The 57,671-nt window shown below is 63.4% G+C and carries 51 protein-coding genes and 1 tRNA gene (1 of these 52 running past the window's edge); 17 read left to right on the forward strand and 35 right to left on the reverse strand.

What is annotated here, in order from left to right:
• A partial coding sequence (locus tag GBB18_RS09405; RefSeq protein ID WP_192796008.1) for a helix-turn-helix domain-containing protein occupies window positions 1-568 on the reverse strand: 568 nt, incomplete at its 3' end.
• Window positions 569-743: 175 nt separating this feature from the next.
• Between GBB18_RS09405 and GBB18_RS09410 the strand changes: the two genes are divergently transcribed.
• Window positions 744-1,421 (forward strand): GNAT family N-acetyltransferase, encoded by a 678-nt coding sequence (locus GBB18_RS09410; RefSeq protein WP_151641500.1) that lies wholly within the window; start codon window positions 744-746, stop codon window positions 1,419-1,421.
• A gap of 10 nt (window positions 1,422-1,431) precedes the next feature.
• On the opposite strand, the gene GBB18_RS10880 is transcribed toward GBB18_RS09410, so the two are convergent.
• The 3 genes from GBB18_RS10880 to GBB18_RS09425 form a co-directional block, all read right to left on the reverse strand.
• Window positions 1,432-1,644, reverse strand: a complete 213-nt coding sequence (locus GBB18_RS10880; RefSeq protein WP_151550477.1) for a helix-turn-helix domain-containing protein — start codon at window positions 1,642-1,644, stop codon at window positions 1,432-1,434.
• A gap of 369 nt (window positions 1,645-2,013) precedes the next feature.
• A tRNA-Met gene (locus GBB18_RS09420) sits at window positions 2,014-2,090 on the reverse strand.
• A 277-nt stretch (window positions 2,091-2,367) separates the two neighbouring features.
• Complete coding sequence (locus GBB18_RS09425; RefSeq protein ID WP_370513274.1) at window positions 2,368-5,409, reverse strand: UPF0182 family protein; 3,042 nt, start codon at window positions 5,407-5,409, stop codon at window positions 2,368-2,370.
• A gap of 251 nt (window positions 5,410-5,660) precedes the next feature.
• Here GBB18_RS09425 and GBB18_RS09430 point away from each other — a divergent pair, with 251 nt between their 5' ends.
• Together GBB18_RS09430 and GBB18_RS09435 are read left to right on the forward strand one after the other, a co-directional pair.
• Window positions 5,661-6,200: a PPA1309 family protein gene (locus GBB18_RS09430; protein WP_151550039.1), complete on the forward strand. Its 540-nt coding sequence runs from the start codon at window positions 5,661-5,663 to the stop codon at window positions 6,198-6,200.
• 139 nt (window positions 6,201-6,339) lie between these two features.
• On the forward strand, window positions 6,340-7,029 hold the full coding sequence (locus GBB18_RS09435; RefSeq protein ID WP_151641502.1) for a hypothetical protein: 690 nt from the start codon (window positions 6,340-6,342) through the stop codon (window positions 7,027-7,029).
• A gap of 37 nt (window positions 7,030-7,066) precedes the next feature.
• On the opposite strand, the gene GBB18_RS09440 is transcribed toward GBB18_RS09435, so the two are convergent.
• Window positions 7,067-8,125 carry a PDZ domain-containing protein gene (locus GBB18_RS09440; RefSeq protein WP_370513273.1) on the reverse strand — a complete coding sequence of 353 codons (1,059 nt, stop codon included), beginning with the start codon at window positions 8,123-8,125 and terminating at the stop codon, window positions 7,067-7,069.
• Window positions 8,126-8,246: 121 nt separating this feature from the next.
• On the opposite strand from GBB18_RS09440, the gene GBB18_RS09445 reads away from it, so the two are divergent.
• Window positions 8,247-9,707 carry a zinc-dependent metalloprotease gene (locus GBB18_RS09445; protein WP_151641504.1) on the forward strand — a complete coding sequence of 487 codons (1,461 nt, stop codon included), beginning with the start codon at window positions 8,247-8,249 and terminating at the stop codon, window positions 9,705-9,707.
• 6 nt (window positions 9,708-9,713) lie between these two features.
• Here the strand turns inward: GBB18_RS09445 and GBB18_RS09450 are convergent, their stop codons facing one another.
• Window positions 9,714-10,253, reverse strand: a complete 540-nt coding sequence (locus GBB18_RS09450) for a SprT-like domain-containing protein (RefSeq protein WP_225990277.1) — start codon at window positions 10,251-10,253, stop codon at window positions 9,714-9,716.
• 118 nt (window positions 10,254-10,371) lie between these two features.
• On the opposite strand from GBB18_RS09450, the gene GBB18_RS09455 reads away from it, so the two are divergent.
• On the forward strand, window positions 10,372-11,289 hold the full coding sequence (locus tag GBB18_RS09455) for a TOMM precursor leader peptide-binding protein (RefSeq protein WP_151641505.1): 918 nt from the start codon (window positions 10,372-10,374) through the stop codon (window positions 11,287-11,289).
• Here GBB18_RS09455 and GBB18_RS09460 read toward each other — a convergent pair.
• From GBB18_RS09460 to GBB18_RS09500, 9 genes are all read right to left on the reverse strand, one after another.
• Window positions 11,286-13,394, reverse strand: coding sequence for an ATP-dependent DNA helicase UvrD2 (locus GBB18_RS09460; protein WP_151641506.1), 2,109 nt, complete (start codon window positions 13,392-13,394; stop codon window positions 11,286-11,288). The genes GBB18_RS09455 and GBB18_RS09460 overlap by 4 nt on opposite strands.
• Window positions 13,395-13,414: 20 nt before the next feature.
• Window positions 13,415-14,245, reverse strand: coding sequence for an NAD(+) diphosphatase (locus tag GBB18_RS09465; RefSeq protein WP_225979267.1), 831 nt, complete (start codon window positions 14,243-14,245; stop codon window positions 13,415-13,417).
• Between the two features lie 3 nt (window positions 14,246-14,248).
• Window positions 14,249-15,370, reverse strand: coding sequence for a TrkA family potassium uptake protein (locus tag GBB18_RS09470; RefSeq protein WP_151641529.1), 1,122 nt, complete (start codon window positions 15,368-15,370; stop codon window positions 14,249-14,251).
• A 73-nt stretch (window positions 15,371-15,443) separates the two neighbouring features.
• Window positions 15,444-18,902, reverse strand: a complete 3,459-nt coding sequence (locus tag GBB18_RS09475) for an ATP-dependent helicase (RefSeq protein ID WP_151641507.1) — start codon at window positions 18,900-18,902, stop codon at window positions 15,444-15,446.
• Window positions 18,895-22,071: an ATP-dependent DNA helicase gene (locus GBB18_RS09480; RefSeq protein WP_192796009.1), complete on the reverse strand. Its 3,177-nt coding sequence runs from the start codon at window positions 22,069-22,071 to the stop codon at window positions 18,895-18,897. The genes GBB18_RS09475 and GBB18_RS09480 overlap by 8 nt, the downstream gene beginning before the upstream one ends.
• 93 nt (window positions 22,072-22,164) lie before the next feature.
• Complete coding sequence (locus tag GBB18_RS09485; RefSeq protein ID WP_151641509.1) at window positions 22,165-23,064, reverse strand: TIGR02569 family protein; 900 nt, start codon at window positions 23,062-23,064, stop codon at window positions 22,165-22,167.
• Window positions 23,065-23,146: 82 nt separating this feature from the next.
• Entirely contained in the window at window positions 23,147-24,379 is a 1,233-nt protein-coding gene (locus tag GBB18_RS09490; RefSeq protein WP_225990278.1) for a HesA/MoeB/ThiF family protein, read from the reverse strand.
• 5 nt (window positions 24,380-24,384) lie between these two features.
• On the reverse strand, window positions 24,385-25,242 hold the full coding sequence (locus GBB18_RS09495; RefSeq protein ID WP_151641510.1) for a DUF3152 domain-containing protein: 858 nt from the start codon (window positions 25,240-25,242) through the stop codon (window positions 24,385-24,387).
• 239 nt (window positions 25,243-25,481) lie between these two features.
• A complete protein-coding gene (locus GBB18_RS09500; RefSeq protein ID WP_151529464.1) occupies window positions 25,482-25,709 on the reverse strand; it encodes a DUF3107 domain-containing protein in 228 nt (75 codons plus the stop codon).
• 422 nt (window positions 25,710-26,131) lie between these two features.
• On the opposite strand from GBB18_RS09500, the gene GBB18_RS09505 reads away from it, so the two are divergent.
• Both GBB18_RS09505 and GBB18_RS09510 read left to right on the forward strand, forming a co-directional pair.
• Window positions 26,132-27,439, forward strand: coding sequence for a DEAD/DEAH box helicase (locus GBB18_RS09505; protein WP_151641531.1), 1,308 nt, complete (start codon window positions 26,132-26,134; stop codon window positions 27,437-27,439).
• Window positions 27,440-27,462: 23 nt separating this feature from the next.
• Window positions 27,463-28,758: a hypothetical protein gene (locus GBB18_RS09510; RefSeq protein WP_151641511.1), complete on the forward strand. Its 1,296-nt coding sequence runs from the start codon at window positions 27,463-27,465 to the stop codon at window positions 28,756-28,758.
• Window positions 28,759-28,794: 36 nt separating this feature from the next.
• Here GBB18_RS09510 and GBB18_RS09515 read toward each other — a convergent pair whose 3' ends face one another.
• Window positions 28,795-29,265, reverse strand: a complete 471-nt coding sequence (locus GBB18_RS09515) for a hypothetical protein (protein WP_192796010.1) — start codon at window positions 29,263-29,265, stop codon at window positions 28,795-28,797.
• Window positions 29,266-29,363: 98 nt separating this feature from the next.
• On the opposite strand from GBB18_RS09515, the gene GBB18_RS09520 reads away from it, so the two are divergent.
• The 3 genes from GBB18_RS09520 to GBB18_RS10885 all read left to right on the forward strand — a co-directional run bounded on the left by GBB18_RS09520 (window position 29,364) and on the right by GBB18_RS10885 (window position 31,212).
• Window positions 29,364-30,386, forward strand: coding sequence for a diacylglycerol kinase family protein (locus GBB18_RS09520; protein WP_192796011.1), 1,023 nt, complete (start codon window positions 29,364-29,366; stop codon window positions 30,384-30,386).
• A 383-nt stretch (window positions 30,387-30,769) separates the two neighbouring features.
• On the forward strand, window positions 30,770-31,033 hold the full coding sequence (locus tag GBB18_RS09525; protein ID WP_151529467.1) for a WhiB family transcriptional regulator: 264 nt from the start codon (window positions 30,770-30,772) through the stop codon (window positions 31,031-31,033).
• Between the two features lie 104 nt (window positions 31,034-31,137).
• Window positions 31,138-31,212 carry a 50S ribosomal protein bL37 gene (locus GBB18_RS10885; RefSeq protein WP_370513275.1) on the forward strand — a complete coding sequence of 25 codons (75 nt, stop codon included), beginning with the start codon at window positions 31,138-31,140 and terminating at the stop codon, window positions 31,210-31,212.
• 87 nt (window positions 31,213-31,299) lie between these two features.
• Here the strand turns inward: GBB18_RS10885 and rsrA are convergent, their stop codons facing one another.
• The 3 genes from rsrA to GBB18_RS09540 are packed head-to-tail and all read right to left on the reverse strand — an operon-like array spanning window position 31,300 to window position 33,001.
• Entirely contained in the window at window positions 31,300-31,566 is a 267-nt protein-coding gene (rsrA, locus tag GBB18_RS09530) for a mycothiol system anti-sigma-R factor (protein WP_151550051.1), read from the reverse strand.
• Entirely contained in the window at window positions 31,563-32,231 is a 669-nt protein-coding gene (locus tag GBB18_RS09535; protein WP_151550052.1) for a sigma-70 family RNA polymerase sigma factor, read from the reverse strand. The genes rsrA and GBB18_RS09535 overlap by 4 nt, the downstream gene beginning before the upstream one ends.
• Before the next feature lie 50 nt (window positions 32,232-32,281).
• Window positions 32,282-33,001 (reverse strand): metal-dependent transcriptional regulator, encoded by a 720-nt coding sequence (locus GBB18_RS09540; protein ID WP_151550053.1) that lies wholly within the window; start codon window positions 32,999-33,001, stop codon window positions 32,282-32,284.
• Window positions 33,002-33,066: 65 nt separating this feature from the next.
• On the opposite strand from GBB18_RS09540, the gene ybaK reads away from it, so the two are divergent.
• Window positions 33,067-33,594, forward strand: coding sequence for a Cys-tRNA(Pro) deacylase (gene ybaK, locus GBB18_RS09545; RefSeq protein ID WP_151550054.1), 528 nt, complete (start codon window positions 33,067-33,069; stop codon window positions 33,592-33,594).
• A 42-nt stretch (window positions 33,595-33,636) separates the two neighbouring features.
• Here ybaK and GBB18_RS09550 read toward each other — a convergent pair whose 3' ends face one another.
• Window positions 33,637-34,314 (reverse strand): SOS response-associated peptidase, encoded by a 678-nt coding sequence (locus GBB18_RS09550; RefSeq protein ID WP_151641513.1) that lies wholly within the window; start codon window positions 34,312-34,314, stop codon window positions 33,637-33,639.
• A 110-nt stretch (window positions 34,315-34,424) separates the two neighbouring features.
• On the opposite strand from GBB18_RS09550, the gene aroA reads away from it, so the two are divergent.
• From aroA to GBB18_RS09565, 3 genes are read left to right on the forward strand one after another with little or no spacing between them, the layout of a single operon-like run.
• Complete coding sequence (gene aroA, locus GBB18_RS09555; RefSeq protein WP_151641514.1) at window positions 34,425-35,762, forward strand: 3-phosphoshikimate 1-carboxyvinyltransferase; 1,338 nt, start codon at window positions 34,425-34,427, stop codon at window positions 35,760-35,762.
• 9 nt (window positions 35,763-35,771) lie between these two features.
• A complete protein-coding gene (gene rsgA, locus GBB18_RS09560) occupies window positions 35,772-36,788 on the forward strand; it encodes a ribosome small subunit-dependent GTPase A (protein WP_151550057.1) in 1,017 nt (338 codons plus the stop codon).
• The gene (locus GBB18_RS09565; protein WP_225979270.1) at window positions 36,785-38,230 is read left to right on the forward strand and encodes a chloride channel protein; all 1,446 of its coding nucleotides are present in this window, start codon (window positions 36,785-36,787) and stop codon (window positions 38,228-38,230) included. Before rsgA ends, GBB18_RS09565 begins: the two co-directional genes overlap by 4 nt.
• Here GBB18_RS09565 and GBB18_RS09570 read toward each other — a convergent pair whose 3' ends face one another.
• The 4 genes from GBB18_RS09570 to GBB18_RS09585 all read right to left on the reverse strand — a co-directional run bounded on the left by GBB18_RS09570 (window position 38,231) and on the right by GBB18_RS09585 (window position 41,711).
• Entirely contained in the window at window positions 38,231-39,520 is a 1,290-nt protein-coding gene (locus GBB18_RS09570; protein ID WP_151550058.1) for a fatty acid desaturase, read from the reverse strand. It abuts the gene before it with no gap.
• Window positions 39,521-39,573: 53 nt separating this feature from the next.
• The gene (locus GBB18_RS09575) at window positions 39,574-40,683 is read right to left on the reverse strand and encodes a ferredoxin reductase (RefSeq protein WP_151641515.1); all 1,110 of its coding nucleotides are present in this window, start codon (window positions 40,681-40,683) and stop codon (window positions 39,574-39,576) included.
• Between the two features lie 106 nt (window positions 40,684-40,789).
• Window positions 40,790-41,296: a hypothetical protein gene (locus GBB18_RS09580; protein ID WP_151529477.1), complete on the reverse strand. Its 507-nt coding sequence runs from the start codon at window positions 41,294-41,296 to the stop codon at window positions 40,790-40,792.
• Between the two features lie 4 nt (window positions 41,297-41,300).
• Window positions 41,301-41,711, reverse strand: coding sequence for an HAD family hydrolase (locus tag GBB18_RS09585; RefSeq protein WP_151550060.1), 411 nt, complete (start codon window positions 41,709-41,711; stop codon window positions 41,301-41,303).
• Window positions 41,712-41,898: 187 nt separating this feature from the next.
• On the opposite strand from GBB18_RS09585, the gene GBB18_RS09590 reads away from it, so the two are divergent.
• Window positions 41,899-42,474, forward strand: coding sequence for a hypothetical protein (locus GBB18_RS09590; protein ID WP_151641516.1), 576 nt, complete (start codon window positions 41,899-41,901; stop codon window positions 42,472-42,474).
• 48 nt (window positions 42,475-42,522) lie between these two features.
• Here the strand turns inward: GBB18_RS09590 and secA are convergent, their stop codons facing one another.
• The 8 genes from secA to GBB18_RS09630 form a co-directional block, all read right to left on the reverse strand.
• Complete coding sequence (gene secA, locus GBB18_RS09595) at window positions 42,523-45,141, reverse strand: preprotein translocase subunit SecA (protein WP_151641532.1); 2,619 nt, start codon at window positions 45,139-45,141, stop codon at window positions 42,523-42,525.
• A 368-nt stretch (window positions 45,142-45,509) separates the two neighbouring features.
• Window positions 45,510-46,181, reverse strand: a complete 672-nt coding sequence (gene hpf / locus GBB18_RS09600) for a ribosome hibernation-promoting factor, HPF/YfiA family (protein WP_151550062.1) — start codon at window positions 46,179-46,181, stop codon at window positions 45,510-45,512.
• Between the two features lie 188 nt (window positions 46,182-46,369).
• The gene (locus GBB18_RS09605) at window positions 46,370-46,882 is read right to left on the reverse strand and encodes a ComF family protein (protein ID WP_225990279.1); all 513 of its coding nucleotides are present in this window, start codon (window positions 46,880-46,882) and stop codon (window positions 46,370-46,372) included.
• A 189-nt stretch (window positions 46,883-47,071) separates the two neighbouring features.
• Window positions 47,072-48,886 carry an LpqB family beta-propeller domain-containing protein gene (locus GBB18_RS09610; RefSeq protein WP_151550064.1) on the reverse strand — a complete coding sequence of 605 codons (1,815 nt, stop codon included), beginning with the start codon at window positions 48,884-48,886 and terminating at the stop codon, window positions 47,072-47,074.
• Window positions 48,867-50,954, reverse strand: a complete 2,088-nt coding sequence (mtrB, locus tag GBB18_RS09615) for an MtrAB system histidine kinase MtrB (RefSeq protein WP_304503161.1) — start codon at window positions 50,952-50,954, stop codon at window positions 48,867-48,869. The genes GBB18_RS09610 and mtrB overlap by 20 nt, the downstream gene beginning before the upstream one ends.
• 19 nt (window positions 50,955-50,973) lie before the next feature.
• A complete protein-coding gene (mtrA, locus tag GBB18_RS09620; protein WP_151529483.1) occupies window positions 50,974-51,654 on the reverse strand; it encodes an MtrAB system response regulator MtrA in 681 nt (226 codons plus the stop codon).
• A gap of 4 nt (window positions 51,655-51,658) precedes the next feature.
• Entirely contained in the window at window positions 51,659-52,288 is a 630-nt protein-coding gene (locus GBB18_RS09625; RefSeq protein ID WP_151550065.1) for a dTMP kinase, read from the reverse strand.
• Window positions 52,288-52,641 carry a DUF4259 domain-containing protein gene (locus tag GBB18_RS09630; protein WP_151641518.1) on the reverse strand — a complete coding sequence of 118 codons (354 nt, stop codon included), beginning with the start codon at window positions 52,639-52,641 and terminating at the stop codon, window positions 52,288-52,290. Before GBB18_RS09630 ends, GBB18_RS09625 begins: the two co-directional genes overlap by 1 nt.
• Between GBB18_RS09630 and GBB18_RS10690 the strand changes: the two genes are divergently transcribed.
• On the forward strand, window positions 52,640-52,816 hold the full coding sequence (locus tag GBB18_RS10690; protein WP_192796013.1) for a hypothetical protein: 177 nt from the start codon (window positions 52,640-52,642) through the stop codon (window positions 52,814-52,816). The genes GBB18_RS09630 and GBB18_RS10690 overlap by 2 nt on opposite strands.
• 270 nt (window positions 52,817-53,086) lie before the next feature.
• Window positions 53,087-53,962 (forward strand): hypothetical protein, encoded by an 876-nt coding sequence (locus GBB18_RS09635; protein ID WP_151641519.1) that lies wholly within the window; start codon window positions 53,087-53,089, stop codon window positions 53,960-53,962.
• A 76-nt stretch (window positions 53,963-54,038) separates the two neighbouring features.
• Here GBB18_RS09635 and manA read toward each other — a convergent pair whose 3' ends face one another.
• From manA to GBB18_RS09650, 3 genes are all read right to left on the reverse strand, one after another.
• On the reverse strand, window positions 54,039-55,265 hold the full coding sequence (manA, locus tag GBB18_RS09640) for a mannose-6-phosphate isomerase, class I (protein ID WP_151641520.1): 1,227 nt from the start codon (window positions 55,263-55,265) through the stop codon (window positions 54,039-54,041).
• A gap of 90 nt (window positions 55,266-55,355) precedes the next feature.
• Window positions 55,356-56,345 (reverse strand): hypothetical protein, encoded by a 990-nt coding sequence (locus tag GBB18_RS09645; protein ID WP_151641521.1) that lies wholly within the window; start codon window positions 56,343-56,345, stop codon window positions 55,356-55,358.
• A gap of 23 nt (window positions 56,346-56,368) precedes the next feature.
• Window positions 56,369-57,671 carry the 3' portion of a phosphomannomutase/phosphoglucomutase gene (locus GBB18_RS09650; RefSeq protein WP_151641522.1) on the reverse strand. It continues 74 nt past the right edge of the window, so the window shows 1,303 of its 1,377 coding nt (coding positions 75-1,377); its start codon lies beyond the right edge, outside the window — the gene reads right to left on this strand; the stop codon is at window positions 56,369-56,371.

A 57,671-nucleotide genomic window follows, 5' to 3' on the forward strand; every position in this document is an offset into this window, starting at 1 on the left:
CCCCTGCCCCCTGCCCGTCCGCCTCCTCGGCGTGCTCGTCGCGTAAGCCGTCGGCAGGTACAGGTACAGGAATGGTTAGTTCTTTATGACAGGTTCTACGGGTGACACCGTTGTCACCCTGGAAATGCACAGATTGACACCCTGGGATTTCCAGACTGTCAGATTGACACCCTGGACTGACCTGCGGTTTTACATCGACCCCAGATTCCAGGGTGTCAGATTGACACCCTGGGGCTGACCTGCTGTTTTTCTGTTTCGGACGAGAATCGTACAAACCCGCCATCATGCCCGCCAGATCAAGGTGATAGACGTTCGACGCCTGCCGAGTAACACCATTCGCGGTGCGATACCGGCGCTGCTGAGAGCTCACCATCCCACCGGACTTCAACGCCGCAATATGACGCATCACAGTGCGCTCGGACTGACACGTGCGATGCGCGATCTCAGTAATCGACGGCCAACAAACCCCCGAAGCGTCCGCTCTATCCGCCAAAGCCATCAAAATCATCTTCTGGGCAGGCTGAAGCTCCACATGATTCAGCACAATGCCCATCTCAACAAAACCCATTACGACCACTCCCCTAGCGCGACCAGGGCAACACGTGCTAACTTCGAAACATCAGTGATTCCCCCTTCGCTGTATTCGCCCTCCGCCCCCACGGAGGGCGCTTTTTTATGCCACCGCGAGAATTCACATACATCGAGCCGCATCACAAAGCTCCCTCTCGCTCTAAAATCGGGCTATGAACAGCACCGACATACGACTCGCATCGACGCAAAAAGACCACCGCGACATCCGCAAGCTCTTCGTCGAAGAAATGAGTCCAGAAGTCGTCTTGCCCGAACTTCCCACCACTAGCCGCGTCGGCTCCACTAGCAGCCAACTCACGGGATACTGGGAAAACAACCAACTCGTAGCGGCCGTCTTCACACGCCCACTGCACCAAGAGGCCAACGCAATAAAACGCAACCGAGCCATCGAACCAAGCATCCGCCAGCGCGTACACACCTGGCTGCTGAACCACACCAAAATGATCGAGCTGATCGCGACACGCAGCGACCAGCGACGCAGACACATAGCCACCAACCTGCTCAGCACAATCACCGCCCAAGCGCGAGACAACCACTGCGACTTCATCCTCGCAGTCGCCAGGGACGACACCGCAGCGAATCTTTTCCGCAAAAGCGACTACTTCGTGTACAAACCGCGTGTCAGCCTCATGCTCACAGCGAAACACCCCACCCACGAAGAAATCCTCGGACAACTCCCCGGCATGCCCGACACATTTTTTGCCCTCAAAGAACTCCACAGCAGCGACAACTTCACCTTCAGAGTCCACCATCCGCTCGCCATACAGCGACAAGACGGGAACCCCAACATCCGGCCACACAACACCAAAGCATTCCTCTACACCCCCTAAACCAGCACCCCTAACCAGCACGGCCAGCCTCCAAAACCTCTTCGATAGCCGATCGTGGGATCCTCCACCGACCATTAGGCAATTGAATGACTCCGGGAATCTTCCCCTCGCGACACCACTTACGCACTGCGGCAGGGCTGATCCCTCCGGGAATTACCCGACCAACCTCAGAAGGGTCTAGCCAGTCCTCGATAGACCGTTCGTTCCATTTGGTTACACTCATGCCAATTAGGATACATGGAACACAACTCTTTTCAAGACACACTTGTAACGTTTTGGAACATTTGTTACGTTATCCACATGAGGACAAAGACCCAAAGAGTGCCCATGTCGGCAGACCAAGCCATAGGTGCGAAAGTGAACCAGCTAATGTTCGTTCATCGCGCCACCAGGAAGCAGCTCGGAGAAGCGCTGGGATGCTCTGGTCCAGCAGTGAGTAAAAAAATCTATGGACAGAGTTCATGGAGCGTGGAGGAACTGTACGCAATGGCCGAATTCTTTGACATTGACATCACTGACCTTCTCCCCCAGAGGGTATCCACACAGCAAGAAACCCCCGACTTCCAATCGGAAGCCGAGGGTTCTCGGAAAGTGGTAGCGGGGGCAGGATTCGAACCTACGACCTCTGGGTTATGAGCCCAGCGAGCTACCGAGCTGCTCCACCCCGCGTCGGGTGCATATATGCACTTGTTGCTGTTCCATGCCTTGCGGCCTGTCTCAGCGACGTGTGATTACTATACAGAGGAATAGCGCAGCATCCAAATCGCTCTGTGTACTGCGAATTCTCGGCACTACCTCGCTGGGATAAACCACGCTAGACAGCCCAGCCCATACCCGGCGCGCACCACCGCACACACTTCCCCAAGAACCACCCCAAACACCAGCGCCCACAACCCCGCAGGGCTGTGGGCGCTATAAGCGGCGTGCTACCTAGCGTTATAGGGCGCTAGTTCTGGTAGTTCTCTTGGTAGTCACGCACCGCATCATCGAGTTCGTCGAGGGCACGACCGTACTCTTCGTTCGAACCATTGCGGGCGTCTTGCAGGTTCTCGAGGGCGCGGTTGATGCGATCAATGGCTTCGCCCTGATCGCCGCTTCCGCTAGCAGGACCGCTCGGGGTGTCCGTGCTGTCATCCTTCTTATCCTCGGCGGATGCCTCCTCGTCCTTCTTCCCGTCCTCGGGCGTGGCATCGTCCTTGCCAGCGTCGACGGTCTCGGCCTCATCCAGGTCGGCAGCTTCCTTCGGGTCGATACCCACTTGGTCGAGGGCCTCGGCGATGGTGGGCGCGTAGCCCACCTTGCCGTTATAGGAGATCAGTACGCGGAGCAGCTTCGGGAAGGCCGAGGCCTGGTCCTTACGCTGGGTGTACACCGGCTCCACGTAGAGGATCTCTCCCCCGCCCACCGGCAGGGTGAGGAGGTTGCCGTCGATCACCTTGTTGGTGCGCTCCCAGAGGGAACGGTCACGCGCGATCTGATCGGAGGAGATCATGGTGTCCTGTGCCTGGCGCGGGCCCTGCGTCTGGGTGTTCGTCGGCAGCACACGCAGCGTGATGTGGCCATAGTTGTCCGGGTCGGAGGACACCGCCATGTGTGCGGAGAGGAACTCGCGCTTCAGACCACGGAAGGAGGTGATCATCTGGAAGCTGGGCTTACCCGTCTTCGGATCGGCGGCCACCACATAGTAGGGCGGCTGGGCCAGTTGGCGTCCCTCGTTGCCGCCAGCTTGTTCGCTGGTGCGGGTTTCCGTTGCGGTCGGATCCGTGGGCACAGACCAGAACGCATCGTTGTTGAAGAACACGCCCGGATCATCCACGTGGTAGCGAGTCATCAGCTCGCGCTGCACCTTGAAAAGATCCTCGGGGAAGCGCATGTGGTCCATGATCTCCGGAGAAATCTCGGACTTCGGCTTCACCGTATTCGGGAAGATATCGCTCCAGGCCTTGAGCACGGGATCCTGCTCGTCGAAGGCATAGAGCTGGACGTCGCCGTCATAGGCGTCCACCACTGCCTTCACCGAGTTGCGGATATAGCTGACCTGATCGTTAAAGAGCAGCTGGTTAGTTCCCTCGGGGTTGCGGGCATCCTCGGTGACGTTGGTCAGCGAGGTGCGTTCAGCATAGGGAAGGTTCGCGAGGGTGGTGTAGCCGTCCACGATCCACTTGATGCGTCCATCCACCACAGCTGGGTAGGTCTTGGAGTCGGTGGTCAGCCACGGCGCCACCTTCTTCACGCGCTCGCGCGGGTCACGGTTGAAGATGATCTTCGAATCGCTGCCCACTCGATCGGAGAGCAAGAGGTTGAGCTCCTGATAGCGCAGCGCGAAGGCAGCGCGGTTGAACATGTTGCCCACGTCCACACCGCCCTTGCCGTCGTAGGTGAAGCGGTCGGTGTCGGTGTCGTACTCCACTGGGCCGGCGCCGGTATCGCCCACGATGGAGTAGTCCACATTGGCGGGGACCTCACTGATCACTGGGCCGTAGTAGGTACGTGGCTGCTTCGCCTCGATACCGAGCTTCTTTACTTCTTCATCGTTGCGGTTTTGCTTCAGCGCCTGCAGATCGGAGACGTTGTACACGGGATAGCCGCCGCGGGTGGATCCCACATCGCGGGCCACCTCATCCACCTGGTTGGCGGGGGCGGCGATGAAGCCATTGCCGTGGGTGTAGACGGTGTGGCGGTTAATCCAGTCGCGCTGGTTATCACTCAGCGCGTTCGGGTCCATCTCGCGGACGGTCACCACATAGTCGCGCAGCTCCCCGTCGGTGGTGTAGCGGTCGATGGCGAGGGTGTCGGGGAAGCCATAGAAGTTACGCAGCTGTTGCTGCTGGGTGAAGGTGGCGGCAAGCACCTCGGGGTCGAGGAGGCGGATATTGGACAGGGTGGCGCGGTCATTCGCCACCTCTTCGTCAGTAGCGCCCTTCGCTCCCCAGTTCTCCATGTAGGTGACGTTGTCGTCGGTGAGGTTATAGGCGTAGCGCGTGGAGTCGATATTGCGCTGGATGTACTCGCGCTCCTTCTCCGCACGGTTCGGCTTCACCGAGAACTCTTCAATAATCAGCGGATAGGCTGTCCCGATCACCACTGCGGAAAGCACCATCAGGCCGGTGGCCAGCGCGGGAATGCGGAGGTCCTTGAGTACCACCGCGGAGAAGAACGCAATGGCCACCACGATGCCGATCACCATGAGCAGGATCTTGGCGGGAAGAATGGCGTTGATGTCGGTGTAGCCACCGCCGGTAAACGTTTCATTCTTACTAAATAGCAGCGAGTAGCGCTCGAGATAGTAGCCGGCTACCTTCACCAGCATCCACAGCCCAGCGGTCACGGTCAGCTGCACCTGGGCGGAGGTGGAAATAGAGGCACGCACCCCCGTCATGCGGTTACCCACACGGATACCTCCCAGGAGGTAGTGCCCGATGAGGCCGATGAAGAACGCGATGATGAGAAATACCGACAGGTAGGACACGATCAGCTGCAGCATAGGCAGCACAAAGGCGTAGAAGCCGAGGTCGTGGCCGAATTGCGGATCGGTTTCCCCGAAGCTTTCTCGGGAGAAGAACATCAACACGGTGCGCCACTCGCGCTGCAGCGCGAAGCCGCTGAACAGTCCCAGCAGCACCGGCAGCCCGGTGAGCACACCCCGCAGGGAGGATTCCAACACCTTGCGGTATTGGTGGATCGGGTTATTCGGATCGATCGTCTCGAGGGAATCGGGGCGATTTTTATAGGTGACGTATCCGGCGATGAACGCTATGCCCCCGGCGAGGATGGCGCCCACAACGAACAAGGCGATGCGACTGAGCACTACCTTGGTGAACACTCCGGTGAAATCTACTTCCTGAAACCACAGCCAGTCGGTGTAGAAGCCGACGACCATGGGGGCGATCACCACAAGAGCGATAATGATGCCTAAGGTCCAGCTGAGAGCCTTCGGTGGGCGTTTAATGGGCGGGCCGGACGAGGGCCGCTTATTCGACAACGCTATTCTCCTTGATGCACATTGTTAGGTTAAGTCACGCTCTATCAACTACGGTTCCCGTACCGTTGGGCGCGGGAGTGAGTCCGTGCGAGCGTGGGCGAGGCCAGCCAACGGATGCGGTGCACATAGTGACGTGTGTGGACCCCCTCATGCTGCTCGAGGACGTCCCGCAGCCACACCCAGCTCCGGCACATCTCACACTCATATCTACCAAAACTGCATAGACAGTTCACCACATTACGTAATCCAAGGAAGCCATGAGCAATCACGACGAATCTGCAGCCACCTATCTTCTGCCGCAGGCCCTCAACAAGGCCATGCTGGAGGCAGTCGAGTTCATCCACGCCGAGGGCTGGGACGCCACCCCTACCCTGTTCGCGCTCGTCCCTCGCGAGAGGCTTATCGACGCTCTCCCGGAGGACATCGATGACTCGCCCTTCGTTCTCGTGGTGCAGGATAATCTTCCCGAGCACATCCAGCCGGGCTCCGAGGAACTCGGCGATTATATCGCCCGCATCATGTGGCCCGAGGGCGTGGAGGGTGCGGTACTCGCCCAAGAGATCATGTTTAAAGACAGCGCAGAGCACGCGGATACGACGGCCCGCCCGGCGCGACTGTTCTCCGGTGTGGTGCGCGGCGGAAGCGATCTGACTCTGCTGCAGCTGCGCCCCACCGAAGAGGAGCTGGAGGCCAAGGGGGCCTTCGCGGAGGACGATATTGAGCTCCGCGGCGGCGCCGGGGTGGCCCCGGGCGTCATCGCCGCGCTGCGCTATTCCTTCGAGGAGAATGTGGACTAGGCCCCGCGCCCACCGCGGGCACAAGATTCCAAGCGGCCCTCATGCGTGAACTAGCATGGGTGGTGCGCTGTGCTCTAGGTCAATGTTCTTATATAGCGTGCGCATCGCTTGTGCATCCACGCGGAGGAAAAACACTGTCATGAAAGATTCTCGGATTCTGGCCCTGACGGCACTCGCCCTCACTGCTGCGCTCACGGCGGCGGGATGCTCGGATTCGGGCGAGGCCTCGGATGTAGCGGAGAGCTCGTCCAGTTCCACGACCTCGACCCGCACCTCGGAAACATCCTCGGCAGAAAGCGACGACAGCACCGAGACGGCGCGGACAAGCACAACGAGCAGCACCGATACACGGGACTTTAAGGATGCCTCCATCGGCAAGGCCTATGAGAAGTACGGCGATCTGGCGCCGCGCGAGCTCTTTGAGCAACTCAATGACTGCCAGCCGAATGGCCTGCCGAATTCGATTACGTGTACCGGCCCGAAGGTGGGCACGTTCCAGTTCATGAGTTCCAAGCCGAAGGCGATGTCGGTGATGCAGGCGCTGACCGAGTTTTCGAATTCGCAGGTGGTGGACAAGTCCGAGGATCGCGTGGTCGGCTGGTCCATTATGGGCACCACGGCGATTGTCACCGTGGTGAATAAGGACAAGGGCCTGATTCTGCAGCAGATGGTATCCACCGATGATGTGGATCCGGAAGAGCGCATCTATGAGCTGGGGCTTGCCGAGAAGCCCGGGGCCGCGGAGAGCGAGCCGACGGAGCCTGAGGAGCAGGACTCCGATAACGCGGCTGCCGCCGACGAGGAGAACAACGCGGACTCCGAGGAATAAGGACTCAGTCTCCTAGAACTGAAGGCCCAGGCGGCGGCTATCCACAGGTGGGATAGTCGCCGCCATTTTTATAGGCCTTCATGGACTCGATGGCGCCGGCGAGATCGGTGACCTTAATGATGTCCATATCGCCGTGATCGCCCTTGAGCGCCTCCGCACAATTGGCTTCCGGGGCGAGGAATACCTCCGCACCCGCATCCCGGTGGGCGGCCGTGACCTTATGCTGGATGCCGCCAATGGGGCCGACGGTGCCGTCATTACTAATGGTGCCGGTGCCGGCGACATGCAAGGAGGCATTAATGTCTTCGGCAGATAGCTTCTCCACCACGGCGAGGGTGAAGATCAGCCCCGCGGAGGGGCCACCGACGTCCTCGAGATGGAAATCCACATCGAGGTTGTCGCCCGGAACTGCGCTCATCACCACGCCCAGCAACGGCGTGCCCGGAGCGCCGGGGTTGTCCCCCAGCTCGACGGTGAGGGCCTGTTCTGTGCCGTCCTCATTACGCAGGGTCACTGTGACCTCATCGCCCACCTCATGAGATTGCACCGCCTCGCGGGCCTGCTCGGGTGTGGTCACTGGGGTGTCATCGATAGCGAGCAGCACCTGGCCTGGCTGCACCTGCCCCTCGGCGGCGGAGTCATCGGCCACGGAGAGCACCTCTACCTCGGTGGGGCGGTTGAGATACCCCATCGCCGCCACCACCGCCGCCGATTCGGAATCCACAAAGGCCTGCTGGTTGATCTCACGGACTTCTTCTTCCGTCTTATCCCGTGGAAACACTGCCTCGATCGGCACGATTGTGTCATCGCTGAACAACCAGCGACCCATGGTTTGGGCCAGAGACATATTGTGGCGCACCACCACCGTGGTCATGTCGAGGTTGCCCGTGGTCGTCTGGGTGGGCACTCCCGTGATCTCCACGACCGGCTCCCCAGAAAACTCTGCGAGCACATCGTAGGTTGGGCCGGGCCCCTCGGCGGCATAGGGCACCGTCAGCGAGATGTCGGTGCCAGGAACGTGATCGAGGTTGGCGAGCACGGCGAGCACCACCACTGGAATGGCGCCGTAGGTCAAGGTGCGCTTACGAGGATTCACGACTGACCACATTACCTTCCCCACAGCACGAGGCTTCAACGCTCGCGGCCCGCGCCCTGTTCGCTCTCAGCGTGGCTGTCTCGCTAGCAAGCGCAACTCCGTGCGCGGTAGATTTGGTGCCATGAGCCGTAACGGATTTGGATTTTCCTTTGGTAATGAAGACGATGACGATGACCGCCGTCGGGATGACCAATCGCCCTTTGGCATGTTCTTTTCCGGAGGCTCGGGGGATGACCCCAAGTTTGTATCCGGTGGATTAGGCGACATGCTCAACCAGTTTGGGCAGATGCTCAGCGATATGGGCTCGAGTATGAACGACCCCAACTCGGAGGGGCCGGTGAATTATAGCCTTGCCGAGCGTATCGCCCGCCAAGCCGCGGGTTCACCGGGCTCGGTACGGGCGAATGACGCCGAGGCCGTCCGAGAATCGGTACGGCTGGCAGAGCTGTGGCTTGACGACGCCACTCAGCTCCCTACTTCGGAAGCCTCGGTTCAGGCGTGGAACGCCCACGATTGGCTCGAGCACACGCTGCCCATGTGGAAGCGTTTTGTGACGCCTGTGGCCGAGCAGATGAACGAGGCGCAATTCGATAATGTGCCCGAGGAGGCCAAGGAGATGATCGGGCCGATGCGCGGCATGCTCTCTCGGATGTCCTCCATGAATTTCGGTATGCAATTGGGTAATGCGCTCGGCGAGCTCGCTACCCAGGCGCTCACCGGCTCGGACTTTGGGCTACCCGTTGCTCCGCGTGATACCACCGCGGTGCTGCCGCAGAATCTGCAGACCATGTCCAAGGATCTGGGAGTGCCCGCCCAGGAAGCGCTGGTCTATCTCTGCGCCCGCGAAGCCGCCCGGCAGCGCCTATTCAAGCACGTGCCCTGGCTGGTGGAGCGTCTCGTCTCCTCGGTGGAGGAGTACGCCGCTGGTCTCGTGATCGACACCTCCAATGTGGAAGAGGCGATGCGCGAAATCCAGACCGAGGCCCAGGACCCCGAGGGCATCCAGGAGGCCATGGCCCGGTTGCAGGGCATGGACCTCTCCCCCACGGTCACCTCCCGCAACGCCGCCGCGGTCAGCCGTTTGGAAACGATGCTCGCTCTCGTCGAGGGCTGGGTGGAGCTCGTGGTCACCGAAGCCATGGGCGATCGCGTGCCCTCGACCGCGGCGATGAATGAGGCGTGGCGCCGCCGACGCGCCACCGGCGGCTCCGCCGAAAAGGCCTTTGCCAAGGTGGTGGGCATCGAATTTGCCGCCCCCAAGGTGGCCGAGGCCCAGGAGCTGTGGCGCCGCGTGGAAACCGCTGTGGGTATCGAACGCCGCGACGCGGTGTGGGATCACCCCGACTTCCTGCCCGTGGCCGAGGACTTGGATAACTCCGCCGAGTTCATCGACGGCCTGCTGGATTCCGAGGACTCCGGCGATTTCGATCCCATCGCAGAGATCGCCAAGCTCGAAGAGGAACTCGCCCGCGAGGCCGAGAACCCGGACTCCGGCTCTGAGGATGCAGACGCTAAGGACAGCGACAATAAGAACACCGACGATAAGGACGAGGATGATAAGGACAGCGGCCGCGACGCCTAGCCTCCGCTAGGCATCCGGCTCCTCCTCGCGGAGCGGACGCTCGTCCATAAAGCTGAGGGCTTCCAAAAAGCCCTCGGCTTTTGCCGTGTGTGGGTAGCGCTCTACCCACTGCCGAAACTCGGGGCCGTGGCCACCGGGAACGAAGGTGTGCACCATTTCGTGCACGATCACCGCATCCACCACATAGCTGGGCAGTGGCTGCAGCCGGTGACTGAGCCGGATCGTGCCATCGGCGGGGGTGGTGGATCCCCAACGCCGGCGCTGATTATGCACCCAGCGGATGGAACTGACCCGCGCCCGCCCCTCCAGATAGCGCTCATTGAGCTCCGCGGCGCGGCACTCTAAGGCGGTGTCATTCTTGAGCTGGCCGCGGGAGCGCTTCGCTTCGACTCGGCGCAGCAGGGAGGCCACCATCTCGCGTTCTTGGCGCGCCGTCAATCGGGCGGGAATGCGCACCACATAGCCATCGCCGCGGGCCTCGATGGCCGCGGTTTTCTTTCTTCGCGCCGATCGAATGACTGTCACTGCGGGCTGCTCTGTACTCACAAGCACGCCAGTGTAGTCCGCTCGGCTGCGCGGGGCCGGTGAGTGTAGTAGAACTATCCCCAGACACGGCGGCCGCGGCCGCAGCCAGTGCAGAACGGGGTTTCGGGGGGAACGTCTTATGCAAGCACCAGCGGAGCATCACGACACCGCAGCACCGCACGCCACGGTGCGCCTGCGCGAGGGCATTTCTGTGTTCATCCGCCCCTGCGGGGCACTGCAATTCGGGCAAAACCCACAGACCGCGGTGGTCATCGACGAATTCAGCCCCGTCATGGGCGCCGCCATTGCCCGCTGCTTCCGCCGCGTCCATCGAGCAACACCGCGCACCCAGCTCAGCACCTGGCTCGAAGAGTCCGGTATGGCCGGCAGCGCGGCGCGTTCGCTTATCGACGATCTCCTCCAGCACCGCATCCTCGAAGCCTGCCCCGACAGCGGCCGTACCGCGAGCCTCATCGGGCGCTCTCCCCTCGCCACACAGGTGGCGGGCGTGCTCAGCGCCACGGGCGTGAGCCTGCACCGACCCCAGCACCCAGATTTTCTGGCCCCCTTCGTGCACGATATTGCGCAGCTGGCCACCCACCCGGTGCTGGTGATTGATGAGATCAGCCAGCACCGCTTCCTCGCCCCGCTGCTCACCCAGCTCATCGCCGAGGAGCAGCCACTGATTGTGGTGGACGTGATCGACGGGCAGTATTGCATCGGCCCGATGCGCCGCGGCACTCGCGGGCCGTGCCCCTTATGCATGGAGCTGTATCGCAGCGACGCCGATCCCGCATGGTCCGATATCGTGGCCCAGCGCGTCCCGCACAAACTTCAGCCCAGCCCCATCACCACCACCGCCACCGCGGCAGTCATCGCGGCCCTCGTCCAGGCGGTCCACGAGGGCAGCCAGCCGGAGCTGGTGCGCGCCGGCACCCGCTGGACGGTCACCCACACGGCGGTGCAGGAAGACACGGTGGCGGCCCATCCGATCTGCCCAGTGTGCTTCGAGACCTCCCAGCGGCGGCCGCGGCCGAGAACGGCGAGTGAGGGCTAGCGCAGCTCGTCGAGAAGCTGCACGAGCGACTCCCCGAACTGCTCCACCTTCATCGGCCCGATCCCTGAGATATCCAACAATTCGGCTTTGGTGGAGGGCATCTCCTCGGCGATCGCGGTGAGGGTGGCGTCGGTGAACACGATATAGGCGGGGGCGTTGAGCTCCTCGGCCTCGGCGCGACGCCACTGCTTGAGCCGCTCAAAGATCGCCGCATCCGCCCCTGAGGGGCAGTCCTCGTGGCGGCCGGCCACCTTGTCCTGCGGGGTGAGCAGCGTGGTGCCGCATACGCGGCAGCGTTTGGAGCGCTTGGAGCGCGGCGGCACAGAGGACAGATCCACCTCCGGCACCACCCCATCAAGGAAGCGGCTTCGCTTGCGCGAGGCACGCCCGCCCTCTTTGCGGGCCAGCGCCCAGGAACAGCTCAGATGCTCACGGGCGCGGGTAATGCCCACATAAAACAGGCGGCGTTCCTCCTCGATCGCCTCGTTACCGGCCTTGATGGCGTGGCTGATCGGAATGGTTTTTTCCACCAGCCCCACCACAAACACGGCATCCCATTCCAAGCCCTTGGCGGCATGCACGGTGGCGAGGGTGACGCCCTGCACGGTGGGATCCTGCTTCGCGGCGGCGCGCTGGTGCACCTGATCCATCACGGCCTGCAATCCCCAGTGGGGGTGGGAGGAGGCGAGATCCTCGATCACATCCGCCAGTGCTTTCAGCGACTGCCAGCGCTCCCGCTGCTTCGCGCCTTCCGGTTCCTTCTCGCTGAGGCCCACATCGGCAAGCAAATCGCGCACATAGCCTGTGAGCTCCACGCCGCTGGGCCCGATGCGCTGCAGCTCCTCTTCGGCCACACCAGCGGTGCGCTCCACCTGAATCTGGCGGTTGAATTTCTGCGCGGCGCGCACCAGCAGCGCCATCGCTTGGCGCACCTCCGGCCGCTCATAAAAGCCTTCGCCTTGCTGGACTTGGTAGGGGATGCCGGCGTCGGCAAGCGCCTGCTCATAGATGGGCGACTGGGCGCGAATACGAAAGAGCACGGCCATCTCCGAGGGCGGTACTCCCTCCTGCATCAGCTGCTGGATTCTTTCCACCACCCCACGGGCCTCGGCGGATTCATCCGGGTAGGACTGAAAACTCGGCGCGGGACCCGAGGGGCGCAACCCCTCCAGCTCCAGCCGGGTACCGGCGATGCGGCCGCTGGCGCGCGCGATCACGCTATTGGCCACGGAGGTGATCTCTGGGGTGGAGCGATAGTCGCGTTGCAGGCGCACGGTGGTGGCCTGGGGATAGCGGCGCGGGAAATCCAGCAGGTAGCGCGGGGTGGCGCCGGTGAAGGAATAGATGGTCTGGTTGGCATCGCCCACCACGGTGAGATCGCTGCGATCCCCTAGCCACGCCTCCAACACCCGCTGCTGCAGCGGGGTGACATCCTGGTACTCATCAACCACGAAGGTGCGGTACTGATCGCGGAACTCCTCGGCCACCGCGGGCGCGTTCTCCAGCGCCCCAGCGACGTGGATGAGCAGGTCATCGAAGTCGAGCAGCACCCCGTCCTTGGTGTTTTTTAGCTGCTCATAGCGCTCATAGGCTTGGGCGATCTTATCCGGATTCGCCGGGGCGGTGCGCAGCGTCTTTTCCACCTCCGCGGGATAGGACTCGGGCGTGAGCAGGCTTGCTTTGGCCCAGGAGATCTCGCCCAGCACATCGCGGATGGATTCCGTGGAGGTATCCAGGCCCACTGCCCGCACCGCTCGGGCCACCGCGCCGAATTGATTGTCCAGCATCCGCCACGGCAGATCCCCGGCGATCGAGGGCCAAAAATAGGCCAGCTGGCGGCGTGCTGCGGAGTGAAAAGTACGGGCTTGGACGGCCGCCACCCCCATGCTGCGCAGCCGCTCCCGCAGCTCCGCGGCGGCACGGGTGGTAAAGGTGACCGCCAGCACCCGGTTGGGCGAGACCATGCCCTCGTTCACGAGATTGGCGATGCGATAGGTGATGGTGCGGGTTTTGCCGGTGCCCGCGCCGGCCAGAATGCACACGGGGCCGCGGGGCGCCGCGGCGGCGCGGCGCTGGTCCTCGTCGAGGTCATCGAGGCTGAACATGGCGTCGAAAAGCACCTTCCCTAGGGTTGAGTTCTAGTTGTTGAGGCGCGCAGCGCCTCGAAGAGCCTACCCGCTGCCCAGGCATGCATCATGCTGTGCGCAATCGAGCCCACGCGCGGCTGCGGGAAGCGCTGCTCGCGAATATCGCTCGCGCTCACCCAGCGGGTCTCACGCAGCTCATTGTCGGTGACGCAGTGGGCCTCCACATCAGCGGTGGTGCCGTACATGCCCAGCATCAGCGAGCCCGAGAGCGGCCAGGGCTGGCTGGCCACATAGCGCACCTCGTCGAGACGCCGGCCGGTTTCCTCCAGCACCTCCCGAACGAAGGCGGCCTCGATGGACTCGCCCGGTTCCACATAGCCGGCGATAAGCGAAAAATACTGCGAGCGCTGCGCATTGCGCCCGACGAGAATGCGGTGCTGGTCCAGCAGCTCCACCACGCCGATCACGGCAGGGTCGATGCGCGGAAACACCCAGCCACTACTCCCCCGCGCTCGGGCGGAGTCAGCGGCATAGTCCAAGGCGGAGCCATCGGCGGGGTGAAAATGAGTGCTGGCCTTGGCCTTCACCAGGGCGAGGGCCCGCAGCAACTCTCCTTCCCCGGCGATCGAGCCCTCCCAGAACTCGGGATCACCGGGACCGCACAGCGTAGCTCCCGCTGCCGCGGCGCGCTCGAGGGCGGCGGCATCGGCCTGCACGGCATAGAGCTGGCGGCGCTTATCGACGCTCACTCGCTGTCTCATCGCCTCAGCACTGATGCCGCAGCGGCGCAGATCGGCCGCGTCGAGCTGTGCCGCGATGGTGTGATGCGGGCCAACGAGAAGGTAGCGATCGGCAGACTGATCCGGCACGGGCTAGGTACTTTCTCCGCGCGGCGGCTCGGTATCGGGGACATCCGCAGAGAGCACGCGGCGCACATAGAGCAGCCGGTCGCCGGGCTCGACGGATTCCGCCTCCTGGGCGTCGATGCGGTAGAGCTTGCCGGAGCGCACCACGCCCAGCACAATATCGGCGAGGTGGCGGGGGTTGGCGCCCACCTCGTCTTCTTTGACCATGCGCTCGGCGATGGAAAAGCCTTCGCCCGGGGAAAGAAGATCTTCCATCATCTCCACCACGGGCGGAGTGACGGTGGCCAAGCCCAGCATGCGGCCGGCGGTCTCGGAGGAGATCACCACCGAATCGGCGCCGGATTGCTCCACGAGGTGAAGGTTTTCGGACTCGCGTACCGACGCCACGATCATCGCCGAGGGGGCGATTTCGCGCACCGAGAGGGTGATGAGCACCGCGGCATCGTCTTGATTGGGGGCCACCACCACGGCCCGAGCACGAGAAACTCCGGCCAACTTGAGCACATCGGATTTCGTGGCATTGCCTTGAACCGTCACGAGGTTGTGCCCCGAGGCGCGCTCGAGTGCTTGGCGGTTGGTATCAACCACCACGATCTGTCCGGGCGGCACACCATCGGCCAGCAGCGCGGTGACTGCGGAGCGTCCCTTGGTGCCGTAGCCGATGACCACTGTGTGATTGCGCAAGCGCTTCCTCCATCGTTGGATTTGTAGGGTGCGGCGGGATTCCTCGGTGAGCACCGCCAGCGTCGTGCCCACCAAGAGGATCAGGAAGGCGATACGCAGCGGGGTGACCACAATGACGTTGAGGAGGCGGGCCCGGTCGGTCACCGGGGCGATATCACCGTAGCCGGTGGTAGAGAGCGACACCACCGAGTAGTACAGCGCATCGAGAAAGGACAGCGGCTCGGTGTAGCCGCCGCTATCGAAGTACACGATCACCGTCACCGTGAGGATGAGCACGATGGCATACACCACGCGGCGCGCAATGAGCAGCCACGGCGAGGAGCGCCTGTCCTCCGGGATGCGGATGATATTCAGCAGTGCATAGTCCGGCAGATCATCCAGCTCGGTGGGGCGGCGTACCACGGGTTGCCTCGCGCGGGCTCGGGATCCGAACCTTTTACGCATTCTCGCCACGGCTATATCCTTGCTGCTTGGTTGCGGGGGTCATCAGTGGTGGGCACTCGCCGGCTGCACACGCTCAGTCTGTCGTGCCGATACCGTCAGTGTGCACCAGCGCGGCGAGCTCATTCTCATCGGGTAGCTTACTCGGTTCGAGAGTGTGATCGTAGGCGATGTAGTGGAAGGCTGCACGCACCGAGTCCGGATCGATCTCTCGACCATATCGCCGCGACAGCAGCCGCGCCCAGGCCAGCCGGTACACGGCGAGCTGGATCTGCGCTGCCTGCATGTCCGCGCCTGTGGGCGGGCGGCCTGTCTTCCAGTCCACCACACACCAGCCGGACTCTTCGTCCGTACCGAAGTGGAAGATGGCGTCGATGCGCCCGCGCACCATGCTGCCGCCGAGTGAGATCTCGAAGGGGTATTCCACATAGGTGGGGGTGCGCTCCGCCCACTCGCTGGCGAGGAATTTCTCCTTCAAGTGCTCGAGCTCCGCGCCCTGGGGATCGATCTCCTCCCCCGCCCCGGGCAGTTGCTCATCATCGAGCAGCGAGGTGGCACCGAAGCGATCCTCGATCCACTGGTGCAGCGCCGTGCCCCGCTTGGCATAGGCATTGGGTTTGAAGGGCACTGGGCGGTGCTGGCGGCGGGCGAAATCCGCGGGGCTGGACTTCAGCGACACCAGATCAGAGGTGGAGAGCTCATGGCTGAGCTCTACCTCCACCACGGGCCGAGCGGCGGCCTCATGTTCGGCGATGAGCGCCTCCACCTCCTGCTGCCACAACTGGCTGAGCTCACTGGAGTTGGCGGGAAGATCCTCCCAGCGGCGGTGGCGGGCCGCCTCCACGGCCGTGGCCGCCGCATCGAGAATGTCCTCGCTATAGCTGGCGATGCCGTGGTTGAGCGCCAGCGCCTGGGCCTTTTCTTCCTTCCACAGCCGCGGGAAGCGCAGATCCGTCGCCGGGGCCGCTGAGGTGGTGCTTTCCTCAGCGGTGGCGGCGGCAGGATCCGGCTCCTCGCTCTCACTGCTGTCGTACCAGTGCACCACGGATTCGGGGGCGAGTTCTTTGAGCGCCGTGAAGTGCTCGAAGGGCGTGGTCTCCCTGCTCGTCGGATCGGCGTGCGCCGCCCCGCTGACGATCAGCGTGTTTTCGGTGCGGGTGATAGCCACGTAGAACAGGCGCACCACCTCATCGAGATAGCCCCGCCATAATTCATCGCGGTGTTCGGTGATCGCCGCGTCCGCCTCGTTCTGGCTGGTGACTCCCTCGAGGTCCAGCACGGGCACACCATTGGGGTTCTCCACCCCGGCGATATCGGTAATCACGGCATCGCCGCGCAGCACGGGGGGCAGCTCCCCGACCGAGTTGAGCCAGTTATCAAACCTTTTTTGCCTGGTTTCCCCATCGTTGTAGGTGCTGTTATCGCAGTGCAGCACCGCGACGGTATCCCATTCCAAGCCCTTGGCTTTGTGCACGGTGAGCAGCTGCACGCGGTCGCTGTGGACGGCGATCTCGGCACGGTCGAAACCGCGCTCGTGCTCTTTCGCCAGCTCAAAGTAGCTCAGCATGGACTGCAAGGAGGCCCCGGGGGTGCGGCTAAACTCGGCCACCTTCTCGGCGAGCTGGTTCAGGTGCGCCACCCCGGCGCTGCCATCGCTGTTCGGATCGCGGCGCACAAGCGCTTCGGTACGGATGGAAAATACCCGCTCGATATCGGCGATAATGTCCGTCAGTGGTTTGGATAGCGAATAGGAGCGCAGGTAGCGCAGTTTCGAGGCGAGCTCGGCGAGCCGTTGGTAGCCCTCCTCGCTATAGCGCTCCGGTTCCCCGAGGTCCGCGATGGCGTCGACAAGCCCCACATGGGCATCGGGTTCATCGCTGAGCGCTTGGTCGATGGCGGCGCGGAGTCGCTCCAGCGGATCGGGCGAGCCGAGCCGTTCATCCTCTTCTACCTCGCCGCTGGAATTCACTCGGCCGGCAATATTCTCGGTGCGGCGGTGGAGCGCCTTGAGATCCTGCACCCCGAGATTCACCAGCGGGCCACACAGCACGCGGACCGCGGCCTCATTATTCTCCGGGGAGACGAGCATGGTGGCGATGGCGAGCACATCCGCTACTTCCGGAACCTCCAGCAGCCCGCCGAGGCCAACGATCTCATAGGGGATACCGCGCTGGGCCAAGGCTGCCGCCATCGCGGCGATGTGGTGGTTCTTGCGCACCAGAACGGCGCCGGTGAAACGCTCTCCCGCCTCCTGCTTGTCCTGGAAGCGTTCGGCAAGACGCCCAGCGACATACTCCACTTCCTCCTCATAGGTGCGAAACCATCCGAGGGCGATATCGCCCGCCGCGGCCTGTGGCCGGGAACTGAGCTTTTCGACGCTGCGCTGCTGCCCATCACGCTCCAACACGGAGGCGGAGACGGCATTGGCCAGCTCGAGCACGCTACTCGGGTTGCGCCAGGAGGTTGTGAGCTGGCTCTTCGGTGCCGGCGAGGTACTCCCATCCTCCGCGATGCGGGGAAAGTCTGTGGCGAATTGGTCCAGATTGGTGGAAGTGGCGCCACGCCAGCCATAGATGGCCTGCATGGGATCGCCCACAGCGGTAATGCTCAACGCGCGGTCGGTATTGCCAAAAAGATGGGACAACAGCACCCGCTGGGCATTGGAGGTGTCCTGGTACTCATCGAGCATGACTACCCGGAATTTCCGGCGTTCGCGATAGCCCACTTGGGGATATCTTTGGGCAATGCGGGCCGCCGCAGAAAGCTTCTGCGCAAAGGTGGCCACATTATCGCGCTTCATGCGCCGCCGCAGTTCCCGCACCAGCGGCAGATAGTCCTGGCGCTTCGTCATCGCCGTGACAAGTTTTTCGACATTCCCCGACTTGTACTGCTTTTTCTGCCGCGGGCTGGTCTCGAGCCCATCGATGAGCGAAATATAGTCGCGCTGCGCCTCCTGCAGATCCGCGGGATCGACAAGGTGGGAATCGAGTGCGGACATCAACGCCAGGGTGGAGTCGATAGCCGAGCTGACGCTGGGATCGCTGGCGATCGCGGTGGAGTGCTCCCGCACCACCTCATAGCAGTACTGGTAAAGCTCGGTCTCGGTGATCAGGCGCGCAGATGTTTCGATGGGCAGCAAGAGGCCGTACTCGGCCACAAGATCCCCACAGTAGGAATCGTAGGTGGCTACCTTCGGTTCGATACTGAGCTCGCGGCCCTGCTCATCCACCGCGAGCCCGAGGGTGTTTTTCAGCGTGGCGAGGTTCCGGCGGATGCGCTGTTCCAGCTGGCCGGCGGCCTTGCGGGTGAAGGTGAGTCCCAGAACCTGATCGGGGCGCACCAGCCCATTGGCCACCAGCCAGACCACGCGCGCGGCCATGGTTTCGGTTTTACCGGCGCCGGCACCGGCCACCACCAGCAGTGATCCTTGTTCCGCACCGATCACCGCTGCCTGCTGCTCGGTCGGTGCATAGGGCTGCTGCAGTCGCTCCGAGAGCTCACGGGGAGACAGCCGCGGATTGTTCTGCTTAGGCATTGAAGATGCTCCTTCCCTGATCCTGTGCCGGGCATACCGCCTTCAACGTGCAATACGTGCACTGCTTCTCATTGAGCTCAGCCCGCACCCGCGGCTGTGCTTTCTCCCGCGCCAGCGCCATGAGTGTGTCCTCAAAAGCAGCGAGTTGCTCCTGATCGAGCCGTGCTTGCTCGCGCGTGGTGACCTTCTTGGTGCTGGTGCCGGGATAAACCAGCACGGCGCCCTCCCGCTCGAGTTCAGGGTCCTCGGGGCGGCGGGTGGCGAGATTCCCTTCCGCATCGAGGCGGGCGTGCGCTACGGCCACTTGATAAGCCGAGAGCTGCGCGTGATCGGCGGCATCTTTCTGGGCAATGGCCTGAGCGGAGGACTTATAATCCACCACCCGCAGGCTATCGCCACTGCGGTCGATACGATCCAGCCGGCCGGAGATCATCACATCATGCTCGCCCTCCGTGAGATGGCCGACGCGCACCCACGCCTGCCGCTCGGTACCCACCAAAGTGGTCGCGGCATTAGCAGAGTGGATCCACGACAGTGTTTTATCGAGCATGGTGCTAAACCACGCGATCTCCGCCTCCTCTCTCCACGCTGCATCATCGAGCTGCTGAGCAAAGGCATGCTCCACCAACTCGCGCGCCACGCTCTCCTCGGCGCCATTATCAATGGCTTCGGCGAAGGCGTGCACGAGCGTGCCGGTGATTTGGGGGCTGCCACTGGCGGAGTCAGCGAACTTCGCCACGGTGCCGTTGAGGGGGCAATCAAGGCTCTTTTCGATGGTGGAGGGGGATAAACGGATGGTGTCCCCGGCACGCACCAGAGGCTCAGTAGTAGAGGCCGCCCGCATGCCCCACCACTCCTGCGGGCTGGCCCCCAGCACGCCGGCCTCCGCTAGCCGCGCGAGATGATACGCGGCATGCTCGCGATCCGCTGCGGGAGCGTGCGGATTTTCCAGGGTGCGCCGCAGTTCTGCGATCACACTCGAGGTGGACAGCATACGCGGATGAATGGCGCGCACCGCCCCAGCATCCTCGGATGTGCTGGCGGCAGTCTCGGCGCTATACACCCGCATGCTCACCGGGGTGGCAGCGAGGAAACGGGAGGGCTCGGTGGTTCCATCTTCGCTCTCCGTGTCATCGATCGCCATGATGTAGAGCTGTTCGGTCGCTCGGGAGCAGGCCAAGCTGAGCAGACGGCGTTCTTCTGCTTCCCGCTCGGCCGTGTGGGTCACATACACCCCAGGGTCGATGTCCTCGTCTGTGTGGTTGATTAACTCTTCCTGGCCGAATAAAGTGCCCGTTTCTCCCAGCTGCGGCCAAGCACCTTCATTGACTCCTGCGACTACCACGAGGCGAAAGTGCATGCCCACGACCGAGTGGGCGGTGAGGATGGTGACGGCATCTGTTTTTGCGCCGCGCCGCTCGCGGGTGAGCGAAGGAACATCGAGGCTGTCGATATAGGAGATGAAGCTGGAAAAGGAGGCCCCGGGGCGACGCTCGGTATAGTCGCCGGCGGTATCAAACAAGGCCATGGCGGCGTCGAGATCCTGATCCGCCTGGGAGCCGGACGCTCCGCCGCGAAGCGAGACCGCCTGCAGGTGCTGGGCAAGACCGGTCGCTTCCCACAACGCCCACAGCACCGCCTCAACGGACTCGCCGCGTTCATAGGCCGCCCGCCCCGCTTCGAGCACCTCGGTAGTGCGCTGCAAAATCTGGGTTTCCCGCTCGGTGAGGCTATCGCGAATCTCGGCGTTTTCCGGCGCGGTATAGCCTGGGGCTTGGGGAAGCAGGAGATCCTCGAGTACCTCGATGGCCCGGCGGCTACCGCCGTGGCGTTTTTCTGCGGCACGCACACCGCGCAGCAGGCGGCGGTAGGTGACCGGATCGGCGCCACCGACGGGGCCGAGGATGAGCTCGCTCAGCTCGGTGCTACTGATACGGCTCAGCAGGCTCCGTGCGGCGATAAGCAGGCTGGATACCACCCGCTGTTCCTTGAGTACCATCGCCGAGTTGTCTACGTGCACGGGGACACCGGCGATCAATAGCGCCCGCTGCAGGCTACCGATCTCCCCTGAACTGCGCACGATCACTGCGATATCGCGCCACGCCACCGAGTCGAGCAGCCCGGCGCGACGTACTCGGTCCGCGATGAAGTCGTGGTGGCTGCGAGCATCAGCGGCCATCACATACTGCGAGCGCGCCTGAACCTGAGGCTCTGTCAGCTCGATGGTGTGCTCGGCGTGGTAGTCGATGAAGAAGTCGGGATCCGCGCCACGGAAGTGAAACACGGAGTGCTCTGGGTTGCCACCGAGTACCATGAGCGTGGTGTGCGGGGTGAGCGCCTCGATCAACCCAGCTGCCTTGGGATCGAGATTCTGTGCGTCATCAATCAGCAGATACCGCGCTGAGCGGGCCACCTGTTGGGCGAGCTGCTCATCATCAGTGATGAGGCGGTGAGCTTCGGCCAGCAGCTCGGAGGCGTTGAGCGAGTCCTGGCCAGAGAGCGCCATGGTGTGGCGATACTCCCGCAAAAACTGCCCCGCAGCAGACCATAGAGGGCGGTCCCAGTCCTCGCCGAGCTGCTCGAGGTCTGCGGCACCCAGACCGCGCTCTTGGGCGCGCAGCAGGAAGTCGCGCAGGCCGCGGGCGAATCCGACGAGCTCGAGTGCCTCGTGCTGCTCTTCCGGCCAGTAGGCTCCGCCGCGCTCGCGGTGGCCGTCGAGAAGCTCGCGGATCACGGCATCCTGCTCGGCGCCGGTAATCATGCGGGGCGAGGTGCCAATATCGCGCTGGCGCGCGGCCCGGACAATGGCGAAAGCCAGGGAGTGAATAGAGCGCACGAGCGTTCCTGCGGAGGCAAAGCCTTCGGCACGGCCGCCCAGCAGAGAAGAGAGCTCGCTGCGGTGATAACTCGCCGTCTCCTTGGCGGTGGTGATCAGCGCAATCTCCGCCGGATCCACACCCGCGTTGATCAAGCCCACCACCGTATCGCTCAAAGCGGAGCTCACACCCGTGTTGGCGGCGCCGATGAGCTTCACGGTGCCTGTTAGTTCGGCGTGCACCAGCTCGTGCACGGCCGCAGACCACGTCCTACGAGGGGTTTCTCGCGGACCGGGGTAGGTGACTGTCACCGTGGGGTTCGGTGGTGGGGCCATCAGCGGGGTGCTATTCATGCCCATCATTCTTGCAGAGGTAGTGGACACTCACAGCGAATTGCCCCTCGACAACTAAGAACACACATTCGAAGAATGCGGGGGAAATCTGGGCTAGGAGTCGGCGTCGAGACGCTCGCCAAGTTCGCGGGCCAACGCCACAATGCGGCGGCTGTGTGCGGGGCGGCTCGCTCGGTGCAGCGCGTGCACATAGAGGCGATAGAGCACCCCGCGGGCGGCCAAGGCGTCGAGATAACGCAGATGCGAGAAACGATCCAGCACCCCGATATCGACGGCATCGGCGATGATGCCATCTACCATCGTCAGCGCCGCGGTATAAGCATGCGGGTGGGCCACGGGCACGATCTCGGTCACAATCGGAGCTTGGCTACCGGAGAAGATGGTGGTACCCAGCATGTCAGCGTGGCCCAACTGCACCTCGAGGGGAATCTCGGGCACCCGCCGATGCAGCTCCGCAGCGGCGCTCAGCGCCTCCACCTCGTGGCCGCGGGCGGGGCGATCGCCCTCAAAAGCGCGGGCCAACAACTCGGCCGGCTGTTCTGCCCACGCGGCACGATCAGCCAGCTGAAAAATGCTGGCTTCATCGTCGACCTGCTGCATATCGCGGCCCACCCACTGGGGCACCGGCACCTCGGCGAGAGCGTCGGCGAGCAGAAGGGCCGCGCCCACGGTTTCATCGACACGCTGCGCTGGTTCGCCCACCACATAGGCATTAGCCCGGAATCCCGAGATCACCACGCGCCCATCGGTGGAGCGCACCGGCCGCACCAGCCGCACACCACGAGGGCTGAGGCTATCGCGCAGCTTGGCCGACCACGCGGCAAAAGACGCCGAGGGGGCTCGGGAAATCACCACGTTTCCACATTTGATGCCGTTGTCCCACGCCGCGCCGAGTCGCTCTGCTGCGGCGATGTGATGGGTGGGCACTCGGAAAGCCTCAAAAACGTGCCCCGGTACCGAGCCCACGGGTGTCGAGTCGGTGGTGTCAGTCATAGCCCCTAGATTAGCGTTGCACCCCACGCGCCCGGCGCGCACACCACGGCCATGGGCAAGATTGCGTTCCGAGCTGCGCCTTCTACTGGTTCATCCACCAGTACATGATGCCCCCATCGAGGGTGATGACGCGCGCGAAACCATGGGCCAGCAGGATCCGCGCGGCCTCTTCCGAGCGGACTCCCGCTTTGCAATACAGCGCCACCGGCTGGGCGCGATCCAGCTCGGCGACTTGGCCGAGGTCCCCGGCGCGCAGCCGCGAGAGCGGAGCGAGCAGGCTCTCGCCCAGTACTCCCCCTTCCCATTCGATGGGTTCGCGCACATCCACCGAGATCATGCCCTCCTCGAGCAGGGCGGGCAGCTCCTCCATCGAGCGGTGTTCCGGCTCCTTTGTGGGCGCAGGCGGGGCGGTGTTCTCGGCGTCTCGCGGTGTCTTCTGGGGATCGATCGCGTGTCCTTCCTGGGCATCGGCGCTCCGGCGGGTGGCCGCATCCACCGCAGCAGCAGCTGTCGTCGCTGCTGGGCTGTCTCCCCACTCGCATGCCTCGACCACGGTGCGGTGACGCAGCGCCGCCGATTCCGGGTGCGGGGAAAAGGAGAAGGTTTTGAAGTTGTTATTCGCCGCATCCCAGGTAGCGAGGCGGCCGATGAGCGGGGTACCGAATCCGGTAATGAGCTTGATCACCTCGGTGGCCATCATGGTGCCGATCACCCCAGGCAGCACGCCAAAGACGCCGGCCTCGGCGCAGTTGGGGGCGCTACCGGGCGGCGGCGGGGTGGGAAAAATATCGCGCAAGGTATAGCCCTCGGCGAAGACAGATAGCTGACCGCCGAATTGCTGGATGCTGCCCCATACCAGCGGGATGGACTGCTCCGCACAGTGATCGGCCACCAGATAGCGGGTAGCGAAGTTATCGGAGCCATCCACCACGATGTCGTATTCACTGAGGATGTCTCGGGCATTAGTGGCCGTGAGTGCACAGTGGTGGGTGCGCACCTCCACCTCGGGGTTGAGCTCGCGGGCAAAGCGGGCCGCGGACTGCACCTTCGGCGTGCCGATATCGCTGGTGCGGTGCACCACCTGGCGCTGCAGGTTAGACAGGTCCACCGCGTCAGCGTCGATAATGCCCAGACACCCCACCCCAGCCGCGGCTAAGTATTCAATCACCGGGCTACCGAGCCCGCCAGCACCAATCGCCAGCACCGAGGCTCCGTAGAGTTTCTGCTGCCCCTGCAGCCCGATTCCAGGCAGGGAGAGATGGCGGGCATAACGTGCCGTCGCCCCAGCGGGCAGCGGCCGCGGTGTGAGAGTCACCGATTTTATTCCTTCTTGCCGTTCGGATAGGGCCACGCGTTATAGCTGCAGGTGGCGTTATCGTCGGGGTAGATCTCGTTGGGGTCGATCTTGTTCAGCTCCGAATTAGAGAGGCTGAGGGTTTGTTGCATCATGATCGGCGCGAGGGCGCCATCGCGGCCACACGGCACATGCTGCGCATAGCCGATACCGTGTCCTACCTCGTGGTTGATGAGGTATTGGCGATAGGCGCCGAGATCACCAGCGAAAGGCCGAGCGCCACGCACCCAGCGGGATTCGTTGAGCACCACGCGATTGCCGTCGGAGGTAAAGCAGGAGGTCTCCATGCCCAAGTTGGCGCCGCAACTCTTGTGCGTGGTGTTCACACTGCTCAGCTGGATGCGTAGATCCGCCTTGTCCGGATTGTCGATGTGCTTGAAGCCAAACTCGGGATCGGCGGTCCAGCCCTTCGGATTGGTCAGGGTGGCATCCACCATCGCGGCAAAGCCATCGTCGCCGCCATAGTGGGCGGGGTTGAGCCCCTCTTCCACTTCGATCACATAAGTGAAGGTGCGCGGGCGGCCCGCCCCAGCTTCGGCGCCAGGTGCGCCCACCGTGCGGTAGGTGCCGCGACCGTCTTCGGTATAGGGCCCGCCTTCGGGCAGCTGACCGCCCTCGGTCAGAAACGTCAGATCTGCGGGATTAGGCACCGGCGGTCGCCCCTCGTCGCGACCTGTGCTCGTGGCTGCCGGCGGAACGGAGGAGGCGGTGGGGGGTGTGGTAGCGGCGGGCTGATGGATGATGTCGACGAGCACCCACACGGTGATGATCGCCAGCACCGGAATGGCATAGGCCCGCCAGCCATAGTCGCGGGCGAAACGCACGAAGAAGGAGTCCGTGGACTCTTCTGCTTCTCGACGCTCCCCCGCTGCTTCATGCCGCCCCGGCGACGGCGCCGGCTCCGGCCTGTGGTGGCGCGAGGCAGCGATGTCATCGTCGCTATTCCACGCGTTATAGCGGTCGGGGCGGTCCTCCCCGTCCTGGCCGCGTAGATGTCTTCTCTCGTCGATGACTCGCTACTCCTTCTGCCTCGTGATCCTGCGCGCTGCGCCTGTCGGCGGCGTTAGTTGATAAAGCCCACTGGATGAGCGTGTGCGGAACCGAATTCCACATAAGCGATAGAGCTACTACGAACCACATACTTTCGGCCCTTGTCATCATCCAGAGTCACAGAGGTCGGCTCTGCGCTGGCGAGTGCCTGCTGCACCTGCGCGAGCACCTCATCCTGGGCGCGATCGGAGGAGATAACAAGCTCGCGTGGGCTGTCATTGAAACCAATTTTGATGTCCATACAGATGCCCTCTTTCCATGTCTGTGACGATGGCGCGGCACCTGCCTAGGCTACCGCGCCGGTGCGTATGAATTAACGGTTATCGTCTCATATGCACAGTGAGGATAGTAGTTCTCTGCCACCGTGCACTGAGGCAGTCTCCAATACTAGTGGCAGGACAGTTAGTATCTATAGATGTGTCTGACCAAGGATCTTCCACCGCCCACGATCAGCCTCGCTCTGCCGGTTCGAGGCGTTCCCGCCGCCGAGTGCGTCGCCACACCACGCGCCAGCAGGTAGCCGAGGCCGCACCGGCACCCTCCGAGACGGCTGCGGCGACCGCTCCCCCTGCCGCTACAGAGGCTGCCGCCGCGCCCGCCGCGGCACCACCTTCTCGCAGTACAGCCGCCACGCAGGACGCCGCCACTCCGACTTTTGCGGAGCTGGGCGTCGCCGTGGAGATCGTGGAGGCCCTGGCAGAAAAGGGCATCACCCACACCTTTGCCATCCAGGAGCTCACGCTGCCCTTAGCGCTTGATGGCGCCGATATCATCGGCCAGGCCCGCACCGGCATGGGCAAGACCCTCGGTTTCGGCGTGCCTCTTCTTGATCGCGTCTTTGACGCCGCCGATGTAGCGGAGCTCGATGGCACCCCGCGCGCCCTGATTGTCTGCCCCACCCGCGAGCTGGCGGTACAGGTGAGTGAGGATCTCGCCACTGCCGCAGCCCGCCTGCCGGTGCGGGTACTGGCGATCTACGGTGGCACCCCCTATGAGGATCAAATTTCGGCACTCGAGCGAGGCGTGGACGTGGTCGTGGGCACGCCGGGACGGCTCCTTGATCTTGCCCAGCGCGGGGCACTGCGGCTCAACGAGGTGGCGATCCTGGTTCTCGACGAGGCCGATGAGATGCTCGATCTGGGCTTTTTGCCCGATATTGAAAAGCTCATGGCCATACTCACCCACGCCCACCAGACGATGTTGTTCTCGGCCACCATGCCCGGCCCCATCATCACCTTGGCTCGGGGCTTCATGCACAAGCCGGTGCATATTCGGGCCGAGTCGGCGGAGTCCTCGCAGACACACGCCTCTACCCGCCAGGTGGTGATGCAGGCGCACCAGATGGATAAAACGGCGATTATTTCCCGCATTCTGCAGGCTCCCGGCCGCGGCCGCACCATCATTTTCACCCGCACGAAGCGTTCCTCGGCGACATTGGCCGAAAGCCTTGCCGCCCATGGCTTTGCAGTGGGGGCGGTGCACGGCGATATGGGACAATCGGCCCGCGAGCGCTCACTCACTGCGTTCCGCGAGGGACGCATCACGATCCTGGTGGCCACCGATGTGGCGGCCCGCGGTATCGACATTGATGATGTCACCCATGTGATCAACTATCAGACCCCGGACGATCCGATGACCTATGTGCACCGGATTGGCCGCACCGGACGCGCTGGCCACACCGGAACGGCCGTCACCTTGGTGGGCTTTGATGAGCTGCACAAGTGGGCGCTGATCAATGATGAGCTCAAGCTCGACCAGCCGGAACCGCCACAGTGGTTCTCTACCTCCCCAGAGCTATTCGAGGCCCTCGATATTCCCGAGGGCGCTACGGATTCCATCGGCGATGCCCGCCCCGTCTTCGGCGGGGGTGCCTCGAGCCTGCGTGGTCGCGGCAGCCGCCCGCGGGGCGCTGGGCGCAGCCACGGGCGCGGTCAGCAGAACGGCCGCGGAGGGCGCGGGCGCCGTAACTAGAAAGTGCGGTATCCTTCAGCCTCATGAGTTCACGCGATAGCGGTGCGGCTGGTGCTGCCACCCCTGCTCGGCGCCGCCTCACCCCCGCTGCGGGCTGGTCTGTGCTCGCGCTACTGGTGGCGCTCATCTGTGTGCTCACATACCTCAGCGCCCCGGCCCGCCACGCGCATCTGCGCAGCTCCATCGGCCCAGAGGAGCAGCCCCCGCAGGTGCCGAGTGTGGTCACCTCCTTCCCGGAGTCCATGCATAAACAGTGGACGCTCACCGCTGAGTCCCCGCTGCAGCAGCGGGATACCTATGTGATCGATGGCTTGGTAATCGCCGCGGAGGACCACCGAGTGTTCGCCTTCGACCCCGCCACCGAGACCGAGCGCTGGTCCTATGAGCGCAGCGATGCCACCGTCTGCGCACTATCTTTGGCATTTTCACAGGTGATGGTGTCCTTCTCCACGGGCTTCGGCTGCGGTGAAACCACGGCCATCGATGCCGATACCGGCCGTTATAACAGCACCCGCGCGGTGCTCACCGAAGAGCCCGTGCAGTCGCTGCGTTCCAATGACGCCGCGGGGGTGTACAACGATGAGTTGGTGGTGCTGTGGCGCTCGGATCTGGTGCGCACCATCCAGGTGGGTAAGGATCCCGCCCCGCAGGAGCGCGAACAGCTGGGCCATGGTTATTGCCGCATTGGCTCCGCTCTGACTCGGCTGAGCACCCTGGCCCTCATCGATATCTGCGCGCCTGAGGAAGCCGGCAATAACAGTGGTGCCTCTGTGGCTCGGCTGCACTTTTTCGACCGCAATCCCGAGGACTCCCGCAAGCCGGAGCCCGAGAAAACCATCGAGCTCGAGCAGCCGGACGCCCAGCTTCTGGCCGTTGCTGAGGATGCCGCCGCGGTGTACTACCCGCCCCAAGACCTGCGCGTCCAGGGACGTATTGTCTCCTATGGCATCAATGGCGAGGTGCTGAGCGAGCGCGGCGTGGCACCGCTCTTCGATCCGCGCACCATCATTCACGCCGATCTTCCCCACCACATCACGGTCTACACCGATCGCGGCCTCATCCTCTTCCACCCCACGACCCTCGCCGTGGAACACATCTTCTCCGACGCAATCGGCTCAGGGGTGGCAATGGGCACCGATGCCGTGGCCTATCCCGTTCGTGATGGTCTCGCCCTCGCCGAGTGGCACCGGGGCAAGCGGATCGACCATGTCCGCGCCTCCATCGACGATGGCGCCGATTCCACCCCGATTAATCTGCGCCTTTCTGGGGACACGATCATCGCCCAACAGGGCTCAACGATCACAGGGTGGCGTCGATAATCGCTTATCGACGCCACCCTGCAGGCATATTCTCGCCTAGTACTGCGCTGCCGCCCAGCGCACGGCGACCCCGTTGAAGAGCAGGCCCAGGCCGAGCAGGCCCACAATGCCCACCGCAATGGCCGAGGGGGTGTGCCCGGCGCCGTGAATATAGAAGGCAATGGGAAGAAGCAGCATGTTGAGCATGAGTATGGGCGCGCGGCCCCAGCGCTTGCCGCGGGCGAGGAATAGTGCTGCAATGCAGACCGCGCCGAAGAAGATGAGAAAGACCACGCCGGTGCCGAAGCCGAGCAGATCGGCGCGCAGCTCATCTTCGAAAACAGCGGAGGCATCGCGATATCCCAGCAGGTCACGGGCCATGAGAAAGATGCCATATGCGATACCGAGGAGCCCCTCTACCCCGCCGAGTATCGCCGCCCAGCGAATAGGGGCGGGAACGGCGGATGCGGCCTGCTCCGCAGGGGGCGTGGACTCGGGGCTGCGGCGGGATTTTTCTGCTCTGCTCACAGAACATCAGTCTATACAACGCCGGTGACTGCGCCCTAGACATCCCGCAGCGACGCAGCGCGCCGTCGCGGGAGCGGAATCCTTTACACTGGGGAATCGTGCGAAGCCTACTTTTGATGAACCCCAACTCCACGAGCGTCAGCCATGCCATTGTCCGCGATGTTGTGAACGCGCTCGCGCCTGTGACGTCCATCAAGGCTGTCCATACGGCCTATCCGCAGCATGCCGAGGAGATCTGCGCTGGGCTGCGGCGCTCTGATTATGACGCCATCATAATTCTCGGCGGCGATGGCACTGTCGGCGAGGTGATCAATGGCTTGCTGGGCAAAGATGTTGCTGCGCGCCCCGATGCTGCCGAGCTGCCGCGACTAGTAATCATCCCCACCGGCTCCGCCAATGTCTATGCCCGCGCCCTCGGGCTGCCCAATGATCCCACAGAGGCCGCCTCTGAGATCGCGGATCTGCTCCGCGAGGGCACGGTGCGGCGCCTGCCGCTGGCCATGGCACATAATGTGGGCTCGACAGAGACAGATCCGGACCATGATGAGTCCAAGCGCTGGCTCTGCGTGAACCTAGGCATCGGCATTGATGCCGCCGTGATTCACTCGATGGAGCAGGCCCGCAAGCGCGGCATCTCGGCAACCCCCGGCAAATACGCGCTTATTGCGGCACGCGCCTGGCGTCGCCTGCGGGCGCATCCGCCGCATATCTCTTTCCGAGCGGAGACCGCTGGCACCGTGCGGGAGGAAAAGGAGCTGCCCTTGGTGGTGGTATCCAATACCAATCCCTGGACATTTGCCGGCCCCGTTCCGGTTGTGACCAACCCCGATGCCCGAACGGAAGGTGGCCTCTCAATTTTCGCCCTCACCAGCGCCGAAGGCGCCGGTGGACTGGCGGCTTTGATGAAGACGGTGGGCTCGAATGTCCGATTCTGGTCTGCTTTGCCCGTGGATACCGGAGAAATCCAAGTTGACGATATCAACGCACTTACACTCACCCTGACAGAGAAGACGAAGTGGCAGCTAGACGGCGAGTTTATGGGCGAGACAGATCGCATCGATATCGTTTCTGTCCCCGATGTGATCGACGTGATCGCCCCTGAGGGCGTTCAAATTTCGTGAGATATATCACTAATTTGGCGAAAGCTCTAGCCAAACAGACATAGTCGTGCAAGAATTCACTTCAGCGAAGGCAAAGAAAGCGCAACCCTTTGCCAAAATTCGGTAGAAGCAGAGATTAACCATACGTTAAACCCGCAGCTGAGACGGAACGCTTAAGCGGCGGGCGTTAATTTTTCTCTCCCTTGGCTTCACTGTAGCTAGCAAGCACGACCCCCATATTCTTGGGAGTCACCCGTGCCCTCTACTAGCCGTAGGATGTCAGAACTGCGAAGAGAAGAGCGCCCTCATCCGGATCATCCGATGCGTACCCTGCCTTCACCCGAAGCCGATAATTCACCCTGATAGATGCACTAAAGCTTTAGCTTAACTTTAAGGAGTACACCATGGACTGGCGCCACAACGCAGTTTGCCGCGACGAGGACCCTGAGCTCTTCTTCCCTGTAGGAAATTCCGGGCCCGCCCTGGCACAGATCGCCCGGGCAAAGCTGGTGTGCAACCGCTGCCCAGTAACCAACCACTGCCTGAAGTGGGCCCTCGAGTCCGGCCAAGATGCCGGCGTCTGGGGTGGTATGAGCGAGGACGAGCGCCGCGCCCTGAAGCGCCGCAACAAGGCGCTGGCGCGCCAGCGCTCCCGCGCCACAGTCTAGGAAGCGTGAGTGCCACAGTGAATTGTTCTCGCCGTGAGTGAGACGATACACTGGGCACTCAAACTTTCTTTTCATTCATACCCACCTCTAGGAAGGAGACCACTATGAGCAAGCGTGGTCGCAAGCGTAAGGACCGTCGCAAGAAGGGCGCTAACCACGGTAAGCGCCCCAACGCCTAAGCCACTGGCCTAGGCCCTAGCGCAGCAAAACCCAGCCTGGTTTCTTTGAAGAACCACGCTGGGTTTTCTCTTTTCTCACCGCTGCGGCTAGCCGATGGTCCACTCCACGCGCATCTTGAAGCGGATGGTTTCACGCAGCCGGGTGGGGGCTTTTTGGCAGCAGCACTGCCGCAGAAGCTCGCGTACCTGCTCCTCTACTCCGAGACGCTCGAAGCACTCTGGGCAGGCCTCGACGTGCCGGCGCAGCTGTGCCCGCTCGCCGGGGCTGCAATCCCCCTCCAGCAGCCGAGCGAGAGAGGCATAGGCGCGCTCGCAGCTTTCGGAGCATTCATGCTTGCGTCCGCAGTCTCTCATTGGCTCACCTTCCGCGTTGTTGTGGCCTGCTCGGTGCTGTCCGTCTCGGGCTCGACGCCGATGCCATGATCGGCAGCTACCTCTCTCAACGCATCGCGCAGCTGTCTTCTTCCCCGATGCAGCCGACTCATCACCGTTCCGAGGGGAGTGCCCATGATCTCCGCGATCTCCTTATAGGCCAGCCCCTCCACGTCTGCGTAGTAGACCACCATGCGATAGTCCTCGCTAAGCTGGTTCATCGCATCCGCAATCTGGGTATTCGGCAGCAGCTTCAATGCCTCCACCTCAGCGGATTCCAGCCCGGTGGAATCGTGGGTGGAGGTATTCATCAGCTGATGATCGGTGATCTCCTCGGTGGGCAGCTGCTGCGGCCGGCGCTTTTTCTTGCGATAGCTATTGATATAGGTGTTGGTCATGATCCGGTACAGCCACGCCTTGAGATTGGTGCCCGGTTGAAAAGAGGAGAAGGCCTGATAGGCCTTGAAATAGGTTTCCTGCACGAGATCCTCGGCGTCCGCCGGGTTGCGCGTCATGCGCAGCGCGCCGCCATAGAGCTGATCCAGCAGCGGCAGGGCGTCGTCTTCGAAACGCTGCTCGAGGCTGCGCTCATCCTCGCCTGCGCGCGCTCGGCTCGTGGCCTGTGCGTCCTCAGGTGTGTCCACCATGCTTATCCCCGTGGCTCCTGCCTCTATAGTCGCGGTGTGCGCCGTGCGTCCTAGTCGTCCTCATTTATTCTAGGGTCCGCCACGTCCACACATCGCACCGCCTCCTCATTGAGCAGCACCGGCTCAGCCGACCAGGTGCCGTCAGCTGCCCCCACATAGAGTGCCGCCATGCCGTCGAAAGGCGGCTCGCCCACTCTGATGCGCACCCCCGGCACGATGCCGTTATCGTTCAGGTAGCGCAGGATGTCCACGCTGTGATCGTGGATCCGCTCCACCACAGTGTCCGCGCCGGGAGCAAGCGCTGCCAGCGTATAACCGCCCACGGTGTCGATCTCCCCGCTCGCGCTGGGAATCGGATCCCCATGCGGGTCGCGGCTGGGGAATCCGAGAAAGCTATCAATCCGGCCGAGCAAACGATCAGAGATGGCGTGTTCGAGTAGCTCGGCCTCCTCGTGCACCTCATCCCAGCCATAGTTCAGCGTTTCCACCAAAAAGCTTTCCACCAGTCGGTGCCGCCGTACCATAGCTAGGGCCAGCTGCCGCCCCTGCGCGGTGAGGGTGATGCCGCGGTAGGGTTCGCGGTAAATATAGCCGTTCTGCGCCAGCTTTTTCACCGCCTCAGAGGCCGTGGGGGTCTTCTGCCCCATCGTGCTGGCGAGCTCTTTCAACGAGGCCGGCGCCTGCGTCCGCTCGCAAATATCAAAAATGTTCTTCAAGTAATCTTGGGTGCGCACGGGCAGATCAGTGATGGAAGGTACAGACGTATCCATACTCTCTAACCCTAGCGTTTGATCGCTGACGCGCTAGGCCCCTCCAGCGTTATAGTGTCTCGGTTATGGCAAAGAAAAAGAAAAAGGGCGCCTCGGGTGCCGCCACTCCCGCCCTGGCGGTGCTGCGCGCGGCCGGAATCGAGCATCAGGTTCACGAGTTCGACGCCGGTCACGACCACTTCGGCCAGCAGGCTGCTGCAGCACTCGGCGAGAGCGAGGGCGTCGCGGCCGCGGCCATCTTCAAAACCCTCGTGGTGGACTTAAGCGCCGGACGCGGGCCTCGCCGCAACCTCGCGGTGTGCTGCGTACCGGTCACCGGCTCGCTGTCGTTGAAGAAGGCCGCCCACGCCTTCGGCGTATCCAAGGTGAGCATGGCGGATCCGCATGACGCCGAAAAGTCCTCCGGCTATATCACCGGCGGGATCTCCCCACTGGGGCAGAAGAAACTCCTGCCCACGCGTATCGACGCCAGCGCCACGGCGCATCCGACCATCTATGTCTCCGGCGGCAAGCGCGGGCTCGATATCCAGCTCCGCGCCAGCGATATGGCTGCCGTCCTCGGCGCTGAATTCAGCGATCTCGCCGCACCCTAGGCCGAAAAGGGGCGCGGCTGGTGAACGTCGATAAGCGCGCTGCTAGGAGATCAGCTCGGGATAATCATTGCCCACCCGGCCCACGGCCGTATCGGCTGGGGTGGTGATCACACTCGCGCGCAGGGACTCCGGCGCCGCTACGGAGACGATCGCCTCCGCCGCCTGCTGATCCTGGGTGAGCCACGCCTGGGCCTCCTGGGCGGTGAGCAGGCGCGGCATGCGATCATGCAGCCACGCAAGCGGCTCGGCGCTGGCGGTGGTGATGATCGTGGTGGACATCTGCCCCAGCCCGGTGGCAACCACGCCCGCAGCCCACAGCAGCTCGCCATCTTCTCGATGGACAAAGTGCGGCTGCTTATCCTTCCACTCGTAATAGCCATCCATGGGAATCACGCAGCGGGAACGGGCGAAGGCGTCACGGAAAGACGGCTTGGTGGCGACGGTTTCAGCCCGGGCGTTAAAGAGCACGGGACCGGTGCTGTCCTTCTTCCAGTGCGGCAGCAAGCCCCACCACGCGGCCCGCAGGCTCAGCGGGGCCGTCGTAGCGGCATCCTGAAGCAGCTCGGTAGCAACAAACACCGGCACCGAGTGGGTGGGGGCGATATTGTAGCGCGGCGGCGGGCAGCCCTGCGGCGCATCAATCTCCGACACGCCGAATACCCGCTGGGCATGGCGCAACAGCTCCTGCTCAGTAGTGAATAAAACAAAACGACCACACATGGTGCCCATTGTGCCAGCAGCCTGGCCACCTATCCCCCGTATGCTCACAACCACCTGCGGTTTTAGGGCACATCGACGACGCCACCGGACCCTAGCCCTAGAATCGAAGTATGGATTCAGCACGCATGCCCCTGTGGGACAGCCCATTTGTGAAGGACCCTGTGCGCGCCCGCGTACATATCCCCGGATCGAAGTCGATGACGAACCGCGCGCTCATCTTAGCCGCGCTCGCCGACGGGCCCTCCACGATCTCTGGGGCGCTGCGCAGCCGCGATACCGACCTGATGATCGGCGCCCTCAAAGCCCTAGGCGTCTCCATCAGCGACGTCTCCCCCTCCCATGGCAGCCCCAATATTGAACTGCGCGTGCAACCCCAGCCGCTGTCGGGCACCACCATCGATTGCGGACTGGCCGGCACCCTCATGCGTTTCGTGCCCTCGGTGGCGGCGCTCGCCGATGGCACCGTGTTCTTCAACGGCGACGCCCAAGCCTGCACCCGCCCCATGAGCGCGGTGCTCAACGGCCTGCGCGGGCTGGGGGCGGATATCGACGGTACCCGGCTGCCCTTCTCGGTGCACGGAACCGGCAGCCTGCCCGGAGGCGAGATCGCTATCGACGCCTCCGGCTCCTCCCAGTTCGTATCCGGCCTGCTGCTGGCCGCCGCCCGCTTCGATAACGGCATCGAGCTGCGCCACACCGGCACCGTGCTGCCCTCCCAACCACATATCGATATGACCATCGACATGCTGCGCGAGGCCGGCGTAGAGGTAGACACCTCCGAGCGCCACGTATGGCGAGTACGCCCCGGCACCATCCGCGGCCGGCACTGGAATATCGAGCCCGATCTCTCCAACGCCACCCCCTTCCTTGCGGCGGCCGCGGTCACCGGCGGTGAGGTGACCGTCCCCCACTGGCCGCACACCACCACCCAGCCTGGGGACGAGATTCGCTCCATCCTCACCCGCATGGGCGCGCAGGCCGAGCTGTACTCGCGCGGCGATAGCCACGACCTCGTGGTCACCGGCCCCAGCGATGGCCGGCTGCGTGGCATCGATATCGACATGAGCGATATTGGCGAGCTCACCCCCACCGTGGCCGCCCTGGCCACCCTGGCCAATTCCCGCTCGTTCCTGCGCGGTATCGCGCACCTGCGCGGTCATGAAACCGATCGCCTCGAGGCATTAAGCACCGAAATCACCCGGCTCGGCGGGCGCTGCGAGGCCCACACAGACGGGCTGACCATCACCCCCATGCCCCTGCACGGCGGGGTATGGCACAGCTACCACGATCACCGCATGGCCACCGCCGGGGCCATTATCGGCCTCGTCACCGAGGGGGTACAGGTGGAAAATATCGACACCACCGCCAAAACCCTGCCCGGTTTCGACACCATGTGGGCGCAGATGATCGCCGGCACACACCCCGCTGCGCCAACACACCAGGAGTGAGGTGAGATAGTGAGTAGATCCCGGCGCGATTTTGACGAATCCGATGTAAAAATCCGCCCCTCTCGGGGCTCACGGCCACGCACGAAACACCGCCCCAAGCACAAAGACGCCGAGTTTGGCATGGTGATTAGCAAAGACCGCGGCCGCTGGGGCGTCGCTTTAGATGGCCGCGCCCCTGCGGACACCGTGACCTGCATGCGCGCCCGGGAGCTGGGTCGCACCGCCATCGAGGTGGGTGATCGCGTGGGCGTGGTGGGCGATACCAGCGGCAAGCCCGGCACCTTGGCGCGCATCGTGAAACTCAGCGAACGCTCCTCGGTGCTGCGCCGCACCGCCGACGATACCGACCCCTATGAGCGGATCGTGGTGGCCAATGCCCAGAAGCTGCTCATTGTGTGCGCCGTGGCCGATCCCCCGCCCCGGGCCGGCTTTGTGGAACGTGCTCTGGTGGCGGCCTATGTGGGCAATCTGTCGCCGGTACTGTGCTTGACCAAATCGGATCTGGCCGATCCTTCTGCCTTTGCCGCCGAGTTCGCCGCCCTCGAGGTGCCGGTAGTGGTGTGCGGGATTAACGATCCCCTCGATGAGCTCAATGCCCTCATCGACGGCCAGGTCTCCGCGCTCATCGGCCATTCCGGGGTGGGGAAATCCACCCTAGTCAACCGCATCGTGGCGGACGCGGATCGCGCGACCGGCGAGGTCTCAGGAGTGGGCAAGGGACGCCACACCTCCACGCAGTCGGTGGCGTTGCCCCTCGACTCCGGCACGGGCTGGATTATTGACACCCCCGGTATTCGCTCCTTCGGGCTGGCCCATGTCACCCCAGAGAATGTGATCGCGGTGTTTGATGATCTCGCGGCCGCCGCGGAGAGATGTTCGCGGGGCTGCACCCACCTCGGGCCTCCTGCCGATCCTGAGTGCGGATTGGATGATCTGGACGGTCCCTCAGCTCGACGCGCCGAGGCGGTGCGCTTGCTGCTCACCTCTTTGCACTCCAATGATGAATGGGAGATGAAGAACCTGTGAGCAGTACACAGCGCCCGGCAGAGGATAGCGAAGCAGCCAGCGAGGACACCACCGCGGCCAACTGCAGCACGAGCAGCAGCGGGGCCACGAATACGGTGCAACTCGCCAGCTCCGATCGCGCGCCAGCGGATAGCGGCGATACCGGCGAACGCGGCCACAAGGGCACCGGTGCGGCCACCCCGCAGGCCCGACTCAAGCGCCTCGCCTTGCTATGTATCTACACGCTTATCGTGGGTGTGGGCACCGGACTTGGGGCCGCAGCGCTGGTGAAAACGATGCAGATGGTGGAAATGCTGGTCTATAGCCGCCATGAAGGCATGACGGCCCACCTCACCGCCGGTACCACCGCCGCCCAACGCTTCTGGGGTATCACCATCGCCGGCCTTTTGGCCGGAGTGGCCTACTATCTGCTGCAAACAAAGGGCAAGCCGATCCGCTCGGTGACCGAGGGCATGAAGGGCAAGCCCATGCCCGTGCTATCGACCTTCATCAACGCCTTTTTGCAGATGATCACCGTGGCCGCCGGCGCCTCGGTGGGCCGCGAGAATGCTCCCCGCGAGCTCGGCGCCATGATGTCCAGCCAGCTCTCGCACCGGCTGGAATTGGATTCGGAGACCCGCCGTATTCTGGTGGCGGCCGCGGCCGGCGCCGGCTTGGGCGCGATCTATCACATCCCCCTCGCCGGGGCGATCTTCGCCGTGGAGATCCTCCTCGGATCCATCACCATTCGCGCGATGATGACGGTGTTAGCCTGCTCCGCGGTAGCCACAGTTACCTCCGGCATCGTGGTGGGCAATGATCCGCTCTATGCCACCATTCCGCTCTCTGAGGGCTGGGGCAATCTCGGGGCCGCAATCATCGTGGGCGCACTCTGCGGATTGCTGGGCGTGGTATTTCGCAGTGCCATTTCTCGCGCAGAGAGCAATAAGACCCATGGCGCGGCCATGCTGTGGACCATCCCTGCGGCCTTCATTCTGGTGGGGCTGATGTCTATCTATCTGCCCACTGTTCTCGGCAATGGCCGTCTCGCCGCCACCGAGGTGCTGGTGGGCCGACCGGCCCTGGCCTTCGCTGCGGCGTTGTTGGTGGCCAAGGGCATCGCCGTGTTTGTCACCTTGCGGTCCGGCGCGGTCGGCGGTGTGCTCACCCCGGGCTTCGCCATCGGCGCGCTCGCCGGCTATTGCATCGGCGTGTTCCTCCAGCCCTTCATGCCGGGACTGCCGGCCTCGGACTTCGCGCTGCTGGGCTGCGCCAGCTTCCTCTCCACTTCCATGGCCGCACCGCTATTCGCGGTGATCGTCACCATCGAGTTTACCGGCCAAACCTCCAGCGCCTATCTCGCGCTGTTCTTGGCCGCCGCCACCGCGTCCCTCGCGGGACGCGCCGCCAGCGAGACCATGAAGATCCCGCTGAACGTGACGATGCCCTGGAACCGCCCCTAACTAGCGGCGCAGCGGGGTACGGCCGGAGAAGTTCATCATCACTTCTTTCACCCCGGGGCGGATCTTCTTCAGCATGATCAGCCCCGTGGCCAAACCACGGCGCACCCCGTTCTCGCCCTCGCCCACGTGGAGATACTGCTCCACCGGGAACTTATCGCTGAAGGCCGCATTGGAGCGCACCTCCGGGGCGTTGTCCTTATCGGCCACCATGAAGCGCGGCGGCAGGCTCAGCTTGAGCAGGGTCTTTTGCACCTTGAAGAACTGCTCTGGGAAGGAGCCGGTGTGATAGGGCAAGTCATAGTCGCGGGCGACCTTCTCCACCTTCTTGCCCACCTCGGCCAAGCGGTTGGAGGGCATGGTGGGAAAGAGGTGGTGCTCGATCTGGTAGTTGAGGTTGCCGGAGAGCACGCTCAACAGGAAACCGCCGCGGAAGTTGGCCGAGCCCAGCATCTGGCGCAAGTACCACTGGTTGTGGTCCTCGGTGGCGTGCTGCTTCTTGGTGAAGGTTTCGGTCTCGTCCGGGAAGTGTCCGCAGAAGATCACCGAATAGGCCCACAGGTTGCGGATCAAGTTGGCAAGCATATTGCCCTTGAGCATCGTGCCACCCAGGCCGAAGGGAAGCGCCACGAGCGGGAAGATGGCGTAGTCCTTGGCCATCTGGTTGCGCACCTTGGCGATGGTCTGCCAGAGCTTCGGCTTGGTCTCTTCCCAGGTGGCCTTGCCGGCGGGAATCTTGCCCAGCTCCACATCGTAGAATGCCACCGCCCACTGGAAGAAGGTGGCCAAGATGGTGTTGGTCAGCGGCTGCGCCAGGTGGTAGGGCTGCCACTTGCGGTCGCGGGTCACGCGCAACACGCCATATCCCACGTCATTGTCCATGCCGAGGACATTAGTGAAGGTGTGGTGGATGTAGTTGTGCGAGTGCATCCACTGCTCCGAGGGGCAGTTATTGTCCCACTCCCACGTGCTGGAGTGCACCGTGGGATCGTTCATCCAGTCCCACTGGCCGTGCATCACATTGTGGCCGATTTCGAGGTTCTCGAGGATCTTCGACAGAGCCAATAGCCCGGTGCCGGTGGCAAAAGCCGTCTTGTTCTTGCCGAAGAACAGCGCCGCGCGACCCGCAATTTCGCAGCCACGCTGCACCCGAATCAGGTTCGTAATATAGCGCGCATCGCGCTCTCCCAGATCAGACTCCACCTCTTGCTTGATTGCGTCGAAGCGAGCTCCGATGGCGGCGATGTCCTCGTCCGTGAGATGCGAATAAGCGCGAATGTTATCGATAGCCATGTCTCTGTGTCTCTCCTTCGCGTTGCAGCGATTGTGCAGTAGTTGTGCTGGTTTTAGATACTGACGTCCCCGCAGGGCACCGAGCTACACACGCGCACTCGCTCCCCTGGGCCGCAGGTTTGGCCGGTGGTCAAATCCATAACTTGGCCCTCCTTGATCTCTTGGACGCAGGTATGGCAGATACCCATGCGGCAGCCGTGTGGCAGGGCCACCCCGATGCTTTCCGCAGCCTCCAGCACCGTGGTGGCGCCATCGACTTCCACCGAGGCGTTGCTCCCAATGCTCACCACTCCGCCCGGGTTGGACCCCGCCTTCGAGCGGTCCAAGGCGAAACGCTCGCTGTGGATCTGGCTGGGATCATCCAGCACGGCCCCCAGCTCCTGCTCCGCGGCGCGGATCATCTCCTCGGGGCCACAGACATAGACGGCGTAGCTGGATATCTCCGGGATGGCGTCTATAAGCGACTGCATACTCATCCGGCCCTGCTCGCTGGTGATGGTCAGCAGCAGGCGGACATTCGGGTGGGTGCCGAGATGCTCAAGCTCCTCGGCGAAGAGCAGATCGGAACGTTCCCGCACCGAATGGGCAACCACAATGGTGGTGTCTTCGATGGCGCCGGTATCCGCGATATAGCGCAGCATGCTGATGATGGGGGTGATGCCTGTGCCCGCAGAGATAAAGAGCAGGTGATCGGCCACGGGATCGGTGAGGTGAAAATCTCCTGCGGGCGCGGCGAGGCGAATCGCCATCCCGGCGCGGGCGTGGGAGATGAGATGCTGCGAGACCATACCGCCGTCGATAGCGCGCACGGTGATGTGGAAGATAGAGTCGCTGCCCTGCACCGGGGCATTGGTCAGCGAATAGCTGCGCCAGACGAAACGGCCGTCGATGGGCAGACCAATACCGATGAACTGCCCCGCTTGAAAGTCCAAGGGCACTCCCCAACCGGGAGCGATCTCCAGACTGACGGTGCGCTCGTTGAGTGCTTCAATCCGAATGATCTCGCCGCGCAGTTCGCGCGTCGACCACCGGTGGTTGAGCAACGCGGTGTAATCATCGGGAAGCAGGGGGTGAGTGATCGCGCCGAGAGCGCGGCGGAACTTCCGGAGCCGGTCCGGGCTGAAGCGGCGACTACGCGGGGTATTGGCAGGTGGGGTGGCCACAGCTCGGCCTCCAAAATATTTTCTCTCTAAGAAATAACTATTACGTTAGCGTACCTTAGCCCTGCCCACCCCACCTGTCTAGTTTTACCCCCGAAATCTCAGCCAGCTAGAGTAACTCCACTACAAAGGGCAGTTCGGTGGGGTCGTACCACGCCAAGAAGTGCTCGGCGGCGTCCCCAACCGCCAATTGTGCATCCTCATCGCCCAGCTCAGCGGCGTCCAACACGGCGAGGGCGCGCTTGATATCGGCTTCCGCGTCCTCGAGGTCAATATGCAGCGCGGCCACATCGCGCAGCGCCACCTCGGCTGGGCTGAGCCGCACCACCGACTCGCCCATCTCCGGCTGGAATTCCACGGCCTGATCATCCACATCCGCGCTGATCACCACGCGGCGATGGGGGAAACGCTGCTCGCTATCAATAGCCAAGAGCCGAATGGAGGCCAGCGCCGCATCGTCGAAGGCGACCTCGGAGAGCTCCTCATCATCGCCGCTGGTGTAGAACTCGCGCAGCGCCGGGGTGAGGGCAAAAGCCCACCCATTGCGGGCGTGGATCACGCTCTCGCTGTGCAGCTGCTCAAGCATGGGAAAGGTGGCCGGAAGATAGACGCGCATCCGCTTAGAATTCCCCTTCGATCTCGAAGACGCCGGCGATCTCCACGATGGCGCGATCAAATTGCTGGAAGTACACGCCGATCAGGCCAGCCTCCACAGCGCCGCGCACGTTCACGATGGAATCATCCACCATCACCAGGTCCTTGCGCTCCAGCTCCAAGGTGTCGGCCGCGAATTGAAAGGCCTCCACAGTGGGCTTTTCTGCGCCGATCTCGCCGGAGAGAAGTACCGCATCGACGATACCGCGGAATTCCCACTCACGGATCTCATCCGCGCCGGGGCCGCCGGGATCATTAGACAAAATGGCGATCGGGGCGCCCTTCTTCCGCAGCGCCGAGAAGAAGTTACGCCAGCGACGCTGCACCTCCTCCGAGCCATCGAGCACTCCCACATAATCCACTACCAGTCCGCGCATTGTTCTCCTTGTGTTGTTGCTATCGCCCCAGGGGCGCATCTATGCAGGCACGGCGGGCGCCGCGCTGCTAACCATGCCATACTATACGCGGGACACAGGGGGATTCCACGGGCCACAAGCCGCCACGCGGCCGAGGGCTGCTTTCCGCGATCGCGCACATCCCGCGCAGGAAGGCCGTGTTACAGCCATGAGCGCCCAGAGCTCGCCTTTTATCTCCATTGCCGGTACCACTCATCTGAAAAAGCTGCACCCAGCCGCCGCGCTGTCCGCCACCACATCCACCACAGCCGCCGCCGAATCGACGCTTTCCCCCGTGGAGTCACTGCGCCCCCTTGAGCGTGGGGCGGCGCAGACCGCGGCCCAGCCCGGCACCCAGCCGCGAGCGCGCCAGCCGCGCCGCCTCTCGGATCTGCTCAGCATTGCCCAACCCCCGGTGAGCAGAATGCTGGCGGTGATGAGCGGGGCCGCGGAGCCCAGCACCCTCGCCCCTGCCCGCTTCGCCCTGCAGGTCCGCGCCCATGTGGCCATGATGCGTCGGCTCATCGCCGCCCAGAAAGTCACGGCGGATAGCGCTCCCCCACCTATCGCCGAGCTGCGGGTGATCCCGGATGTCTACCGCCGAGACCGCTTCGACTTTGTGGTGCGCCTCGGCCAGCCGTTGGGTGGGGTGAGCCAACACCGCTTCATGGCCGGTGCCATGGAACTGCACGCGCATAAAACAACCCGCAGGGTGTGGTGTGTTCACACGCTGCGGGTGTTTTAAGCGGCGCGGCCCGCAGATGGTGTCCTGCGGGCGGCGGGGCGGGCGAGTTTAGCTCTCGGCGGGCCCGCGGTAGGTACGCTTGGACTCGGCCTGGCGCACCTTGGCCACATCTCCGCCGATGTCCTCGGCGTCGATCTTGCCATCGTTGTTGATGTCGGCGGTGCCGGCCTCTTCCATCTTGGGCACGAATTGCTGGCGCAGCAGGAAGAGCTGGCGGACGGTTTCTTCCTTGATGCCGTCCTTCATGGCATTGAACATGTCGCCGCCCTCCTTCTGGTATTCCACCAGCGGATCGCGCTGTGCCATGGCGCGCAGGCCGATGCCCTCCTTGAGATAGTCCATCTCATAGAGGTGCTCGCGCCACTTCTGGTCCACGATGGACAAGATGATGGTGCGCTCCAAGTTGCGCATCTGCTCCTCGCCGCCGAGGGCGGTCACGGCCGCCTCCAGCTGGGCATAGCAGGCTCGGGCGTCGTCGATCAGCGCCTGGCGCAGCTCCTCGGCGGAGAGCTCGCCGGCCGCACCATACTCGGTGCCATCGATGAGCTGCTGGTACTCGAAGCTCGGGCCATAGAGCGCCTCGAGGGCGTTCCACAGCTCATTGAGATCCCAGTCCTCGACGTAGCCCACCTCGGTGGCGGCGGCGACATAGGCGGAGAGGGTTTCGTCGATCATGTTCTTCACAAAGGGCTCGACGTCCATGCCCTCGAGGATCTCGCGGCGCTCGCCGTAGACCACCTTGCGCTGCTCGTTCATCACTTCGTCGTACTTGAGCACGTTCTTGCGCGCCTCAAAGTTCTGGTTCTCCACCTGCGACTGCGCGGTCTTGATGGAGTTGGACACCATCTTCGCTTCGATCGGCACATCGTCCGGCACATTCAGGCGGTTCATCATGGACTCGATGGCCTGGCCGCGGAACCGCACCATGAGCTCATCGCGCAGCGAGAGGTAGAAGCGGGTCTCGCCCGGATCGCCCTGACGCCCGGAGCGGCCACGCAGCTGATTATCGATGCGGCGGGACTCATGGCGCTCGGTACCCAGCACGTAGAGGCCACCGGCCTCGCGCACCTGCTCGGCGTACTTCTCGGAGCGCTTCTTGGCCTCGGCGATGGCCTCGTCCCAGGCCTCCTCGTACTCCTCCGGCTTCTCCACCGGATCCAAACCGCGCTCACGCAAGGCCAGGTCCGCGAGAATATCCGGGTTGCCGCCCAGCACGATGTCCGTACCACGACCGGCCATGTTGGTGGCCACGGTGACATTGCCCGGCAAGCCCGCCTGGGCCACATACTGGGCCTCTTGCTCGTGGTGCTTGGCATTGAGCACATTGTGCTTGATGCCGCGGCGCTGCAGCAGGGTGGACAGGTACTCGGAACGCTCCACGGAGGTGGTACCCACCAGCACCGGCTGGCCCTTCTCGACGCGCTCGGCGATGTCATCGGCCACGGCCGCGAACTTCGCCTCCTGCGTCTTGTAGATCAAGTCGGGCTCGTCGCTGCGCTGGTTAGGGCGGTTCGGCGGCACAGCGATCACGTCGAGTTTATAGATTTGGTGCAGCTCGGCAGCCTCGGTCTCGGCGGTACCCGTCATACCGGCCAGCTTGTCGTAGAGGCGGAAGTAGTTCTGCAGGGTGATGGTCGCGAGAGTCTGGTTCTCGTTTTTGATCTCCACCTGCTCCTTGGCCTCAATGGCCTGGTGCATGCCCTCGTTATAGCGGCGACCAGAGAGCACACGACCGGTGAACTCGTCCACGATCATGACTTCACCGTTGCGTACGATGTAGTCCTTATCGCGGGTGAATAGCTCCTTGGCCTTGAGCGCATTGTTCAGGTAGCTGACCAGCTGCGAGTGCTCGGGCGCATAGAGATTGTCGATGCCCAGCTGGTCCTCGACGAAGGATACGCCCTCTTCCTTCACACCAACGGTGCGCTTGCGCACGTCCACTTCATAGTGGATGTCCTTCTTCATGCGCGGAGCAATCTGGGAGAAGGCAGTGTACCACTGCGAGGTTCCCTCCACGGCGCCGGAAATAATCAGCGGGGTGCGAGCCTCGTCGATGAGGATGGAGTCCACCTCGTCCACGATCGCGTAGTGGTGGCCGCGCTGCACCAAATCGTTGAGCGAGCGCGCCATATTGTCTCGCAGATAGTCGAAACCGAACTCATTATTGGTGCCATACGTGATGTCGGCAGCATAGGCTTCACGACGCTGCGCTGGGGTTTTCGTAGCCAGAATCACGTCGGTACGCAGCCCCAGGAAGCGGTGGACACGACCCATCCACTCGGAGTCACGCTTAGCCAAGTAGTCGTTCACGGTGACCACGTGCACACCCTTGCCCTCGAGGGCATTGAGATAGGCGGGCAGCACACAGGTGAGGGTCTTACCCTCACCTGTCTTCATTTCGGCGACATTGCCGAAGTGCAGGGCGCCGCCGCCCATGATCTGCACCGGGTAGTGCTTCTGGCCGAGCACGCGCCACGACGCCTCGCGCGCCACCGCGAACGCCTCAACCACGAGGTCATCGACGGTTTCGCCGTCCTCGAGGCGCTTTTTGAACTCGTCGGTCTTTGCACGCAGCTCATCATCGCTGAGCTTTTCGTAGTCCGATTCCACTGCGATGACCTGATCAGCGAGGTGACGCAGACGCTTGACAGCGCGCCCCTCACCCATCCGGAGTAGCTTTGACAGTCCTAGCACAGGCTCTACTTTTCCTTATATATCGACAACCGGAGCGACGCACCGCCTCCGCGCCCTTCATCGGCGCGGCGCACGACACACCCACGTTCAAGCTTTTGCTTCGTGCAGCATAACGCACTATCGGAGATGAAGATAAGGCGCCGCTGCCCACAAGTCTGTGCCTATTGTACGCACCCCAGCACGCAGAGGATGCAGCATGCCCTAAGAGCACCGCCCCGCCGGCTGGCTCCAGGGTGCAGCTAACCCGCCCGAGCTGGGCGGACCATACACAGCAGCGACCCGCCCCGAGCTGGTGTGCTCCGGGCGGGTCGAATGGCATTCCCGCCGTGGCGGTCGAGGAACTAGCTCTCCTCATCCTCCGTCAGGGCGATCAGACCATAGTCGAAAGCGTGGCGGCGGTACACCACGGACGGACGGTTGGTCTCCTCATCGATGAAGAGGTAGAAATCGTGGCCCACCAGCTCCATCTCGGAGAGAGCATCGTCCACGCTCATCGGGGTAGCGGTGTGCTCCTTGCGACGAACGATCTGGCCGGGCATAACATCCTCCACCTTGTCGGCGTAGGTGTCTGCATAACGATCATCCTCCTCCACGCGGGCGGCCTTCGCCTCGTCCACGAGTTCGCGGGCGATCTCGCCAGTGGACAACGGGGCGCGGTGACCAGAACGGCTGATGGTGCGGCGGGCCTTCACCTTGCGCAGCGAGCGCTCCATCTTGGCCAGCGCGGTCTCCAGCGCGGCGTAGAAGCTATCCTCCTTCGCCTCGGCGCGAGCCAAGTGGCCCTTACCGGTGGCGGTGATCTGAATACGATCGGCGCGATCGGCACGGCGCGGATTCGGCTCGTGCTGCAGCTCGACGTGGAAGAAGGTAAGGGTGGGATCGAGGCGCTCGATCTTGGAGAGCTTAGTATTGACACGCTCAGCGAAGTGCTCGGGAACCTCAACGTTGCGTCCAGTAATGCGAACCTGTGCTTCTGGGCGCAGAGTCTCGGTGTTGTCAGCAGGTGTAGTCACGTGCGTGTACCTCCCGGGGTTGGCCACCACCAACGGAAGGGCTGGATTGCTCCTCCGCGGTCTGCGGTGACGATGATGTCTTGCACCTCAAGAATACATCTGGTTATGACCAATCTTCTAGGGTTCTCAACGATGTTCGCCCTTAGCGGACAGGACGAGCCCGCATTAGCCCAGTAACGCGGATTTCTCTAAGCCGCCGCTAAGGTTATGGCACCGATCACCCTCACCCCCGCATACGCCAGCGCGGCCCGACTCGCGGCCAGAGTGGATCCCGTCGTGAGGACGTCGTCGACAAGCAGCACGGGATGCAGTGGCCGCGGGGCTCGCCTCACCCGCACCGAGCCGCTCAGGTTGCGCCGCCGCTCCGCTGCACTCAACCCCACCGAATCGCGGGCGCTGGGCGTGCGGAAGAGCAGCTCAGAGGTGGGGATGCGGGTATGACGGCACAGCGCGGTCACATGATCGCCGCCGCGACGGCGGGCATTGCGCCGGGTGGTGGGCGCCGGAACGAGGCTCAGCCGCTGCGGCTCCGGCAGCTCCCCGCGTGCGGCCATGAACTCGAGGGCCGCTCGCAGCACCGCCGCCGCGTGCGGGATCACATCCACCCGTCCGCGCTCTTTCATCTCCACGATGATCTGGCGATGCGCCCCGCCATAAGGGCCGCAGGCCCATACCGGAACATCCAGCTCCACAGTGGGCATAACCAGTTCCGGCGGCTGCGCCAACGCCCGCGCACACCGCGCGCACAGGCGTACTCCCGGCGCGTGACATCCCGCGCAGCGCACCGGCAGCATCCATTCCCATGCCCCGCTCATGGCAGCCTCCCCCGTGTGGGCCGTTGCGGCGCGGCTGCCTAATAAGGCGATCCCGCGCCGTCTCGTGCCCGCAGTTTAGCGCGCGACCACGGGGATCGCACGGGTTCCCTGCAAAGCCGGGACCTCGCGCCAGAAGGTGGAATTACCGCCAATGGGCAATTGCAGAACCGAGTGCTGATCGGCCACCACATAGTTAGAGTTACCGGCCGCTACGCCCCGCACCGGGGCGGTGATATTGCCATTGGGCAACGCGATCGCCTCGGAGCCATCGGTGGAGAGCTGCCACACCGGGGTTTCCTGGCTCTTGGTGCCCACGATCAACGAACCCGTGGGCGTCCAGTCCAACGTGGTGGCCTGGTTGCCCAGAGACGGCGCAATATTTTGGATGGCGTGCAGCGCGTACTCGCCCGACTGCTCCGAGACCACCGTGCCCAGATACACATCACCTTCCACGATGAACGCGGCACGCACGCCCGTCGGCGACAGGCGCAGTGCCGTGATCGGCGGGCGGCGCGATTGCTCCTCGGCGTCAATCGTGTCCCATAGCTCATCTATGTCCACCTCGGTATTGGCCACTTCCCCACTGGAGGTGGAACGGGCGGTGCGCACCACGGTGGTGCCGTCCACCACACTCCAGATGGAATTGCCATCGGCGGCGAAGGTGGGGCGGGTGATACTGCGCCCCTCGAGAGCCATTTTCATGGGCACATCGAAGCCGCCGAAATAGAGGGTGGTGTCCTTCGCCGACTCATCCACCGCCGACACCTCGGGGTCCTCATCCTCGCTGGGATCGGTGGAATACACCGCCGCCACCGAGTCGGAGCTGGCAAAAACATCCGCCGATTGCATCACACCCTTGGTTCCACCCTGGGTAGAAACGCGCGCCGGGGTGTCATTTTCGATGGAATACAGCTCTCCCTGCGCCACCGCGTAGAGCGGCAAGGTCACCGCTGCAGAGGCGAAGGGATTGAATTCGGCCACATCCGATAATGAGGTGGTATTCGACCCCGCCGAGAGCGGCAGGCCATCGGAGGTGATGGTGTAGGGATCGGCGATATCGGAGCGGGCGAGGGTCCAGGCGGCTTGGGCCACGAAGAGCTGCCGCTCTTCCGAGCTGAGGGTTTGCAGCCCCGTGAACTCATAGGCCGAGTTTTGCTCGCCAATGAAGGTGGAATTCGGCGGCAGCGCCGTTTTTACGCCCTCACGCAACGCCTCCCGCGGACCCGCCGCTAACAGCGTCAGCAGCGTGGTGTCGAGAGAATCCGGATCGGAATAGACCCAGCGGCGATCCGCCACCAGCCTCTGGAACTTGGGATCGAAGAAGTAGATATCGCGCGGCTGATATTGCTTGCTCAGCTCGCTCATCTCGATAATGACCCCATCGGGCAGCGAGGCGATCCGCCACTCTCCGTCCACCCTTTTCAGCGACATTTCTGCCTCAAAGGACGCATGCTCCGGTTGATAGACCCCGCCTTCGCGGAGGTAGCCCACCACCTCGCCGCGCACCGTGTAGCCGACTGTGCCCTCGCGCGGGGTTCCCTTGGCGTTGAGGTCCACACGATCGACGATGATCGCCCCCGTGCTGGACTCGGGGCTTTCTTTCCATGCGGCGGCGGCCTCGGGTGTCATGAAGTTACGGGCACTGGCATAGTTTTTGCTGGGATTCGCCGAGGCAGTAAAGAAATCGCGCAGCAAAAGGTCTGGTTCCCGCCCGGGCTCGGGGGTGAGTTCCCCGCCCACATCCGCCCCAGGTTCGAAGGAGCGTAGTGCCTGCGGATCGGAATCGGTGGGCAGGCTGGTGCAGCCGGCGGTACATAGCGCCGTGGCCAGCACCGCCGCAGCCACAGTGCGGCGGGCGGCGGATCGGGGTTTATTCGCGCCAGTCATCATCGTCCTCCTTCAGCTTCGGCGGCTCCTCCTGCGGGCCTGCGTCCGGGGCATCGGCGGCCCCCTCGGAGCCCTCAGAGTCCTCAAGCGGCCCGAAGTCTTCCAGCTCCGCGGCGGCGAGCTCCTCTTCCGAGATTTCCATGAGATCGGCTAGGTAGTCCCGGTGCGGCGGCCGCGCCTGCGACACCTCGGTGGAATCCATCTCTCCCCCGGGCTCCTCGCCAGCTGCGCCGGGCTGGGTCTCTCCCGCGGCGGCGGGATCTTCGAAGGCGCCGAATTCAGCGCGAGCCCATTCTTCATCGGCGATCTCGGCGATCTCCTCCTCCGATAGCTCGGTGACATGAGCGGCGGTCGCGGGAGAGACAGCGGGGCTAGCAGTAGCTGCCGCTGCGGGCTCCGTGGCATCTCCTTCTTCTGCGGCCGCGCCGAGAGCGGAGCCGGACGCCGCCGCCTGGGCCTCGAACTCATCGGTGGGCAGCTCGGTCACGCCCACCGAGATTGAGGTGTCGACGAGATCCAGCGGCAGCGGCGAGTTTTCGACGTGCTCGTGCGGGTGGCGCGGCAGGGTGAGGCGGAACATGGTGCCCACGCCGAGCTCGCCGACGGCTTCGAGGCGACCGCCGTGCAGCTGCGCATCCTCGCGAGACATGGCCAGCCCCAGCCCAGTGCCGCCCGAGTGGCGCTTGCGGGAGGGATCGGCCCGCCAGAAGCGTTCAAATACCAGCTCCTCTTGGCTGGGCTTGAGCCCCACGCCGTTATCGCAGACCGCCAGGGCCACGGCCTCCTCATTGCCGCGCAGGCGCACCAGCACCGGCTTGCCTTCGGAGTGGTCGATAGCATTGGCCACGAGATTGCGCAGGATGCGCTCGACGCGGCGCGGATCCACGGTGGCCATCACCGGCTCCTGCGGCAGGTCGAAGCGCACCGAGACCCCCACCTTCTCGGCCAAGTGCTTCACCTGTTTCCACACGGAGGTCACCACCGAACGCACATCGCTCTCGGAGGCAGACAGCGTCGCCACTCCAGCATCGTGTTTGGAGATCTCCAAGAGGTCTTTGAGTAGGTCCTCGAAGCGGTCGAGCTCACGGATGAGTACATCGGAGGCGTGCTGGGTGAGCGGATCCAGCTCCTCACGTTGATTGGCGATCAACTCCGCGGCCATACGCACCGAGGTCAGCGGGGTGGAGAGCTCATGGGAGACATCGGAGGTGAATTGTCGTTGCAGGTCGCCGTATTCCTTGAGCTGGTCGATCTGCTTGGAGAGCTCCTCGGCCATGGAGTTAAAGCTCATGGCCATGCGCGCCATCTCGTCTTCGCCATCAACCACCATGCGCTCGCGGAAGTGCCCGTCGGCGAAGCGCTGAGCAATACGCGAGGCCGAGCGCACCGGCCCCGTGATCTGCTGGGTGAGCAGCCACGAGATTCCCACCAGCAGCACCAGCAACACCACGCCACCGGCGGCGAAGAGGCCCCGCATCAGCGCCAGGGTTTGCTCTTCATTTTCCATCGAGAGCACGAGATACACCTGCAGATCCGGCACCCCAGAATCAGTCGGCGTGCCGATGATCAGCGATTTCACGCTGCTGCCATCCGCATTGTCCACCACGGTGAACTGATAGGAGACCTGCCCCTCACTGACAAAGCGACGCAAGCGGGGCGGAATCTGATAGCCCTCGGGGGAGCTGATCACATCGGCATCGTTGTCGCTATTGACTACCACGACCGGCTCATACACCGCGGCTTTATCCGCTACCGGTCCGCCGGCGCGCGCCGCCAGCGCCGAGCGCGCCGAGTTCACCTGCAGCTGCAAGCTGGTGGCGGAATCAATGGAGGCGATCTGCTGCTCCACGGTCTGGCGCGCCCTATCGATTTCCGAATTGGCAATGTCCAGCTTGGCGTCCACCAGCCGCTGCGTGGTGATCGAGATCATGGACAAGCCCAAAATGAGCACGACAAGGGCACACACCACGAAGATCGATCCAATCACTCGGATCTGCAGTGATGTGTTCCACTTGTGGGCGACGGTGTAGCGCAGTCGCCGCGCCTCGGATTTGAGTTGGCGGATGGTCACAACAATGAGCCGGCTCGCCCTACACTGCGCCGGTCTTATAGCCGACGCCGCGCACGGTCAATACGATCTGCGGGTTCTCGGGGTTCTTCTCGATCTTGGCGCGCAGGCGCTGAATGTGCACATTCACCAATCGGGTATCGGAGGCATTGTGATAGCCCCAGACCTTTTCCAGCAGCTCCTCACGGGATAGCACCTGACCAGGCTTGCGGGCCAGCTCGGTGAGTAGATCAAACTCGATCGGGGTGAGCTGGGTTTCCTCCCCATCGCGGGTGACGGAGTGGCTCGGCACATCGATCTTTAGTCCACCGATCTCGAAGTGCTCGCCGGGCTCTTCATCGGCGCGGCGCAGCCGCGCCCGGATACGCGCCACGAGCTCTTGGACCTTGAAGGGCTTATTCACATAGTCATCGGCCCCAGACTCCAGCCCGAGCACCACGTCCACGGTGTCCGTCTTAGCGGTGAGCATGATGATAGGCACGGTGGAGTTTTGGCGAATGACACGGCAAATATCAATGCCATTCATGCCGGGCAGCATGAGGTCCAGCAGCACGAGATCGGGCTGATGCTGCTCGAAAGCACTCACGGCCTCGGCGCCATCGAGAACTGGGATCGCCTGCAGGCCCTCGGTCTTCAACACGAGGACCAGCATCTCAGAGATTGCGGGATCGTCATCTACGACGAGAATTTTCGGTGCACCCATAGTTTTATAATTCCATACCTAATGTATTCATGATGCGTTCAGCTGTCTTCGCCGGCGAATCCTCCGGGGCGGCCACAATCCACGGGCTGCCCCATCCTTCCGCAGCGAGGCGTCGATAAGCATATGCCGTGCGCGTTTGCAGATCCGCGTCGCGCTCATAGGCATCGCGGGTGCGGGTGGCATCCTGCGCTTCACGACGCTGCGCTCGGGCCGCCGCCATCTGCACCGGCGTATCCAGCAGCACCTGCACATCCGGCGCGGGCAGACCAAAGGTGGTGAACTCGAGCTCCGCCACCCACTGCGCTGCGGACTCATCGGACAGCCGCGCCGAGGTATAGGCGGCATTGGAGGCCACATAGCGATCGAGCACCAGCACCTGGGCGGGATCAGCTGCCGCGGCGGCCAGCTGCTCCCGCGCCCCCAAGCGGTCGAGGGCGAAGAGCGTGGCCATGCCGTGAATCGAGTCGATGAGATCACCCATTCCGCCCTTGAGTGCCTTATCGGCGAGCTGGGCGTGCACGGAGACCTCATAGCGGGGAAAGCCGAGCACCTCCATGCTGGGGATGCGCTGTTGCAACGCCGTGACGAGGGTGTTTTTTCCTGCCCCGTCAATTCCTTCGACGGCAACCAGCATTAGTTAAGCGCCTCGAGAAAGACGTCGATGTCTGCGTCCTCGACCGAGGTTTCCAAAAGCTCGGCCGCGGTCTCGCGCAGCTCCTCGGAGCCCGCGCCGCTGAACTCGCGGATGAAGGGATAGTCCTCCACGACCGCACCGGCGCTATAGGGCGCGCCGGCCCAGATGGCGGCGATCGTGGCGGCGGCGAGCCCATTGTGCAGCTCGGCGTCGGACACCTCGGGCTGGCGCAGGGCTAGCGTGCAGGCATCGTCGACAGCTTCGATAATCTCCTCGCCGTCGAGAGCGGAGAGCTCATCGAGAAACTCCACGTTGACGTCCTCGGTGAAAATGCTTTCATCCCAACTACTCATGCTGACCTCACTCACGTGCTTGTTCAGTATTCACTCCGGCCACGCCACCGCCGCAGACCTCACCCAGCTGGTGCCCGCCTCCGCCACAGTGGCACAGGCGCAGTACAGCTGGCCGAAGGACGAGGGACTGCATAAGGGCGATCACGCGTGTTTATCCCATATCTACCACGCCTAACGTCGCCGCAATATTTGTCGCCACCGGTGCTTGGAACCGCAATGCGCGCGGCGCGGCGGAATGGGCTTATGAGCCGGACCTATGGGCACAGCGTGGTTAAGGTCTGATGTCCCCGCTGTCAAGCACAAGCGCCACGGCGCCCAACATTTCTTGCTTATCGCTCTTTTCACGGCCCCCCTATTCGTGTTATCGTCCATGGCGAGTTATAGATTCGTTATATTTGCTCATGAGCGGTGCACGAGGCCCGCCGAGCGGAAGATGAGGTGAGCGATGGTCGATACCGACCTGAAGCGATTCTTCCTGTTCACCTCCGCCGGCTTGGCGATCGCACTGATCGTGGGTGTCGGCGCATGGTGGCTCTCGGCCCCTAATAATGGCCGCAGCGAAGGATCCACGGAGACCCGCGGCGGCTATGTCTCGGTCAATGGATCCGAGAGCGTCTCTTCTTCGTCCTCCACCGAGGCATCGAGCGAGCCGGAGCGCCGAGAGGACGAGGATAGCTCGGCCGAGTACCAGGCCAGCCCTTCCCGCATGACGCCCCTCGCCCCCAGTCGCAGCTCGACCCCGCAGGCCCTCGGGGCGCCTCTGAGTAGCACGGCCCCGCCCACCAAGGTGCTGCGCCTGCCTACCACCGGCGAAACCGCGACTACAAGCCCCCAGCTGCCGTCGTTCCTCCCGAGTATTCCCCCGATCATTGGCACGGGCGAGCCCTCCACCCCGGCAATCAGCAGCAGCTCCTCCACTCCGAGCACGAGTGATTCCGCTAGCACCTCCTCGGAGAGCAGCACGACTACGACGCCGCAGGATGATGACACCTACACCCCGACCAGTGGGGACGTCGAGCCCGTGCCGAGCAGCACCACGGATGCACCCGCGGAGAGCACGGCAACAAGCACGCCTTCGAGCGAGCCGACCAGCTCCGCCGCCGTAGAGCCCAGCGAGCGCTCTGCGGATGAACACAGCAGCACCCAACCGAGCGCGACGAGCACAGCCCCGAGCCGCTCCCAGCCGCGCAGCCCTGCGCCCTCCTCCGCCGCCCCGAGCAGCTCGGCCGCGCAGCCTTCCTCGGCGAAGGAGAACGCCGGCGCCGATACTACGAGCACCGGCCCCACAGTGAGCTCGCCGCGGAACACCGAAAGCTCTTAACTCGGACGCCCTATCCAAATAGCAGAAACGGCCCCCTCCTTGAGGATGGGGGCCGTTTTGTGGGTTCTTGGGGTGTTTAGGCGAACGCCCAGAATAGGTGGGCGCTCTCGCTGGTGGCCACGCTCACAGCGCGATCGCGCTCATCCATCCACACCGCCTCGGTGGGGCGAAGTGTCAGCTGCTCGCCGGCGGCATCGGTGACCGTCAGCTCGCCGGCGGTGGCCACCAGGATGGTGGGGCCGCTGAGCTGCAGGTCGAGCGGCGGGTTCGCAGCGTCGATGTGCGCGCACGAGAGCGTGAAATCCTCGATCGGAACGGGATAGCGGGTGATGGTGGTTCCCGCCTGAGTGGTGCTCTGCGTTGTCACGAAGGGATCAACGAGCGGGGCGAAGCCCAAGACCTTCACCAGCTCGGGCACGTCTACATGCTTGGTGGTGAGGCCACCGCGCAGCACATTGTCCGAGTTGGCCATCACTTCCACGCCCACCCCGTGCAGATAGGCGTGGAGAGAGCCGGCACGCAAATAGATTGCCTCGCCGGGCTCGAGCCGCACGTGGTTGAGCAACAAGGCACCCAGCACGCCGATGTCATTGGGATAGCGCTCATTGATGGCGCGCACATTGTGCACGGTGTGGGCGATCCACGGCTCCACCTGTGTCTCATCGAGAGCGTCGATGGCGTCGATGAGGCTTTGAATCAGCTCCGCCCGGGCGGCGGTGGGAATGGTAATCCAGGTGGTGAACAGCGCCCGGAGGCGGTTTTCCTCTTCCTTCTCCGCGAGCGCCTGGCCATCGTCAATCATGTGCAGGTAGCGCTCCATGGCCGCGCAGTTCAGTTGGCGCAGCAGCTGAATCGTCTGTGCGAGGGGACGGAAGCCCGCCATGGCCTCAAACTCGGACAGCGCCACCAGCACCTCGGGCTTGTGGTTATCGTCCTTGTAGTTGCGCTGCGCCCCGCCTACCGGAATACCGAGGGCATTCTCCCGCTCCCAGCCATCCTCGGCTTGTTGCTTCGAGGGATGGGCTTGGAGGCTCAAGGGCTCATCGGCGGCGAGAATCTTCACCAAATACGGCAGCCGGTTCTGGTAGCGATCGGCGATGCGCTCGCCCAGCCACGCGCTGGGCTGCTGGGCAATGAGCTCGCTCAGCGGCTCGCCGTCCACCGTGGAAGGAGAAGCCGGGTGCGCCCCAAACCACAGTTCGGCGATGGGATGCGGCGCGGGGGCCTGATCCCCTTTCAGCCGTGGAATGGCGGTGCGGGAACCCCATGGATAGGCCCGCTCGATCCCCTCGAGACGGTGCATGTACTTCTATTACCTCCTTGGCCTGCGCTTTGCGGGCGCACGCCTTAAAGCGGCTCATGCAACTACACGCGAAGCCAGTGCGCTGCATATTTAGGCAGTGGCGCAGCTGGCTGCCCACGCGCGTGCAATGAGCCTTAAGCCTGGTGCAAGTGACTCGGAGTCGGCTGGGTGCGCGTCTCCGAGTGGCAGCGCGTCCGCTGTGTCTGCTGAATGATTCTCGCAGTATTCGCAGCGCGCTTCAATAGGCATCACAAGATCGGCTATAGAGCCGAGTGCCCAAACAACAACCTTCGAGGATAGCACCGTCGGCGGTTCGTCGAGGAACGGGTCATAGAAGATGTCCTCAGTAGCACTGGGCGAGGACTCCTCGTGGAGCCGATAGCCCTGCGTCGATAGCGCGGTGTGCACGCCGCCGGCACGGCTAAAGAGTGCCGCAATGAGGGTAGCGATCTCCTCGCTATCGTCACTGGCCGCCACGTGGACCACCGGCGAGCCCTGGACATACTCGGCCAAGGAGCGCGCGGGATTGACCACGCTATCGCGATCAGGATGGCAGGCGGCTAGTTCCTCATCCACCTCATCGGCAATCGAGTCGAGGGTGTCGGCCACCCCGGCGGCGTCCATGCGCAGGCCGAGGACTGCGGCGGCGAGGGCCGCGATGGTGCGCGCCGGCGAGTTCTGCGTCACCGAAGGCAGTGCCGGCACCCCAGTCACCCCAGTCTCCTCCGCGGTATAGGAGGCGAAAGGACTGAGCAGGATGCTCACACATCCCCGCGCGTGGGCGGTGCTAGCGGCGGCATAGGCCTGGGGCTCGTGAGCTTCATCGGCGCTGATGATCACCACATCCATCGCCCCGGCATAGCGCGGAAGCGCCGGCACGCACACCACCGGTACCCCGGCGCTGGGCAGCAAGGCAAGCCCCGCGCGCACCACGCAGCGATTGAGATAGTCGGGCGCCACCACGATGATCGCCCGCGGCGAGATACTCAGCTCGAGGGTGCCTTCGCGCACGGCGCTGGCAATGGCGCGGATTTGGGCGCCCTCGTGGGACAGGTCGAAGAGTTCCTGCTGGTTCATCATGGGTGGCGGCCCCTGGCGGCGGGTTAGGCGCGAATGATGCCGAGGATCTCGTTCACGAGCTCCTCCACATCCGCAGCGGTGGGTGCCTCCACGTTGAGTCGCAGCAGCGGCTCGGTATTGGAGGCGCGGACATTAAACCAAGCGGGAGTGCCGGCCAGTTCCACGGTCACGCCATCAAGGCGGTCGATGGATTCCGCTCGGTCGGCGAAGGCTTCGACCACTGCTTCGCGACGCTCCTCTTGCTGCTGCGCATTCTCCAGCACAGAGTTGATCTCGCCGGAGGCGGCGTAGCGGTTATAGCGGGCCATTAGCTCCGAGAGCGGGGCGTCCTGCTCCCCCAAGGCGGCGAGGACGTGCAGCGCGGCCAGCATGCCGGAGTCGGCATTGAAGAAGTCGGTGAAGTAGTAGTGCGCAGAGTGCTCGCCGCCGAACTTCGCTCCGGTATCGGCCATCGTCTTTTTAATGAAGGAGTGGCCCACGCGGGTGCGCTCGGCGGTGCCGCCGTGCTCGGCGATAATCTCCGGCACGCTCTTGGAGGTGATGAGATTGTGGATGATCGTCGCACCGGGGTGCTCGCGCAGAGTGCGCTCGGCAATGAGGGCACAAATCGCCGAGGGGCTTACCGGCTGGCCCTTCTCGTCCACCACGAAGCAGCGGTCGGCATCGCCGTCGAAGGCCAAACCGACGTCGGCGCCGGTGTCGAGCACGAACTTCTGGAGATCCACCAGGTTCTTCGGGTCGAGCGGATTGGCTTCGTGGTTGGGGAAAGTGCCGTCGAGTTCGAAGTAGAGGTCTGCGACCTCGATGGGGCTATCGGCGAACATCGCTCGGGCGGTCAGCCCCGCCATGCCATTGGCGGCGTCGATGGCTACCCGCAGCGGCCGGATGGAGGAGATATCCACCAGCTCGTTGAGATAGTCCACATAGCCCTCGAGTACGTCGCGGCTTTCCGTGTTACCGGGCTCGCCTTCGAACACCGGCACGCCCTCGATGAGCATCTCGGTGATATCGGCCAGCCCGGTCTCCTGCCCCACCGGCTTCGCCCCAGAGCGGCAGAGCTTGATGCCGTTGTACTGGGCGGGGTTGTGGCTGGCGGTGAACATCGCTCCGGCGCACTCGAGCACCCCGGAGGCGTAGTAGAGCTCATCGGTGGAGGCCAGCCCCAAGTGAATTACGTCCACGCCCTGAGAAGCGGCACCGTCGGCGAAGGCCTGGGAGAGCTCCGGAGAACTCGGGCGCATGTCGTGACCGATGGCCAGCAGGCGGGACCCCTCACCATAGATCAGGTGCCCAAAAGCGGCGCCGGTGTCGTACATGAATTCTGCG

The sequence above is a fragment of the Corynebacterium sp. 11A genome (genome assembly GCF_008930935.1).
In the GTDB taxonomy this organism is placed as follows: Bacteria; Actinomycetota; Actinomycetes; order Mycobacteriales; family Mycobacteriaceae; genus Corynebacterium; species Corynebacterium megadyptis.

Bases quoted from the DNA above. Each gene is read 5' to 3' on its own strand.
- GBB18_RS09410 (WP_151641500.1), top strand. From the start codon at position 744: ATGAACAGCACCGACATACGACTCGCATCGACGCAAAAAGACCACCGC.
- GBB18_RS10880 (WP_151550477.1), bottom strand. From the start codon at position 1,644: ATGAGTGTAACCAAATGGAACGAACGGTCTATCGAGGACTGGCTAGAC.
- GBB18_RS09430 (WP_151550039.1), top strand. From the start codon at position 5,661: ATGAGCAATCACGACGAATCTGCAGCCACCTATCTTCTGCCGCAGGCC.
- GBB18_RS09435 (WP_151641502.1), top strand. From the start codon at position 6,340: ATGAAAGATTCTCGGATTCTGGCCCTGACGGCACTCGCCCTCACTGCT.
- GBB18_RS09445 (WP_151641504.1), top strand. From the start codon at position 8,247: ATGAGCCGTAACGGATTTGGATTTTCCTTTGGTAATGAAGACGATGAC.
- GBB18_RS09455 (WP_151641505.1), top strand. From the start codon at position 10,372: ATGCAAGCACCAGCGGAGCATCACGACACCGCAGCACCGCACGCCACG.
- GBB18_RS09460 (WP_151641506.1), bottom strand. From the start codon at position 13,394: ATGTTCAGCCTCGATGACCTCGACGAGGACCAGCGCCGCGCCGCCGCG.
- GBB18_RS09470 (WP_151641529.1), bottom strand. From the start codon at position 15,370: ATGCGTAAAAGGTTCGGATCCCGAGCCCGCGCGAGGCAACCCGTGGTA.
- GBB18_RS09475 (WP_151641507.1), bottom strand. From the start codon at position 18,902: ATGCCTAAGCAGAACAATCCGCGGCTGTCTCCCCGTGAGCTCTCGGAG.
- GBB18_RS09480 (WP_192796009.1), bottom strand. From the start codon at position 22,071: ATGAATAGCACCCCGCTGATGGCCCCACCACCGAACCCCACGGTGACA.
- GBB18_RS09485 (WP_151641509.1), bottom strand. From the start codon at position 23,064: ATGACTGACACCACCGACTCGACACCCGTGGGCTCGGTACCGGGGCAC.
- GBB18_RS09500 (WP_151529464.1), bottom strand. From the start codon at position 25,709: ATGGACATCAAAATTGGTTTCAATGACAGCCCACGCGAGCTTGTTATC.
- GBB18_RS09510 (WP_151641511.1), top strand. From the start codon at position 27,463: ATGAGTTCACGCGATAGCGGTGCGGCTGGTGCTGCCACCCCTGCTCGG.
- GBB18_RS09525 (WP_151529467.1), top strand. From the start codon at position 30,770: ATGGACTGGCGCCACAACGCAGTTTGCCGCGACGAGGACCCTGAGCTC.
- rsrA (WP_151550051.1), bottom strand. From the start codon at position 31,566: ATGAGAGACTGCGGACGCAAGCATGAATGCTCCGAAAGCTGCGAGCGC.
- GBB18_RS09535 (WP_151550052.1), bottom strand. From the start codon at position 32,231: ATGGTGGACACACCTGAGGACGCACAGGCCACGAGCCGAGCGCGCGCA.
- GBB18_RS09540 (WP_151550053.1), bottom strand. From the start codon at position 33,001: ATGGATACGTCTGTACCTTCCATCACTGATCTGCCCGTGCGCACCCAA.
- ybaK (WP_151550054.1), top strand. From the start codon at position 33,067: ATGGCAAAGAAAAAGAAAAAGGGCGCCTCGGGTGCCGCCACTCCCGCC.
- GBB18_RS09550 (WP_151641513.1), bottom strand. From the start codon at position 34,314: ATGTGTGGTCGTTTTGTTTTATTCACTACTGAGCAGGAGCTGTTGCGC.
- aroA (WP_151641514.1), top strand. From the start codon at position 34,425: ATGGATTCAGCACGCATGCCCCTGTGGGACAGCCCATTTGTGAAGGAC.
- GBB18_RS09570 (WP_151550058.1), bottom strand. From the start codon at position 39,520: ATGGCTATCGATAACATTCGCGCTTATTCGCATCTCACGGACGAGGAC.
- GBB18_RS09580 (WP_151529477.1), bottom strand. From the start codon at position 41,296: ATGCGCGTCTATCTTCCGGCCACCTTTCCCATGCTTGAGCAGCTGCAC.
- GBB18_RS09585 (WP_151550060.1), bottom strand. From the start codon at position 41,711: ATGCGCGGACTGGTAGTGGATTATGTGGGAGTGCTCGATGGCTCGGAG.
- GBB18_RS09590 (WP_151641516.1), top strand. From the start codon at position 41,899: ATGAGCGCCCAGAGCTCGCCTTTTATCTCCATTGCCGGTACCACTCAT.
- secA (WP_151641532.1), bottom strand. From the start codon at position 45,141: ATGGGTGAGGGGCGCGCTGTCAAGCGTCTGCGTCACCTCGCTGATCAG.
- GBB18_RS09605 (WP_225990279.1), bottom strand. From the start codon at position 46,882: ATGCCCACTGTGGAGCTGGATGTTCCGGTATGGGCCTGCGGCCCTTAT.
- GBB18_RS09610 (WP_151550064.1), bottom strand. From the start codon at position 48,886: ATGATGACTGGCGCGAATAAACCCCGATCCGCCGCCCGCCGCACTGTG.
- mtrA (WP_151529483.1), bottom strand. From the start codon at position 51,654: ATGGGTGCACCGAAAATTCTCGTCGTAGATGACGATCCCGCAATCTCT.
- GBB18_RS09625 (WP_151550065.1), bottom strand. From the start codon at position 52,288: ATGCTGGTTGCCGTCGAAGGAATTGACGGGGCAGGAAAAAACACCCTC.
- GBB18_RS10690 (WP_192796013.1), top strand. From the start codon at position 52,640: ATGCTGACCTCACTCACGTGCTTGTTCAGTATTCACTCCGGCCACGCC.
- GBB18_RS09630 (WP_151641518.1), bottom strand. From the start codon at position 52,641: ATGAGTAGTTGGGATGAAAGCATTTTCACCGAGGACGTCAACGTGGAG.
- GBB18_RS09635 (WP_151641519.1), top strand. From the start codon at position 53,087: ATGGTCGATACCGACCTGAAGCGATTCTTCCTGTTCACCTCCGCCGGC.
- manA (WP_151641520.1), bottom strand. From the start codon at position 55,265: ATGCACCGTCTCGAGGGGATCGAGCGGGCCTATCCATGGGGTTCCCGC.
- GBB18_RS09645 (WP_151641521.1), bottom strand. From the start codon at position 56,345: ATGATGAACCAGCAGGAACTCTTCGACCTGTCCCACGAGGGCGCCCAA.